Raw genomic sequence first — 54,960 nt, forward strand, 5'->3', positions numbered from 1 at the left:
GATCGCGGGGCATGACAGATATGCGCCACGCGAATGGCTGGCCTATTCCGTCGGCGCGGGGGCCATCCCCCCGACCAGATTGGGGTTTTCTGCCTGGTGCTTGCGGATCGACTGGATCTCCTCCAGCACGAAGTCGCGAAAGGCGCTGACCCGGCGCGAGGTGCGCAGTTCCTCGGGGAAGGCCAGGAACACGGGGACCTCGTGCGACTCGATGTCGGGAAAGACTCGGGTCAGGTTCGGGAAGTCCGCTGTCAGGTAATCGGGCAGCACGCCGATGCCCACATGGTTCAGCACGCCCTGCAGCACGCCGAAATAGTTATTCACCATCAGCATCGAGTTCAGGTTCTTGGTCAGCAGCATCTGGACCAATACCGCCCCCGAGCTGACCTGCGGCGCTTCCGGGCTTTGGCAGATCAGTCGGTGCGTCGACAGATCGTCGAGCGTCTGCGGCGTTCCGGCCGAGGCGAGGTATTCGGGCGTCGCGTAAAGCCGCATGCGGATGTTCAGCAGCCGGCGGCGGATCAGGTCCTGCTGGCTCGGCTCTTTCATGCGGATGGCCACGTCCGCCTCGCGCATGGGCAGGTCCAGGACGCGTTCCTCAAGCATCAGGTTGATCTTGAGGTCGGGATAGCGTTCGTAAAGCTTGGCCAGGCGCGGCACCAGCCACAGCGTGCCGAAGCCGGTGGTGGTCGTCACCTTCAATTCGCCATAGACATGTTCTTCGCTGTCCCTGATTCGCGCGGCGGTGGTGTCGAGCTTCTTCACCATCGAGGATGTGGCCTCGAACAGCAATTCGCCCTGCTCCGTCAGGATCAGACCACGGGCGTGACGGTGGAACAGCGTGGTGCCCAGCGAATCCTCGAGGGCACGGATCTGGCGGCTGACGGCGGACTGGGACAGATGCAGGACGTCGCCCGCGTGGGTCAGCGACCCCGCGTCCGCGACAGCGTGAAATATTCTTAGTTTGTCCCAGTCCATAACAGTGCTTTCATGCCGTATCAGCCATGCGTTTTTTGCAACCCTTGTGCAGCGAAAGCAATGCAAGAATCGGTGTTTTTCCCGAGAAATGACTTTATCGGTCAATATTTCTGACCTACACTGCCTCCATACCAGTCATCCAGCTTGGGAGGGCCAGATGAGTGTGCAGGAATTTTCCTTGTCCGACCGTTTGGATCTGTCGCACCGGCATGTGTTGCTGAACGGCACGCAGGCGCTGGTGCGGCTGATGTTGATGCAGGCGGCCCGCGATCATGCGGCGGGGCTGAACACGGCGGGGCTGGTCACGGGCTATCGCGGCTCGCCCCTGGGTGGCGTTGATCTGCAGATGATGAAGTCGCGGGACGCGCTGACGGCGGCGAAGGTGCTGTTCCAGCCGGGCCTGAACGAGGATCTGGCCGCCACCGCCATCTGGGGCAGCCAGCAGGCCGAACTGCGGGGCGAGGGGAAATACGACGGCGTCTTTGCGCTTTGGTATGGCAAGGGCCCGGGGGTAGACCGCTCGGGCGACGTGATGCGCCATGCCAATATGGCGGGTTCGTCGCGCCTGGGCGGCGTGGTCATGGCGATGGGCGACGACCATACCGGCGAATCCTCGACCGTGCTGCACCAGTCGGACTGGGCGCTGGTCGATGCCTATATCCCGGTGCTGTCCCCGGCGGGCGTGCAGGAAATCCTGGATTTCGGGCTGTACGGCTTTGCCCTGTCGCGTTTCGCGGGGGTGTGGACCGGGCTCAAGACCATGAAGGACACGGTCGAGGCGACCAGCGTGGTCGATGGCGATCCGTTCCGGCTGCGCTTCGTGACGCCCGATTTCGCGATGCCGCCGGGGGGGCTGAACATCCGTCTGGGCGACACGCCGGTGGCGCAGGAAGCGCGGATGATCGACCACAAGCGCTTTGCGGCCGAGGCGTTTTCACGCGCGAACCGGCTGGACCATCCGGTGTGGAACCATCGCGGCGCGCGCATCGGCTTTGTCGCCGCCGGCAAGAACTGGCTGGACCTGGTCCATGCCCTGTCCCTGCTCGGCATCGACGAGCCCGAGGCCGAGCGGCTGGGCATTTCCACCTACAAGGTTGGCCAGACCTGGCCCATGGACATGAAGTCTTTCCAGGAATGGTCTGAAAAGCTTGAGATCATCGTGGTTGTCGAGGAAAAGCGCAAGCTGATCGAGGTGCAGGTCAAGGAGGCGATCTTCGACAACCGCCACGGTCGCCGGGTGCTGGGCTGGAAGCACGACCGCACGGGCGAGGAACTGTTTCCGACCCGCTATGCGCTGGATCCGGTGATGATCGCCGAGAAACTGGGCGCCATCCTGATCGAGGAGGGGCGCGGGACCGAAGGCGTCCGAGCCGGGCTGCGCCGGCTGGCCGAGGTGCGCCGCAACGACAACGCCCCTGAACTGGCGGTGCGGACGCCGTGGTTCTGCTCGGGGTGCCCGCATAACACCTCGACCCGCCTGCCCGAAGGCGCGCGCGCCTATGCCGGGATCGGCTGCCACTACATGGTGCAGTGGATGGGGCGCGAGACCGTCGGCTTCACCCATATGGGCGGCGAGGGCGCGAACTGGATCGGCGAGGGTCCGTTCAGCAAAAGAAGACATGTGTTCCAGAACCTTGGGGATGGAACCTATAACCATTCCGGGTCCCTTGCCATCCGCGCGGCCAAGGCTGCGGGGGCCAACATCACCTACAAGATCCTGTTCAACGACGCCGTCGCCATGACCGGCGGCCAGCCGAACGAAGGCGGGCTGACCGCGCAGCAGATCGTGCGCGAATTGCAGGCGATGGGCGTTTCCCCGGTGATCGTCGTGCATGACGAAAAGGAGCAGATCGACCGCGCGGCCTTTCCCAAGGGCCTGCGGTTCGAGGAACGCGCCGCGATGCAGGCCGTGCAGAAAGAGCTTGAGGACGTGCCCGGCGTCAGCGCCATTGTCTATGTCCAGACCTGCGCGGCCGAAAAGCGCCGCCGTCGCAAGCGGGGGGCGTTCCCCGACCCGGACCGGCGCATCTGGATCAACCCCGAGGTCTGCGAAGGCTGCGGCGACTGCGGGGTGCAGTCGAACTGCGTCTCGATCGTGCCCAGAGACACGGAGCTTGGCCGCAAGCGCGCCATCGACCAGTCGAGCTGCAACAAGGATTATTCCTGCGTGCGCGGGTTCTGCCCCAGCTTCGTCTCGGTCCGCGGCGCGGTGCCGCGGCGGCCCCGGGCGCAGGCGCTGGACCTGCCCGACTTGCCCGCGCCCGCGTTGCCCGCGATCCGGGGCACGCATAACCTCGTCATCACCGGCGTCGGCGGCACCGGTGTCGTGACCGTGGGCGCCGTGCTGGCCCAGGCCGCGCATATCGACGGCAAGGGCGCCGGCATGATGGAGATGGCGGGTCTGGCCCAGAAGGGCGGCGCCGTCCACATCCACCTGCGCCTGGCCGACCGTCCCGAGGACATCAGCGCCATCCGCGTCGCCGTGGGCGAGGCTGACTGCATCATCGGCGGTGACCTCGTGGTGACGGCGGGGTCCAAGACCATCGGACTGATGGCGCCGGGCCGCACCGGCGCGGTGGTGAACGAGCACGAGATCGTGACCGGAGAGTTCACCCGCAACCGCGATTTCCAGATCCCCGGCGACCGCCTGAAGCTGTCGCTGCAAGCGCGGCTTGGGGGCAAGGTGGTGTTTCTGGACGCCTCGACCCTGGCGCTGCGGCTGCTGGGGGATTCCATATACTCCAACATGCTGGTGCTGGGCGCGGCCTGGCAACAGGGGCTGATCCCGCTGACCGAGGCCGCGATCCTAAAGGCCATCGACCTGAACGGCGCCAAGGTGGCGGAAAACCGGCGCGCCTTCCAGATCGGCCGCTGGGCGGTGGTCCATCCGCAAGACGCCGCGCGACTTGTTGAGGGCCCGAACGTCTCGGCCCTGCCGGTCGATCCGGTCGAATACCGGGCGCGGCGCCTGGTCGATTACCAGGACCGCGCCTTGGCCGAGCGGTTCCGCGCCCTGGTCGCCCTGGCCCCGCCGGATCTGCGCGACAGCGTGGCCTTGGGCTACTACAAGCTGCTGGCCTACAAGGACGAATACGAGGTCGCGCGGCTGCATCTGGCCTCGGCCGCGGCGGTGGCGGCCGAGTTCGAAGGGGACGCGCGGATCAGCTTTCACCTGGCCCCGCCCGTCCTGCCCGGGCGCGACCCCGACGGGCGGCCCCGCAAGCGCGAGTTCGGCGCCTGGATGGTGCCGGTGTTTCGCGTCCTGGCCGGCATGAAGCGGCTGCGGGGCAGCGTGCTTGACCCATTCGGCTGGCTGCCCGAGCGGCGGGCCGAACGCGCCGCCATTGCCGAGTACGAGGCGGACATGCGCAGATGGCTGCCGACGGTCACGCCCGCGAACCTGGCGCTTGTGCGGGAACTGGCCGAACTGCCGCTGACCGTGCGGGGCTACGGCCCTGTCAAGGAGGATGCCGCAAAGGCCTCCCGGGCGCGGCGCGCCGAACTGCTCGACGCCCTGCACCGGGGCGGCGCGCCCATGGCGCAGGCGGCGGAATGACATAAATCATGGCATTTGCCGCCGCCCGGCCCTAAAAGAACCCGTCGCGAGCAGGAGGCTAGTCATGGCAGTAGGCGTATTCGATTCGGGTCTGGGCGGGCTGACGGTCCTGGATGCCATCGCCGCCCATAGCCCCGACCTGCCTTTGGTCTATCTGGGCGACAACAAGCACACCCCCTATGGCGTGCGCGATGCCGATGACATCTTCAACCTGACCTGCGCCGGGGTGGAACGGCTGTGGGAGGAAGGCTGCGACCTGGTGATCCTAGCCTGCAACACCGCCTCGGCCGCCGCGCTGAAGCGCATGCAGGAGAAATGGCTGCCCAGGGACAAGCGGGTCCTGGGCGTGTTCGTGCCGATGATCGAGGCGCTGACCGAGCGGCGGTGGGGCGACAACTCGCCCCCGCGCGAGGTCGCGGTCAAGCATGTGGCATTGTTCGCCACCCCCGCTACCGTGGCCAGCCGGGCGTTCCAGCGCGAGCTGGCGTTCCGCGCCATCGGCGTCGATGTCGAGGCCCAGCCCTGCGGCGGCGTCGTCGACGCCATCGAGATGGGCGACGAGATCCTGGCCGAGGCGCTGGTGACATCCCATGTCGAGGCGCTTTTGCGCCGGATGCCGCACCCCGAGGCGGCCATCCTGGGCTGCACCCATTATCCGCTGGTCCAGGCCGCTTTCCAGAAGGCGCTGGGACCGGGGGTCAAGGTCTATTCCCAGCCGCAACTGGTGGCCGAAAGCCTGGACGATTATCTAAAGCGCCGGCCCGAGTTCCTAGGCGCCGGCACGCGGTCGCGGTTCCTGACCACGGGCAATCCCGAACGCGTCTCGGGCAAGGCCACGCAATTCCTGCGCCATCCGATCAGGTTCGAAAGTGCCTGAATAAGGAAAGCTTGAGACATGAAATCGCTGAAGAAACGGCGTAGAATACAGGTTCTGGTCGCGGCGGCCGCGGCGCTGGTCCTGGCGGTGGCGCTGATCGGCTACGGTTTTCGCGACGGGATCAACCTGTATCGCGCGCCCAGCCAGATGGCCGACAATCCGCCCCAGGCGGGCGAGGTGTTCCGCCTGGGCGGCCTGGTCGAGACCGGCACCCTGATGCGCGGCGCGGGCGAGACGATCAGCTTTCGCGTGACAGACGGCGGCGCCTCGGTTCCGGTGCGCTTTACCGGGGTCCTGCCGGATCTGTTTGCCGAGGGGCAGGGCATGATCGGCACCGGCCGGATGGAGGGCGACACTTTCGTCGCGACCGAGATCCTGGCCAAGCACGACGAAAGCTACATGCCGCGCGAGGTCATCGATTCGCTCAAGGAGCAGGGCGTCTACGAGGACCCGAATTCCTGACGCAACGCGCGCAGGGTTAAGAAAGGGTTAACCGCGCCGTTCCAGCCTGACGCCTCTTCTTGCTGGGGGCTGGAATGAAGACGGTTGAACAGATCGCGGCCGAGATCGTCGCGCGTGAAGGGGGCTACGTCAACGACCCCGACGACCCGGGCGGGGCGACGAAATTCGGCGTCACGCTGGCCACGCTGCAACGGCTGGGGCTGGACCTGACCCGTGACGGCCGCGTGGACGCGACCGATGTCAAGGCGCTGACCCAGGCCGATGCGGTGCGCATCTATGTCGAGCATTATTTCCGCAGGCCCGGCCTGGCGCAGTTGCCGGCGTCGATCCAGCCGGCGGTCTTTGACATGTATGTGAACGCCGGCAGCAATGCGATCCGAATCCTGCAACGGCTGGTGACGCGCATGGGCTTTCAGGCGACCGATGACGGTATCCTGGGTCCGCGCACCATCTTGGCCGCAACGCAGGCCGACGCGGCCGCGCCCGGCTATTTCGCGGATGCCTACGGCATCGCGCGGCGCAACTATTACTATGCGCTTGGCGATGCCCGGCCCGCCAGCCGCAAATATGCCCGCACCCGCGCGGGTGGAAAGGGCGGCTGGATCACCCGCGCCGAGGCGTTCATTTCACCGAAATATCACCTGTCGCTGGCCGACCATCGGGCGAGGATCGCGGCATGGGGGTGATGGACCGCTTTCTGGGCGCCAGCACCGCCGTCACCACCGTCGCCAATGCGGCGACCGGCGTGGCCGAGGTGTTCCGCGTCAACGAAACCCGCAAGCTCGAACTGGACGAGGAAGCCTATGCTCGCGCCATCGGCCAGATGTCGGGCGAGTTCGCGGCCCAGCCGCGCGGCTGGTTCGACGGGCTGATGAACGGCATGAACCGCCTGCCGCGCCCGATCCTGACGCTGGGGACGGTCGGGCTGTTCGTCTATGCGATGGTCGACCCCGTGGGCTTTGGCCTGCGGATGGAAAACCTGAACCTGGTGCCGGAACCCCTGTGGTGGCTGCTGGGCGCGATCATCAGCTTCTATTTCGGCGCGCGCGAGGCGCATTATTTTCGCACCCAGCCGCGTTTTCTCCGCGCCGCCACGGCTGCTTCGCCCAAGGCGGTGGCCGGAGCGCCGGACGCCAATCCGGCGCTGGACGACTGGGCCGAGGCGCAGGCCGCCCGCCACTAGCGCGTGATGCGACAAAATAGGCGGTTCGAGGGGCTGGTTTGCCCTTCGTGCCGCCGCTATCCTGCGGCCAGCCACCCGGAGGAGAGCCATGATCGCGGAAATCGGCCATTTCGCCCTGATCCTTGCCTTTGCCGTGGCGATTTTCCAGATGATCGTGCCCATGATCGGCGCCGCCCGGGGCTGGAGCGGCTGGATCGACAGCGCGCGGCCCGCTGCCGTTGCGCAGTTCGGTCTGATCGGCATCGCCTTTGCAGCGCTGACCGTAGCCTTCGTGACCTCGGATTTCTCGGTCCTGCTGGTCTATGAAAACTCGCACACCGCAAAGCCGATGCTGTACAAGATCAGCGGCGTCTGGGGCAACCACGAGGGTTCGATGCTGCTGTGGGTGCTGATCCTGGCGCTGTTCGGGGCGGCGGCGGCGGTCTTTGATGCGAACCTGCCGCCGCGACTGCGGGCGCGGGTGCTGGGGGTGCAGGCCTCGATCGGGGTGGCGTTCCTGGGGTTCATCCTGTTCACCTCGAACCCGTTCCTGCGGCTGGACAACCCGCCCTTCGACGGGCGCGACCTGAACCCGCTGCTGCAGGACCCTGGCCTGGCGTTTCATCCGCCCTTTCTTTACCTGGGCTATGTCGGCCTTTCGATGGCCTTCAGCTTTGCCGTCGCCGCCCTGATCGAGGGGCGGGTCGACGCCGCCTGGGCGCGCTGGGTCCGGCCCTGGACGCTGGCCGCCTGGGTGTTTCTGACCATCGGCATCGCGCTGGGGTCCTGGTGGGCCTATTACGAGCTTGGCTGGGGCGGGTTCTGGTTCTGGGACCCGGTCGAAAACGCCAGCTTCATGCCCTGGCTGATCGCCGCCGCCCTGCTGCATTCCGCCATCGTCGTCGAAAAGCGCGAGGTGCTGAAAAGCTGGACGATCCTGCTGGCGATCATGGCCTTCGGTTTTTCGCTGATCGGCACGTTCATCGTGCGGTCGGGCGTCATTACCTCGGTCCACAGCTTTGCCAGCGACCCCGAACGCGGCGTCTTCATCCTGGCGATCCTGGGCGTCTTCGTCGGCGGGGCGCTTGTCCTTTACGCGATGCGCGCCGGTGCGATGCAGGCGCGCGGGGCCTTTTCGCCGATCTCGCGCGAGGGGGCGCTGGTCCTGAACAACATCCTGCTGGCGGTCTCGGCCTTCGTGGTCTTCATCGGCACGATGTGGCCGCTGATCGCCGAGATGCTGTGGGATCGAAAGCTTTCGGTTGGCGCCCCGTTCTTCGAAAAGGCGTTCACGCCCTTCATGGTGGTGCTGGCGCTGGTCCTGCCGCTGGGCGCGATCATCCCGTGGAAGCGGGGAAAGCTGTCCCGCGTCCTGGCGCCGCTGCGGGGCGCGCTGGCCTGCGCCTGCGCCGTCATGGTGCTGGTCTTTGCCGTGTCGACCGGCCACTCCGCCTTGGCGGTGATCGGTGCGGGGCTGGGATCCTGGCTGATCGCGGGCTCGGCCACCGACCTGTGGCTGCGCACGGGCAACTCGGGCCTGTCGCGCCTGGCCCGTCTGCCGCGCGCGGACTGGGGCAAGGCGGTCGCCCACGCCGGTCTGGGCGTGACCTTCATCGGGGTGGGCCTGCTGATGGCCTGGCAGGTCGAGGATATCCGCGTGGCCCGGATCGGCGAGCCTTTTGAGGTCGCTGGCTACCGCATCACGCTGGAGAAGGTCGAGGAGCGGCCCGGCCCGAACTATGACGCGACCGTCGCCACCATGCGCGTCAGCCGCGACGGGCACGAGGTCGCGCTGCTGCACCCCGAAAAGCGGGTCTATCCGGTCCAGGCCATGCCCACGACCGAGGCGGCGATCCAGAACGGGCTGTTCCGCGACCTGTATCTGGTGATCGGCGATCCGCAGCAGGGCGGCGGCTGGGCCGTGCGCAGCTATATCAAGCCCTTCGCCAGCTGGATCTGGCTGGGCTGCGGGCTGATGGCGCTAGGGGGGCTGATCAGCCTGTCCGACCGGCGCTATCGCGTGGCGGCCGGTGCGCGCAAGGCGCCCGCGCTGGCCCAACCGGCCGAGTGATCCGATGCGGCTGATCCTGCTTTGCCTGATGCTGGTCCTGGGTGGCCCCGCCCTTGCGGTCCAGCCCGACGAGGTGCTGTCCGACCCTGCGCTCGAGGCGCGGGCTCGCGACATCTCGCGCGTGCTGCGCTGTCCGGTCTGCCAGGGCGAGACGATCGACGAATCCAATGCGCCGATCAGCCGCGACCTGCGGCTTTACCTGCGCGAGCGGCTGGTTGCGGGCGACAGCGATGCGCAGGCGATCCAGGCGGTCACCGACCGTTTTGGCGAATACGTCCTGTTCCAGCCGCCGGCCCGGGGGTGGAACTGGCTGCTGTATCTGGCCGGGCCGGTGATGGCGCTGCTGGCCCTGCTGATCGGCTGGCGCTTCGTCGCGGCGCGCGGCCGCGCCGAGCCCGAGGGCGAGGGCCTGACCCCCGAGGAAAAGGCCCGGCTGGACCGGATCATGCGCGACTGACGCGAGGTCCGGCTTTTCCGACCCCGCGCCGCGCGGCAGGATGGCGCCAAACGGGGAGAAACCATGGATCATCAAAGCATTCTTGTCAGCCATCAGGCCGGCGTGACCCAGATCGCACTGAACCGGCCGCAGGTGATGAACGCGCTGAACCGGACCATGCGGGCCGAGATCACGGCCGCGCTGACCGATCTGCCGGCCGGCACGCGCTGCGTGGTCCTGACCGGGACGGGGCGCGCCTTCTGTTCGGGGCAGGACCTGACCGACGCCTCGGCCGGGCTGGATGTCGAACGCGTCCTGCGCGAGGAATACGAGCCGATGCTGGCCGCGATCACCGGCGCGCCGGTGCCGGTCATCGCCGCGGTCAACGGGGTCGCCGCGGGAGCAGGGGCGAACCTTGCGCTGGCCGCCGACCTGGTCATCGCCGCCGAAAGCGCCAGGTTCGTGCAGGCCTTCAGCCGGATCGGCCTGATCCCCGATGCCGGCGGCACCTTTTTCGTCCCCCGCGCGGCAGGGCTGGCGCGGGCCATGGGCATGATGCTGCTGGCCGAGCCCGTCGCCGCCCGGCAGGCCGCCGACTGGGGCATGATCTGGGAAGCCGTGCCAGACGATGCGTTCCAGGACCGCGTGCAGTCCCGGGCGCAGGCGCTGGCGCAGGGTCCGACCCGGGCCTACCTGGCGATCCGGCAGGCTTTGCTGGCCTCGGGAGGGAACGGACTGGCGGATCAGCTTGCGCTGGAGGCAGGATTGCAGGGGCAGATGGGCCAGACCTCGGATTTCGCCGAAGGGGTGGCCGCCTTTCTGGAAAAGCGGCCCGCGCAGTTTTCGGGGGACTAGCGCCTAGGCGATTCGCGCGAAGCGGGGCTGGGGGGTGCGGTTGTCAAAGAACGGCACCGTCTCGGGCATCGTCAGGGGGCCGTCCTGGACAGCCAGCGCAGCGATTTCGGCCAGCACCACCTCGGTGATGAAGGGCAGGTCCAGGGCGCGCGCCTGGGTCAGCGGCACCCAGTGCAGGTGCGAAAGCTCATCGCAGGCGGCAGAGAAGTCGTTGCGATCCCCGTGCAGCCGATCCGCGTCCAGAAGCAGGAAGCGCGCGTCGAACCGGCGCGTGCGGCCCGGGGGCGTGATCGCGCGGAACAGATAGATCAACGCGGCGGGATCGGGGGCCAGCCCCGCCCGGGCGTAATGGTCCCAGCCTTGCGGGGCGGGGCCCGGCGTGCCGGTCATCAGGCCGGTTTCCTCGGCCAGTTCGCGCAGGGCGGCGGCGGCCAATGCCTCGGGGGTGATGGGCGCGCCGTCGCGCGGCTCGGCCGCAAGCAGGCGGCGGGTGCGCGCGTCAAGCGGCATCGCAAAGCGAACCCCGGCGTCTTCGGGATCGACCGCGCCACCGGGAAAGACGTATTTCGACGGCATGAAGGCCGCCTGCGCCCCGCGCTGGCCCATCAGCACGCTGGGCCCGCCGGCCGCGTTCCGGTCCAGCACGATCACGGTGGCCGCGTCGCGGATGGGCATGGGGTCGGTCATGCGGCGCCGGCCTGCTTCGTCCGGGCGGCCGCTTGCGCATCCGCACCGAAGCCGTGCATGCGCCGCGCCCACTGAAAGCCCACGAACCCGCCCTTGATCAGCGGCAACAGCAGCAGCGACAGCACCACGGCCCCGATTCCGAAGCCCAGCAGCAGCGCCGCAGCCGAGGGACGCCAGGCGACAAAGATCGCCAGCATCAGCGGCGCGCCCAGGTGCGACACCAGAAGGATCGTCAGATAGGCTGGCCCGTCGTCGGCGCGCTGGTGCGACAGGTCCTGCCCGCAATCGTCGCAATGATCGCGGATCTTCAGGTAGCCGTCGAACAGGGGGCCTTCGCCGCAGGCCGGGCAACGCCGCATCGCGCCGCGCAGCATCGCCTGTTTCAAGGGCCGCTCGGGCAGGGCGGCGTTGTCCTGGGACCCGGACATGAGCAGTTTCCTTTTGCCTGACCCCGCAAGGATAGGGAACGGCGCGGCAAATGGAAAGCCGGCCCAAGGTCTCGGTTTTCAGGCGGCTATGGCGGGCGTCGCCAGCACGATGCGGTTGCGCCCCGAGGACTTGGCCGTCAGCAGCGCCCGGTCGGCCCGGGCCAGCAGCAGCTCCGGGTCCAGCCTGCGCATCCCGCCCTGCGCGCCATCGGCCAGCGCGATCCCGGCCGAAATCGTCACCGACAGTTCGGGGGCGGCACATTCCGGGGGCAGGGGAACGGGGCGCTCCATCACGCTGCGGCGCAGGCTTTCGGCGATCAGCCGGGCGTCGCGCGCCTGGCAGCCGGGCAGGACGACCAGGAACTCCTCTCCGCCCAGGCGGGCCAGAAGGGCGCTGTCGGGCAGGCTGGCCGCAAGGCGGCGCGAGATGGTGGCGAGCACCGCATCGCCGGCGGCATGGCCGTGCACGTCGTTGACCTGCTTGAAGCGGTCCAGGTCCAGGACCATGACGGCAAGACGCCCGCCCTCGCGCTCGGCTTCGTCGAAAAGTTCGGCCAGCCGGGGCAGGGCGAAGCGGCGGTTGTGCAGCCCGGTCAGCGGGTCGGTCATGGCAAGCTGGACGTTGCGCTGGGTTTCCTCGCGCCGGCGGTCGGCTTCCTGCTTGCGCGCGAGCTGGGATTCAAGGCGAAAGGCGGCTTCGGTCGCGCCGGTCTGGGTGGTCAGGCCGGCGGGCAGCACGTCGCCCGCCCCCAGGTCCAGCGCCACGGCCGTCATCTCGGCGCGTTCCGGACGCAGCACGATCACGAAGCCCGCATCGCGCGACAGGGGACGCGAGCGCAGTTCCGACAGCAGCCGCAGCCCGTCGCCCGGTTGGTGGATGTCGGCGGCAATGACGTAAAGCGCGGGGACGCGGCCGCGCGCCGCCTCGGCCAGCGCGCGTTCGGGGTCGGACACGCCAATGGCGAAGTTGACGCGGCCTTGCAACGCGTGCCGCCAGCCCAGCGCGGTGGCGGGCTGGTCGGCGACGAACAGGGCGCGCGGGCGGGGATCGTGCAGGAAGCCGCGCGAGTCCTCGGCCAGGCCGGTCTGGTGGATGTGATCGAGCATTCCGTCGTGGCGCATCAGCCCACGGATGCGCGCCAGCAGCGTCAGGTCGTCGCTGAAGGCGTCGATCAGCGCCGAGGCCCCGGCCCTGAGCGCCGCAATCCGGTCCGCGCCATGCGCCTGGACCAGCACCGGCAGGTCGGCCCCGCCCGGTGCCGCCCGCAGCGCGGCGCAAAGCTCGGCCCCCGTCATGTCGGGCAGGCTGGCGCCGATCAGCACGATCTGGGGATGGGCCAGTGCCGCGGTCCGCAGCGCCTCGGCCCCCGAGCCAGCGGCCAACACCTCGTAGCAGGCCGAGGTCAGCCGCACCTTCATGGTGATGCGGTTGGTCGGCACGCCGTCCACGACAAGAATGCGCCCCGCCATATTCATCCGCCTGCTTTACACCTGCTGCCCTTGCGGCCATCCTGCGCCGCAAATGGTTAAAAAAGCGTTTCCGGGATCGCGTCCCGGGTCACGAGATTGCGAGATGAGATGACTTTGGCCGAAGCCCGCGACATCGCGGATGCCGCATTCCAGCACATCGCCGCCGAACCCGAGCTGGTATCCGAACTGCTGACGCAGTCGGGCACGGACGTGGCCGGCCTGCGCGCCATGGCAGGCCGGCCCGAATTCGCCCAGTTCGTGCTGGATTTCCTGCTGGAGCAGGACCAGCGCGTGCTGGATTTCGCGGCGGGCGCGGGCATCGCCCCGCAACGCGTCGTGATGGCGCGCGCGACGCTGGGCGGGGGCGATCCCTGGTGAAAGGCGCTCAGGCCACTTCGGCAAAGACCTTGTCGAGCGCCTGATCCAGCTTCTCGAACATCTCGTCCATCTGCGCCTCGGTCAGGATGAAGGGCGGGCACAGCACCACGGACTGACCCAGCGGCCGGCAGATCAACCCGATGTCGGTGCAGGTGTTGGCGATGCGTTCGCTGACCGAAAGGGTGCCGTCGAAGGGCGTCTTGGTCGCCTTGTCCTTGACCGCCTCCAGCGCCCACATGAAGCCCACGCCGCGATATTCGCCGATGTTGGGCTTTTCGGCCAGGCGCTTCAGCCCTTCCTCGAAGCGGGGGGCAAGGCGGCGGACGTTGTCGGCCAGCCCTTCGTTCATCACCACGTCGATGGCCTTCAGCGCGATGGCGCAGCCGACCGGATGGCCCGAGGCCGTGAAGCCGTGCGGGAACTCCTCGATCGCCTCGACGGCGGCGCCGACCCGCGCGGCCAGGTTCGGTCCCAGGATCACCGCGCCCATGGGGAACAGGCCCGCCGTCAGGTTCTTGGACGAAATGATCGCATCGGGCGTGAAGTCATAGGTTTCGCAGCCCCAGGTATTGCCGGTGCGGCCAAAGCCCGTGATGACCTCGTCCGAGATCACCGGGATGTCGTATTTCCGCAGGATCGGCAGCATCGCCTGGAAATAGCCCTGCGCCGGGGGGATGACCCCGCCCGCGCCCTGCACCGGCTCGGCGAAGAAGCCGGCGATGGTGTCGGCGCCCTCGCGCTGGATCGTGTCCTCAAGCTCGCGCGCGAGGCGCTGGACGAACTGCTCCTCGGTTTCGCCGTCCTCGCCAAAGCGCCAGTAATGCGGGCAAGTCAGGTGGATGAAGCCCGGCAGCGGCAGGCCGAACACGCTGTTGTAGGGCTTGCCGGTCATGCTGGCGGAAACGGCGGTGACGCCATGATAGGCGTTCCAGCGGGTCAGGATCTTGCGCCGCTCGGGCTTGCCTTCGGCGGCGTGCAGGAACCACAGCATCTTGACCATGGTGTCGTTCGCCTCGGAGCCGGAGTTGGTGTAGAACACCTTGCCCGAGGCGAAGGGCGAGACCTGGACCAGCTTTTCCGACAGCATCACCGTCTGGTCTGACATGCGCCCGAAGAAGGCGTGATAGCCCGGAAAGCGGTCGTACTGGGCTTTGGCGGCCTCGATCAGGCCCTTGTGGTCAAAGCCCGCGACCATGTTCCACAGGCCCGAGTTCGCATCCAGATAGCGTTTTCCGTCGGTGTCGACGACATAGGGCCCCTCGCCATGCGTCAGCACGACCGTGCCGCGCTGGTGGACCGAGGGCATGTCGGTGAAGCCGTAAAGCGAATACTCCTTGGCGCGGGCGTCCCAGCTTTGGGGTGTGTTCATGACAGGCTCCTTAAGCGGTTGTTGCGGCAAGGCTAGCCGGGCGCAACAAGGCGTTCAATGGGGCGCGGGGCGCGCGCCGGCGATCTGCCCGGCGGCACAGGCAGGCTGGCGCGCGGGCAGGGCGCGAAACGGCAGTTCGCCGGACCTCAGCGCTTGCGCACGAATTCGGTGCGCAGCACCAGCCCCTTGATCGTGTCGTGGCGGCAGTCGATTTCCTCGGGGTTGTCGGTCAGCCGGATCGAGCGGATCACCGTGCCCTGTTTCAGCGTCTGGCCCGCGCCCTTGACCTTCAGGTCCTTGACCAGGACGACCTGGTCGCCGTCGGCCAGTTCGTTACCGGCGGCGTCGCGCACCACCGTTGTCTTGCGCGCCGCGATCTCGCTGGCGGGCAGCCATTCGCCGCTTTCCTCGTCATAGACGTATTCGTCGCTCATCGGGCATCCTTGTCGTGGCTTTGCAAATCCTGGGCTTTCCTGTATCAGCAGCGCAACCTCAAGGACAGCGCGGCATGACGGACCAAGCCAAGACCACGGCAGCGAAGAAGCTTTTCATCAAGACCTACGGCTGCCAGATGAACGTCTATGACAGCCAGCGCATGGCCGAGGCCATGGGCGCCGAGGGCTATGTGCTGACCGAGAACCAGGCCGAGGCGGACATGGTGCTGCTGAACACCTGCCACATCCGCGAAAAGGCGGCCGAGAAGCTGTATTCCGATCTTGGCCGGCTGAAGCCCCTGAAGGCCGAGCGTCCCGACCTGAAGATCGGCGTCGCCGGCTGCGTGGCCCAGGCCGAAGGCGCCGAGATCCAGCGCCGCATGCCCATCGTCGACCTGGTCGTCGGCCCGCAGGCCTATCACCGCCTGCCCGCCATGGCGCGCGCCGGCGGCGGCATCGATACCGAATTCCCCGCCGAGGACAAGTTCGAGCACCTGCCGAAACCCGCCGCCACGCGTCGCGCGCCGGCCGCCTTCCTGACTGTGCAGGAGGGCTGCGACAAGTTCTGCGCCTTTTGCGTGGTGCCCTATACGCGCGGCGCCGAGGTCTCGCGCCCCGTCAGCCGCATCATGGCCGAGGCCCGCGACCTGGTGTCGCGCGGGGTGCGCGAGATCACGCTTCTGGGCCAGAACGTCAACGGCTGGCATGGCGAGGGGGACGGCGGCGAATGGGGTTTCGGTCGCCTGATCCGGGCGCTGGCCGAAATCGACGGGCTGGATCGCATCCGCTATACCACCAGCCACCCCAACGACATGGCCGACGACCTGATCGAGGCGCATCGGTCCGAGCCGAAGCTGATGCCCTATCTGCACCTGCCGGTGCAGTCGGGTTCGGACCGTATCCTCAAGGCGATGAACCGCAAGCATACGGTGGACCAGTATCTGCGCCTGATCGACCGCATCCGCGACGCGCGCCCCGACATCATGCTGACCAGCGATTTCATCGTGGGCTTCCCGGGCGAGACGGACGCCGACCACCATGGCACGCTGGACCTGGTGCGGCGGGTGAATTTCGGCACCGCCTTCAGCTTCAAATACTCGCCGCGCCCGGGCACTCCAGCCTATGACCGCCCCGAGGTCGACAGCGACCTGGCCGACGCCCGCTTGCAGGAGCTGCAGGCCTTGCTGACGAGCCAGCAGAAGGCCGCACAGGCCGGCATGGTCGGGCGCGAGCTGGGCGTCCTGTTCGAGAAACCCGGCCGGATGCCGGGGCAGATGGTGGGCAAGTCCGACTATCTGCATGCCGTCTTTGTCGAGGCGCCGCAGGCCCGCGTGGGCGATCTGGTCCGCGTCCGCATCACCCGCAGCGCCCCCAATTCACTGGCCGGTGAACTGGCCGCCTGAACTGGGGAACGGCATTGACTTTGCCGGGCGAATCCGCCATATGACCGCGACCGGCCGGGCCTTTGCCCGTTGCCGGCGTGTTATTTTTAATCTCACCCCTTCCAGGGTGCGCTGTCCGAAGGCGGGGAAACCCACCGAACACTTGCATCGCAAGGGCCGCAGGACGCGGGGAAACAAGGAAGAAGCGAATGTTCGCAGTTCTCAAGACGGGCGGCAAGCAGTACCGGGTCCAATCCGGTGACGTGCTGCGCGTCGAAAAACTGAACGCCGAGGCCGGCGACAAGGTGCAGTTCAACGAAGTGCTGATGATCGGCTCGACCATCGGCGCGCCGCTGGTTTCGGGCGCCGCCGTGCAGGCCGAGGTGATCGACACGATCAAGGCCGACAAGGTCATCACCTATGTCAAGCGCCGCCGGAAGCATTCCTCGCAGCGCACCCGTGGGCACCGCCAGCAGCTGACGCTGATCCGCGTCACCGACCTGCTGGAAAGCGGCGCGGACAAGACCGACGTGAAAGCCGCCGTGGGCGCTCGCACCCGCGTCGAAACCGCCAACTGAGGAGACTGAACCCATGGCACACAAGAAAGCAGGCGGTTCGTCCCGCAACGGTCGCGATTCGGCCGGCCGCCGTCTGGGCGTGAAACTGTTCGGCGGTCAGCAGGCCGTCGCCGGCAACATCATCGTGCGTCAGCGCGGCACCACCTGGTGGCCGGGCGCGAACGTCGGCATGGGCCGCGACCACACCCTGTTTGCGCTGACCGACGGTCAGATCAGCTTCCGCAAGGGCCTCAAGGGCCGCACCTATATTTCCGTGCTGCCCGCGAATCTCGAGGCTGCCGAGTAAGCCGTTCTTAACACCCAAGGTGTTAAAAAGGGGATCGGCGCAAGCCGGTCCCCTTAGATATTTCAGGATTAATGCCCATATCATTTGCGAGTACGAGGGAGGAATCGATGAATGAACTGATCGCGCCACCACCGCAGCAGCAGGTCGTGATCGCGACCGAGCGCTTTGTCCTGCGCCCGCTTCGGGCGTCCGACGTCGGGCTGATCGCGCATTACACCCAGGATCGCCGCGTGGCGGAGGGGACGCGCTCGATCCCGCATCCGCTGCCGCCGGGCGCCACGGAAAGCTATGTGCGCCGTGCGATGTCGCCCGACCGGGACGAGGATGTCTGGGCCATCGACGGGTCCGCGAACAAGCTGGCCGAATTGCTGGGCGTGGTCTCGTTGACCCGGCTTGAGGATTCGCAGTCCGAACTGGGCTTCTGGATCGGGGCGGGGTTCTGGAACACCGGCTTTGCGACCGAGGCGGTCGCAGCCCTGGTGGATGCGAACCCGCACGGCTCGCGCACGCTGTTTGCCGAGGCGTTCCAGGACAATCCCGGCTCGGCCCGGGTCCTGACCAATTGCGGGTTCGAATATCTGGGCGACGCGGAAAGCTGGTCGGTGGCGCGCAATGCGCTGGTCCCGACCTGGACCTATCTGCGCAAGATGGTCTGAACCGTTCGGGGAGGAGCGGTTGCTACCCATGTAAGGGTGCCATCGGCGCCCTTTTTCATGGCCGCCTTTTCAGCGGCGCAGGCTGACCGCGTTGCCGGCGCCGGTGATGATGACCTCGCGGATATCGGCCAGCGCCTCGTTCGACAGGGTCAGGGCGGCGGTCACGCTGTCCGAAGCCGGGTTGGCTGCGCGCCGCGATGCTGCGCTGCCCTGGGGCGGGGGATGGCCGACCAGCCGCAGCCGCAGCACGCCGTCGTCCTGGTCGGGCTGGATGCGGCCGGGCGGCATCCGCATTTCCGTCACCAGCGCGACGTCCCACCAGCCCTGCGTCGCGGGCACGGCCGTCACGACCAGTATCCGGCCTTCGTAAAGCGGCTCCCACCGGGCCGAGGTGATGTGGGCAAGGCCCAGCCGTGCATCGTCCCGGGCAGTCGGATAGCCGCCCTCGGGCATCAGGGTGGTCGGCTGGCTTGACCCGCCGCCGAACCAGCCCATCGGGTTCAGCCGGCTTTCGCTGAGGCGGGCGCAACCCGCCGCCGCCAGCAGCACCATGCCCATGCTGGCCCAAGTCCCGATCCGCATCCGCTGTCCCCATCGTCGCTGTCCTTGGCGCGAGTGATAGGCCAAACTGCGCGGTGACGAAAGCCTCTTTGACCTTGCGGGCCGGCCGCGCTATGCCGGGACGCCCGCGCTGAAAGGACATCTCATGGCCACGCCCGCCTTTGAAGAAATCGCCGAAACCTTCGATTTTCTCGAGGACTGGGAAGAGCGCTATCGCCATGTGATCGAACTGGGCAAGGCGATGCCGGCTATGGACCCGGCCCTGCAAGTGCCGGCGACCAAGGTCGAGGGTTGCGCCAGCCAGGTCTGGATCATGCCTCGGATCGATGGCGGAACCTTCGATTTCCAGGGCGACAGCGACGCGCTGATCGTGCGCGGTCTGATCGCGATCCTGCATGCGCTTTATTCCGGCGTTCCGGTCGGGCAGGTCGCCGCCATCGACGCCCCCGCCGAACTGCGCCGCCTGGGGCTGGAGGAACACCTCTCGGCGCAGCGTTCGAACGGGCTGCGCGCCATGGTCGAACGGATCCGCCTGCTGGCCGCCGCGGCCTAGGCTGCGCGGCGGTGGGCGATCCAGCCCCCGCCCAGGACGCGCGTGCCCTCGGTCGCGTAAAAGACGCAGGCCTGGCCGGGGCTGACGCCTTCCTCCGGGTCCAGAAGCTCGACCTCTGCCCGGCCGTCGCCGGTCGGCCGCAGGATCGCGGGCCGGGGTGGGCGGGTCGAACGGATGCGCGCGTTGATCGCGATTTCTCTGGTCAGGGGCTCGTCGCCCAGCCAGTTCACCTCGGTCACCGGCACGATCCTTGTCGCCAGCGCCTGTTTCGGACCCACCACCACGCGCCGGGCATCGGGCTCCAGCCGGACGACATACAGCGGATCGCCAAGGCCTCCGATCCCCAGGCCCCGCCGCTGCCCGATCGTGTAGTGGATCACCCCGCGATGCGTGCCTAGGACGTTGCCGTCCAGGTCCACGATCTCGCCCGGGTCGGCGGCGCCGGGACGCAGCTTCTCGATCACGCTGGCATAATTGCCGTTGGGGACAAAGCAGATGTCCTGGCTGTCGGGCTTGTCGGCCACGGCCAGGCCAAAGCGTGCGGCCAAGGCCCGCGTTTCCGCCTTGCTGGCAAGCCCCCCAAGCGGAAAGCGCAGGAAATCAAGCTGTTCCGCCGTGGTCGAGAACAGGAAATAGCTCTGGTCGCGATTCGGGTCGGCGGCCATATGCAACTCGGCCCCGTTCGTCCCGTCGAAGCGCCGGATATAGTGCCCGGTCGCCATGCAATCGGCGTCAAGCTCGCGCGCGGTCTGCAGCAGGTCGCGGAACTTGACCCGTTCGTTGCAGCGAATGCAGGGCACCGGGGTGGCGCCGGCCAGATAGGCATCGGCGAATTCCTCGATCACGGATTCGCGGAACTTGTTTTCGTAATCAAGGACATAATGCGGGAACCCGATCCGCTCGGCGACGCGGCGCGCGTCGTGGATATCCTGGCCCGCGCAGCAGGCGCCCTTTTTCGCCAGCGCCGCGCCGTGGTCGTAAAGCTGCAAGGTGACGCCGATCACGTCATACCCTTCGGCTGCCAGCATGGCGGCGACGACGGAACTGTCGACCCCGCCCGACATGGCGACGACCACGCGGGTGTCTGCCGGGCTTTTCGCAAAACCAAGCGAGTTCAATGTATTGTCGGGCGCTGCAAGGCGCGTGGCGGGGCTGTGGGCTGTCATTGGATCGTCCTTTGCCGACCCGGGAGGCTTGGTGGCGGGCTGCAGTTCGTTACAGTTATAGGAAAATTGGCGCAATTCTCAAGGCCAAGAGGAGTACCGCCCGGTTCGGTTTTCACCGCAGCTTAAGGATTTTCTGCCAGAACCATGGATATGGAAGACAGGAAATTGCTGATGTTCTTGAAAAAAACGCATGGCCCTCGGACGGCGATCCTGGCCGATGGGACGGTCCTGACCTTGGCCGACTTGCCGCCACGCGACACGCGCTGGGTCGCCAGCCGCAAGGCGGTGGTGGTCGCGGCGGTGGAACACGGGCTTTTGCCGCGGACCGAAGCGATCCAGCGCTATGACCTGACCGAGGAGGAATTCGACGGCTGGGTCGCGGCGGTCGGGCGGCACGGGCGGAACGCGTTGAAAATCACGCAGTTGCAAAAATTTAGACAACTTTAAGCTGTTTTGTATGAGGCAGGATCGTCGGTAACAGGATATTAACCATTTCATGCCAGCTATTGTGCATTACGGTTCACCCAGGGGCTTTACGAAATGCGAATCCTTCTTGTCGAGGACGATCCGACCACCGCGCGCAGCATCGAACTGATGCTGACCCATGCCAATTACAACGTCTATCGGACGGACATGGGCGAAGAAGGCATCGACCTGGCCAAGCTCTATGACTACGACCTGATCCTGCTGGACCTGGACCTGCCCGACATGCACGGGATGGAAGTCCTGCGCCAGATCCGCATGTCCCGCGTCGACACGCCGATCCTGATCCTGACCGGCTCGGACGACACGGAAAGCAAGTTGCGCGGCTTTGGCTTCGGGGCTGACGATTACATGACCAAACCATTTAATCGGGATGAACTGGTCGCCCGCATCCAGGCGATCATCCGCCGTTCCAAGGGCCACAGCCAGTCGGTGATCCGCACGGGCGAGATGGTGGTGAACCTGGACGCGCGCTCGGTCGAGGTGGGCGGCAAGTCGCTGAACCTGACCGGCAAGGAGTACCAGATCCTGGAACTGCTGAGCCTGCGCAAGGGCACGACGCTGACCAAGGAGATGTTCCTGAACCATCTTTACGGGGGCATGGACGAGCCGGAACTGAAGATCATCGACGTCTTCGTCTGCAAGCTGCGCAAGAAGCTGGCCGCTGCGCTGAACGGCGAAAGCCATATCGAGACGGTGTGGGGCAGGGGCTATGTCCTGCGCGACCCGGTCGCCGAAGGGCTGGCGGCGGAACGCATGGCGCTTCGCGCCTGACGCGGGCAGAGCGGCGGCGCCTCGGCCCGATTGGCGCCGCCGCAATCGCCAGCGGCAGGACCAGGTCTGATCGACCGCGACAGGATAGCCCGCCTCCCTGTCCACAGCACTCCGCCTTTGGATGCTGGACAAGGCGGCGCCCGGACCGCTATCACCATGACCCTGACGAGGGGCCCTGCCAGGGCCGAAAGACTGGAGGCAGGGGTGGCGCAAGACGATATCCAGGGGCAGCCCGCGCCGGGGGAACTGCCGGCGGTCGAAACCCTGGACCCGGCCGCGGCCGCGGATGAGGTTGCCGCGCTGGTCGATGAATTGCAGCGCGCCAATACCGCTTATCACGCCGATGACGCACCCTTCATCAGCGATGCGGATTACGATGCCAGGAAGCGCCGGCTGGCCGAGATCGAGGCGCGCTTTCCCGAACTCGCCAGCCGCGACAGCCCGACGGGCCAGGTCGGCGCGGCGCCGGACAGCCGCTTCGGCAAGGTGCGCCACGCGCTGCCGATGCTGTCGCTGGAAAACGCCTTCGACGAGGCCGACGTGCGCGCCTTCGTCCAGCGTGTGCGATCCTTCCTGAATCTCGGCGCCGATCATCCCCTTGCCTTCACGGGCGAGCCCAAGATCGACGGGCTGTCGCTGTCCCTGCGGTACGAGGCGGGCGCGCTGGTGCTGGCCTCGACACGGGGCGACGGCGCGGTGGGCGAGAACGTGACCGCGAATGCCCGCACCATCGCCGACATTCCCCAGACGCTGCAGGGCAAGGACATTCCCGACGTGCTTGAGATTCGCGGCGAAGTCTACATGACGCACGAGGATTTCCAGGCGCTGAACCAGGCCGGAACCGGCCGCGTCTTTGCCAACCCGCGCAACGCCGCGGCGGGGTCGCTGCGCCAGCTCGACCCTGCGGTGACGGCCTCGCGTCCGCTGCGCTTTTTCGCCTACGCCTGGGGCGAACTCAGCGCGCCCCTGTCCGAAACGCAGTGGGACGCCGTGCAGCGCCTGGGCGCGATGGGGTTTCAGACCAATCCGCTGATGGCGCTGTGCCCCACGGTCGCGGACATGCTGGCGCTGTGGGCGCGGGTCGAACAGATGCGCGCGACCTTGGGCTATGACATCGACGGGGTGGTCTACAAGGTCAACGACCTGGCATGGCAGGCGCGGCTGGGGATGCGCTCGACCACGCCCCGCTGGGCGCTGGCCCACAAGTTCCCCGCCGAACGCGCCTGGACGCGGCTGGAAGCGATCGACATTCAGGTCGGCCGCACCGGCGCGCTGAGCCCGGTCGCGCGGCTGACCCCGGTGACGGTGGGCGGCGTCGTCGTCTCGAACGCCACGCTGCACAACGAGGATTACATCGCCGGCCGCGGCGCCGACGGGCGCGAGATCCGGGGCGGCAAGGATATCCGCGTCGGCGATTGGGTCGAGGTCTATCGCGCGGGCGACGTGATCCCCAAGGTGGCCGACGTGGACCTGTCGCGCCGTCCGCCCGACGCGCAACCCTATGCCTTTCCCGACAGCTGCCCCGACTGCGGCTCGCCCGCGATCCGGGAAGAGGGCGACTCGGTCCGGCGCTGCACGGGCGGTTTGATCTGCCCGGCGCAGGCGGTTGAAAAGCTGCGCCATTTCGTCTCGCGTCCTGCCTTCGACATCGAGGGGCTGGGGGCCAAGCAGATCGAACTGTTCCATCGCCTGGGGTGGATCGCCGAGCCGGCGGATATCTTCACCCTGGCCGACCGCGATGCCGAGGGCGCAAAGCTGCTTTCCGACGCGCGGCCCGAGGTGGACGACGATCTGCTGGTCTCGCTGGGCGTCGAAAAGCTGCAGCTTTCCAATTCAAGCCATGAGACGGCCTTGCGGCGCCTGTCGCAGACACCGCTTTCCGCGATCAAGGGATGGGGCGAGAAAAGTGCGGCCAGCCTGTTCCAGGCGATCCGCCGCAAGCGCGAGATCCCGATGGCGCGGCTGCTGTTCGGGCTGGGCATCCGCCATGTGGGCGAGGTGGCGGCCGCTGACCTGTCCCGGCATTTCCGGTCCTGGGATGCGCTGGTGCAGGGGCTGGACCGTGCCCGTCCGGCGGCCCTGGCCCATCGCGCAGCGGATGTCGCCGCCGCCGCCGAGCGGGTGGCCGCCGCCGCCGAGGGCCGGCGCGCCCGCATCAGCGAGGCGCGGGCCGCGGCGCTTGACGCGAACGCGGTCCCGCCGGATGCCGCCTCTGCCTGGGACGATCTGATCTCTGCCAACGGCATCGGACCGACACTCGCGATGTCGCTCTCCGACGCCTTCGCCAACCCGAAGGAGCGCGCGGCCATCGACCGCCTGCTGGCTTTCCTGACCGTCATTCCGCCCGAGGCGCGGGCCACCGACAGCGCCATCACCGGCAAGACCCTGGTGTTTACCGGCACCCTTGAAAAGATGACCCGGGCCGAGGCCAAGGCCCGGGCCGAGGCGCTTGGCGCCCATGTCGCGGGCTCGGTTTCGGCCAAGACGGACCTGCTGATCGCGGGGCCCGGGGCCGGGTCCAAGGCCAGGAAGGCGGCCGAACTGGGCATCACCGTCATCGACGAGGACGAATGGCTGGCGCTGGCAAGGGGGTGACGCACGCCGGCGCAGGTCGCCCGCCCGCCCTGTTTCCGCTGTTCGCGGGGCTCGAGACCCTGCCGGGGGTCGGGCCCAAGGCGGCCGAAGCCTTTGCCCAGATGGGCGTGACGCGCCCGCGCGACCTGATCCTGACGCTGCCCCATTCCGGCATACGCCGCCGCCGCATCGCCCGGCTGGCCGAGGCCCGCCCGCCCGAGATCGTGACGCTGGTCGTCCGGGTCGAGCGTGTGGGCCCGCCTCCGGCCAAGGGCAGGCCCTGGCGAGTGTTCGTGTCGGACGGCGTGTCGGACCTGCAACTGGTGTTCTTCCATGCGCATCGCGACTGGATCGAAAAGCAGCTGCCGGCGGGTGCCCGGCGCCTGATCTCGGGCAGGCTGGAACTGTTCGACGGCATGGCGCAGATGGTCCATCCCGACCATATCGGCCCTGAAGCCTCGGACCCGCCCCCGGATTTCGAGCCGGTCTATCCGCTTTCGGGCCGGCTGACCCAGGGCGTGGTGCAAAAGGCCGTGCGCGCCGCCCTGACGCGCCTGCCCGAGGTGGGGGAGTGGATCGACCCGTCGGTCGTCGCGCGCGAGGGCTGGCCGGGCTGGCACCAGGCCTTGGCGCAGGCCCATGCGCCGCAGGGCATGGCGAACCTTGCCCCGACCGATCCGGCCCGGGTGCGGCTGGCTTATGACGAACTTTTCGCCCATCAGCTGACACTCGCGCTGCTGCGCCGGGACCGTCGCCGCCTGCCGGGGATCGTGACGCAGGGCGACGGGCGGCTGCGGGCACGGGTTCTGGCGGGCCTGCTCTGGCCCCCGACCGGCGCGCAGGACCGGGCCGTCGCCGAGATCGCCGCCGACATGGCCGCGCCCCGCCGGATGAACCGGCTGCTGCAGGGCGACGTGGGCGCGGGCAAGACTCTGGTCGCGTTCCTTGCGCTGCTCAACGCGGTCGAGGCGGGCGGGCAGGGCGTCCTGATGGCCCCGACCGAGATCCTGGCCCGCCAGCATTTCCGCGCGCTTGAGCCGCTGGCGCGGCTCGCGGGGATCCGGCTCGAGGCGCTGACCGGGCGGGACAAGGGCGACGCGCGCGCCAACATCCTGACCGACCTGGCCGAGGGGCGCATCGACATCCTGGTCGGTACCCATGCGGTGTTTCAGAAAACCGTCGCCTTCCACGACCTGCGGCTGGCCATCATCGACGAACAGCACCGCTTTGGCGTGAACCAGCGGATGGAACTGGGCAGCAAGGGCAACGGCCTGCCGCCCGACATGCTGGTGATGACGGCGACGCCGATCCCGCGTTCCCTGGCGCTGGCGCAATTCGGCGACATGGAGCTGTCGGTGCTGGACGAAAAACCGCCGGGACGACAGCCGATCAGGACCACGGTGATCGCCGCCTCGCGCCTTGCGGAGGTGGTGGACCATCTGGCGCGGGCGCTGGATCAGGGTGCCCGGGCCTATTGGGTCTGTCCCCTGGTCGAGGAAAGCGAGGCCGTGGACCTGACCGCCGCCGAGGCGCGCTTCAAGATGCTGCGCGCGCGGTTCGGCGATGCCGTGCGGCTGGTCCACGGCCAGATGCCGCCCGAGGAGCGCGACGCCGCCATGGCGGATTTCGCCGCCGGCCGCGCGGGCATCCTGGTCGCGACGACGGTGATCGAGGTCGGCGTGGACGTGCCCGAGGCCACCATCATGGTGATCGAGCGGGCCGAAAGCTTTGGTCTTGCCCAGCTTCACCAGCTGCGCGGCCGGGTCGGCCGCGGCTCGGGTGCGTCAAGCTGCCTGTTGATGTATCAGGAACCGCTAAGCGAAACCGGCCGCCGCCGCCTGTCCATCCTGCGCGAAACCGAGGACGGGTTTCGCATCGCGCAGGAGGATCTTGAGATGCGGGGCGCGGGCGACGTGATCGGCACGGCGCAATCGGGCCTGCCGCGCTTTCGCATCGCCGACCTGGAACGACAGGCCGGGCTGATGGCGCTGGCGCGCAGGGACGCGCAGGCCTTCCTGGACCGCGACCCGGCGATGACCGGGGAACGCGCCCCCGCGGTCCGATTGCTGCTGTGGCTGATGGAGCAGGACCGCGCCATCCGGCTGATCGCGGCAGGCTGACAGCGCAAATCGCTGGAAAAGGTGGGATTCACCGCACCGCCAAAAACCATGTTCCATGGATGTTCTCACAAAGTTCTTTACTTTTCCGTGATTCGGTGAGAACAAAGCATAAACAACCGTGGAGAACCGACATGAATCGCGACACTCTCTCCGACTTGCTGGGCGTCATTGCCATTTCCGTCACGGCGGTGCTGGTGTTTTCCCTGCCATCCGTCATGCCTGTGGCGATGGTGGCCTGATCCTTCCCGACCTTCCCTGTTCCTGCCCCGCGCTCGCAGCCTTGCCTTGGGCTGCCCGGATCGTTCCCGTGAACCGGATGCGCGCAACTTGCCGGCCCTTTGGGGCCGGTTTTCTTTTGTGCAAGATCGGGGATCAGGACGCCGAGGCGTCGATCGCGCCCAGCGTCGCATCCCACGCGAGCAGGATCGAGGCATGGCGGTTCGGGAATTCGCGCGCAGGCAGCAGCGTCTCCAGCGCCTCGAAGGGGGCGCCGGGTGCCGGGCCGCCCGATTTCAGCATGGCCACAAGCTGGTCGCGGGCAGCGGCGATCTCGTCCCGTGACCGTCCCACGACGGCGCCCCCCAGCACCCCGGCCGAGGCCTGGCCCAGGGCGCAAGCGCGAACCTCCTGCGCGAAATCGGCGATGCGGCCGTCCTGCATCGCGACATGCGCGGTGACCGACGATCCGCATTGCGGCGACCGCTTGTGCGCGCTGCCGGTCGGCGCGGCCAGCTTGCCAAGATGCGGAATGTCCGAGGCCAGCGCCAGGATCCGCTGGGAATAAAGCTGCATCAGGTCGCTGTCGGACATGGTCTTTCCCTTGGGCTGCGCCGGGATTAGATAGGCATCGCACCGCGGAAAGGAAAGCCGATGTTCGACCCCGCCAGCCTGAAATATGACGCTCAGGGCCTGATTCCCGCCGTCGCGCAGGATCATCGGTCGGGCGAGGTCCTGATGGTCGCGTGGATGAACGCGGATGCCGTGGCGCGCACGCTGAAGACGGGGCGCGTGACGTATTGGTCACGCTCGCGCCAGGCGTTCTGGGTCAAGGGTGAAAGCTCGGGTCATGCGCAGACGCTGGTGGAACTGCGGGTCGATTGCGACCGCGACTGCCTGCTGGCCCTGGTCGAGCAGACCGGCCCGGCCTGCCACACCAACCGGCGGTCCTGCTTTTACACCGCCATTCGCGACGGCGCCGAGGTGGTCATCATGGAGCCATCAGAGGCCTAGCATCCTGCGGATGTCGGCGGGCGTCGCGCCCTCGGCCCGGTAAAGCCGCAGGGCGCGCGCGTCGTCGCGCTTGGCAAGGCGCTTGCCGGCCGCGTCCCGGATCAGGCGGTGGTGATGATAGCGCGGCACCGGCAGGTCCAGCAGGCGTTGCAGCAGCACATGGATATGGGTGCTGTCCAGCAGGTCCTTGCCGCGCGTGACCAGGGTGATGCCCTGCGCCGCGTCATCCACCACGACCGACAGGTGATAGCTGGTCCCCATGCCGCGCCGCGCCAGCACCACGTCCCCGACGCCTGCCACGAAGTCGGCCGCGCTTAGCCGGTGCGGGATGCCGGGGGCAATGTTCTCATCCTCGAAAGCGATTTCCCCAAGGTTCAGATGCGCCAGCGCCGCCGCCGCGTTCAGGCGGATCGCGTCCCCCGGCCCGGCCTCGGCCATGCTGCGATGGCGGCAGGTGCCGGGATAGACCGGGCCGTCGGGCCCGATCACCGGCGCGCCTTCCTGTGGGGCCGAAAGCGCCGCGCGGATATCGGCGCGGCGGCAATGGCAGGGATAGGTCAGGCCCAGCGCCGCCAGCCGGTCCAGCGCCGCCCGATAGGCCGGCAGGCGGTCGGACTGGCGCATCACCGGCAGCGGCCAGCCGAGGCCCAGCCAGTGCAGGTCCTCGGCGATCATCGTCTCGTATTCCGGGCGGCAGCGGCTTTGGTCGATGTCCTCGATCCGCAGCAGGAAGCGGCCCGGGGCGGCGAGGTTGGCGGCCACCAGCGCGGCATAGGCATGGCCCAGGTGCAGCGGCCCCGTGGGCGACGGGGCGAAGCGGGTTACTGCGTCGTCAGCCATGCCTGGAAATCCGCCTTGGCGCGATCGGTATAGGCCGGATAGCGGTCCTTGCGCCCCTTGCGGCCGCCGCGCATCTCGTCCAGCGGCGGGTAGAGGCCGAAGTTCACGTTCATCGGCTGAAAGGTCCTGGCATCGGCGCCGCCGGTGATGTGGTTGACCAGCGCCCCCATCGAGGTGGTGGGCGGCGGCGGGGCCAAGTCGCGTCCCAGCGCCTCGGCGGCGGCCATGCGGCCGGCGAGCAGGCCCATGGCGGCGGATTCGACATAGCCCTCGACCCCCGTGACCTGGCCGGCGAAGCGCAGGTTCGGGCGCGCGCGCAGCCGCAGCCGGTCGTCGATCAGCCTGGGGGCGTTCAGGAAGGTGTTGCGGTGGATGCCGCCCAGCCGCGCGAAGCTGGCGTTCTGCAAACCGGGAATACGGCGAAAAACATCAACTTGCGCGCCATATTTCATCTTGGTCTGGAAGCCCACGATATTATAGAGCGTGCCGAGCGCATTGTCGCGCCGCAGCTGGACCACGGCATAGGGCTTTTCGGCCGGGTTGTGGGCATTGGTCAGGCCGACCGGCTTCATGGGGCCATGGCGCAGAGTCTCGCGCCCGCGCTCGGCCATGACCTCGATCGGCAGGCAGCCGTCGAAATAGCCGGCCGTTTCGCCCTCGTGGAACTCGGTCTTCTCCGCCGCCAGCAGCGCGTCGATGAAGCGGTCGTAATCCTCGCGCGTCATCGGGCAGTTGATATAGGCGGTGCGCTCTTCCTCGGTTTCGCCCTTGTCATAGCGGCTTTGACGCCAGCAGACCGACATGTCGATGGTGTCGGCGTGGACGATGGGGGCAATGGCGTCGAAAAAGGCCAGCGCGCCTTCGCCCGTCGCCTGCAGGATCGACTGGCCGAGCGCGGCCGAGGTCAGCGGTCCGGTGGCGACGATCCAGCGGCCCTTGTCGGGCAGTTCGGTCACTTCCCCCGGCGCGAAGCTGACCAGAGGCTGATCGCGCAGCGCTTGGGTCACGGCGGCGGAAAAGGCGTCGCGGTCCACGGCCAGGGCGCCGCCCGCCGGCAGGCGGTGGCGGTCGGCCATCTCCATGATCAGCCCGCCCGCCGCGCGCATTTCCCAATGCAGCTGGCCCACGGCGTTCATGCGGTCGTCGTCCGAACGGAAGCTGTTCGAGCAGACCATTTCCGCGCAGTCGCCGGTGCGATGGGCGAAGGTTTCGACGGCCGGGCGCATCTCGTGCAGGACCACCGGCACGCCGGCGCGGGCGATCTGCCAGGCGGCTTCCGAACCGGCAAGGCCGGCACCGATGATGTGGATCGGTTCCATGGTATTCCTTTCGCGTCCGGCGCGCGTCATAGCATTCCGCCGCGCCATGAGAAAGGGCGGCACCCGCAGGGGATGCCGCCCGATCCGGTTCAGCCGGAGGCCGAAATCAGGCTTCGGCCGCTTCGCCTTCGGCGGCTTCGGCGTTGTCTTCCGAGCGCAGGCCCGAGGGCGCGGCGATGTTGGCGATCACGAAGTCGCGGTCGATGGTCGGCTTGACGCCGGCGGGCAGGGCCACATCGCTGATGTGGATGGTGTCGCCGATCTGCTTGCCGGTCAGGTCCACGGTGATCTGCTCGGGGATGTCCGAGGCGGTCACGACCAGCTCGACTTCGGGACGCACGACGACCAGGGTGCCGCCGCGCTTGAGGCCGGGGGCGTCGTCGTGGTTTTCGAAGTTCACGTGGATGAACAGGTTCACGCGCGTGTTGCGGTGCAGGCGCATGAAGTCGATGTGCGTCGGCAGGTCCTTGACCACATCGCGCTGGACGCCGCGGCAGACGACGCGGACGTCATCCTGGCCTTCGACCTTCAGGTTCCACAGCGTGGACATGAAGCGACCGGCGCGCAGCTTGGTCAGCAGCGAGTTGAATTCGATCTGGATCGGCTGCGGGTCTTTCCCGTCGCCATAGACGATGCCGGGCACCTTGCCTTCGCGGCGAGCTTGGCGGGCGGCCCCCTTGCCTGTCCCCGCGCGTGCCTCGGCCACCAGATCAGGGATCTCTTTGGCCATGATGGTATTCCTTTGTTAGCGGTTTGCGGCCATCCTCCAAGGGTGCATGGCCGAAGCCGGGCCCATAGCGCCTGCGGCCCGAAAAGGAAAGCGGGAAAAAATCTGCAAGGCCTCATAGGAAATTTCTTGCCAGCCCCGTCGAGGATGCGTCAAGCCTTCCGTCATTCGATCGGAGTTGCGCGGTGCGACGCATTCATTCTTTGGACTATGTTAAAACGTTTCTGGCTGTCATTGTTGTCCTTGCCCATACCAACTGGTTGCAGACGCACCTGAGCCCGCCGGTCTTTGTGCTGGGCAACGGCCTGTTGCGCACGGTGGTGCCGCTGTTTTGCATCATCGCGGGCTACTTCCTTCACACCGCGGTCGAACGCGGCCGGACCGTCCGCTGGCTGTGGCGGGTCATGGCGCTGTATCTGTTCTGGATGGTGGCCTATCTGCCGATCTGGAAGGGGCAGGTCCATAGCCTTTGGTCGCTGACGACGACCCTGCTGTGGGGGTTCTTTCACCTGTGGTTCCTGATCGGGATGTTCATCGCCGGGCTGGTGCTGACCGGGCTGAACTGGATGGCCCGGAAAATCGCGCCGCGCCATGCGCTGTGGTTCGTCGCGGTGCCGGCTGCCCTGTGCGCCGTGGCCGGGCTGGCGCTTGAATATGCCGATCTGTTCGGCGTGATCCAGATCTCGGAGCAGCGCTATCGCAACGGGCTGTTCCTGTGCTTTCCCTTTCTGGCCATCGGCTATCTGATCCACAGCCGGATCAAGGCGCCCGGTGCGCGGCCGCTGCCCTCGGCGCGCCTGCTGTTGCCGGTCACGCTGGCGGGGCTTGTCCTGATGGGAGTCGAGGCCTGGCTGGTGCAGTCGCGGCTGGGCCTGGACGTGATGATCGAAATCCCGTTTGCCGGCTATGTCGCGGTGCCGGCCCTGTTCCTTCTGTGCCTGCAGGTCGAGATGCCGCCGCAGCCGGTCGATCTGGGGCTGATCTCGGCCACGATCTATTTCCTGCACGTCTGGGCGTTTCGCCTGGCCGACGTGCTGGGCATCCACAGCCTGCCCGGCTTGATGCTGATGGGCGTCGGCGTGCCGGTGCTGGCGGCGCTGTCCTATGGCGCGGCGTCGGGCCGGCTGCGCGGCCGGGCGGCTCGCCGGCCCCACGGCGGCTAAAGCCAGGGATCCAGGAGGTCCCGCGGGATCATCAGGTTGTGCCGCCCCAGCCGGGTCACGTCCCGTTCGCCGCACAGCGCCATGGTGATGTCCAGTTCCTTGCGGATGATCTGCAGCGCGCGGGTGACGCCCGCCTCGCCCATGGCGCCCAGGCCATAGATGAAGGCGCGGCCGATATGGGTCGCGCGGGCGCCCATCGCCAGCGCCTTGAGCACGTCCTGCCCCGAGCGGATGCCGCTGTCCAGATGCACCTCGATCCGGTCGCCGACCGCCTCGACGATCTCGGGCAGCATGCGGATGGAACTGGCGGCGCCGTCCAGCTGGCGCCCGCCGTGGTTCGACACGATGATCGCGTCGGCGCCGAAATCGGCGGCGATGCGGGCGTCCTCGGGGTCGTTGATGCCCTTGAGGATCAGCTTGCCGCCCCACAGGTCGCGCACCCGGGCGATCTTTTTCCAGTCGAGTTGCGGGTCGAACTGCTCCGCCGTCCAGTCGATCAGCGAGGAGGGGTCGCCCACGCCCTTGGCATGGCCCACGATATTGCCGAAAAAGCGTCGCCTGGTGCGCAGCATCCCCATGCCCCAGCGCCATTTCGTCGCCATGTCCATCAGGACCGGCAGGGTCAGCCGGGGCGGGGCGGACAGGCCGTTCTTCAGGTCCTTGTGGCGCTGGCCCAGGATCTGCAGGTCCAGCGTCAGCACCAGGGCCGAGCAGTTTGCCCGCCGGGCGCGCTCGATGATCGCTTCCAGGAAATCCTGGTCGCGCATGACGTAAAGCTGGAACCAGAACGGCGCCTGGGTCGCCTCGGCCACGTCCTCGATCGAACAGATCGACATGGTGGACAGGGTAAAGGGCACGCCGAAGTCGCGGGCGGCGCGGGCGGCCTTGATCTCTCCGTCGGGGGCCTGCATGCCGGTCATGCCGACCGGGGCCAGCGCCACCGGCATGGTCACCGGCTGGCCGATCATCGTGCTGGCGGTCGAGCGCCCGGACATGTCCACGGCCACCTTCTGGCGCAGCTTGATGCGGGCGAAATCGGTCGAATTTTCGCGGAACGTGCTTTCGGTATAGCTGCCGCTTTCGGCATAGTCATAGAACATGCGCGGTACGCGGCGGCGATAGAGCGTCTTGAGGTCGTCGATGCAGGTGATGACGGGCATGTCAGGGACTTTCGGGCGGGTCGGTGTCGGTGGCGGCGCCGCAGGTCTCCGCGCCGTCGGGGCAGTCGTCCAGCGAGCGGCGCGACAGCGCCTCGGCCCGGGCGCGCAAGGCGTCGGCGCGCCGGGCCAGGTCGTCCGTCGTGCCGGGCGCGCCGCCGCCGCGCCGGGACAAGGCATCGGCGCGCGACGCCAGCGCATCGCCGGCAGGGGCGGGATCGTCGCGCACCTCGGCCGCGTGGGCGGGCAGGGCGGGTTCGGCCAGCAGCTGGTCGGTCGGCATCAGCGCCGGGTAATCGCCCACCGCGTCGCCGCATCCGGCCAGCGCCAGCGCCGCCAGGATACCGGGGATAGACCGCCGCGCCATTCGCCTCTCCGTGCCAGAACCGCCGCGACAATAGGCCCAGCGCGCGGCCGGGGGCAAGATGGGGCGGGCCGTGCCCACGATCCCCTTTGCAACCCGGGCCCGCCATCCGATATAAGGGCGCATGAGCCTGCCGCCCCAGTTCCTTGATGAAATCCGCGCCCGCGTGCCCCTGTCGCGCGTGATCGGGCGCAAGGTGGTCTGGGACCTGCGCCGCTCGAACCAGGCCAAGGGCGACTGGTGGGCGCCGTGCCCCTTCCATGGTGAAAAGACGGCGTCCTTTCATGTCGATGACCAGAAGGGGTTCTATTACTGCTTCGGCTGCCACGCCAAGGGCGACGCACTGACCTTCCTGCGCGAGGCCGAGGGCCTGGGCTTCATCGAGGCGGTCGAGCTGCTGGCCTCGGAGGCGGGCCTGCAGATGCCCGAACGCGACCCGCGCCAGGTCCAGCGCGCCGACCGCCGCACCGAACTGGTCGAGGTGATGGAGCAGGCCGTGCGCTGGTTCAGGATGCAGCTGGGCATGGGTGCGGCCGAACAGGCGCGCGCCTATCTGGCGCGGCGCGGCCTTGACCCGGCGGCTTGCGAGCAGTTCGGCATCGGCTATGCCCCCGACCAGCGGCAGGGGCTGTTCAACGCCCTGCGCAGCAAGGGCATCGCCGAGGCGCTGATCGTCGAGGCCGGGCTTTGCGCCAAGCCCGACGACGGCGGCGCGCCCTTCGATCGGTTCCGCGGCCGGATCATGTTCCCGATCCGCGATGCGCGCGGGCGCTGCATCGCCTTCGGCGGCCGCTCGCTGGATCCGAACGCGCGGGCCAAGTACCTGAACTCGCCCGAAACGCCGCTGTTCGACAAGGGGCGCAACCTTTACAACCTCGGGCCCGCGCGGGCGGCGGTGGCCAAGGGCAAGCCGCTGATCGTGGCCGAAGGCTATATGGACGTGATCGCTCTGGTCCGGGCCGGGTTCGAGGGCGCCGTGGCCCCCCTGGGCACCGCCATCACCGAAGACCAGTTGCGGTTGATGTGGCGCGTCTCGCCCGAGCCGGTGATCGCGCTGGACGGCGACACCGCGGGCCTGCGCGCGGCGCTGCGGCTGATCGACCTGGCGCTGCCGATGACCGCGCCGGGGCAGGCGCTGCGTTTCGCCTTTCTGCCCCAGGGCCAGGATCCCGACGACCTGATCCGCGCCAAGGGCGCAGGCGCCATGTCGGCCGTGCTGGAGGAATCGCGTCCCCTGGTCGACCTGCTCTGGCGGCGCGAGACCGAGGGCCGGGTCTTTGACAGCCCGGAACGCAAGGCGGCGCTGGACAAGGCGCTGGGGGATGCCATCGCCAGGATCCCCGACAAGGATACCCGCGACCATTATTTCGCCGCGCTGAAATCCCTGAAATGGGAGTTGTTCGGCCATCGCCGCCGCGAGACTGCCCAGCCCTCCCGCCCGGCCTGGCAGCCACGCGGCATGCGCGGGGCGGCGCCGCTGCCGGTGGCGCCGGCGGCCCCGACCCGGGCCTCGCGCCTGTCCTCGCCCGATGCCGGCGAGCGCGAGGCCGAGGAGTTGATCGAGGCGATGATCCTGGCGATCTGCGCCACCCATCCCGCCCTGATCGGCCCGGTCGAGCCCCGTCTGGAACGGCTGGAGCCGGCCGACCCCGACCGGGCGCAACTGGTCCATGACCTGCTGGCCGGAACCCAGTCGCAGGCGGGCCAGCGCGCCCTTGAAAGCATCATGGCCGAGCCCCATGTCAGGGCGGCTCCGGCGATCCTGCGCCCGCAGGACGGGGATGCCGCGGCCGAGGTTCTGGTCAATGCGCTGGACCGCATCGAATCGCGCCGCATCGCGCGCGAGGAAATCGCCCGCGCCGAGGCCGAGATCGAGGGACTGGCGGACGAGGGTCTGACCTGGCGCGTCGCGCAATCGGCGCGCGCCCGCCAGCAGGCGGACCATCCCTCGCTTTCGGACCTGTCGGATTTCGGCGAGGACCGCGAGGCATTGGCGGCGCAGCTTCGCGCTGCCGTCGAGAACGAGATCTGGCGCAAGCCGCGCCGCTGACATCCTCTGCGAATCACTCGCCGGGGATGTTTTGACGAACCGCCGGGCCGGGACCGGGGCGGCCTTTGAATCCGCCTCTGATTCGGATAGAACCGCCCGGCAGCCGATCCCGATTCGCCGATTCGCGAATCACCGCTTCAAGGGAGCCAGCATGGCAGCCAACGACGACGACCAGAAGCCCGACAGCAAGGACGAGGATCATTCGCTGGACATGAGCCAGGCGGCGGTCAAGCGCATGATCGCCGAGGGGCGCGAGCGTGGCTTTATCACCTATGACCAGCTGAACGCCGTCCTGCCGCCCGAACAGGTCAGTTCGGACCAGATCGAGGATGTGATGTCCATGCTTTCCGAGATGGACATCCGGGTCGTCGAGAACGACGAAGAGGCCGAGGATTCTGAAAGCGCGGGCGAGGTCGCGACCACGGGCTCGGGGTCGCGCGAGGTGGCGCTGGCGACCACCGAAACCGAAAAGCTGGACCGCACGGACGATCCGGTGCGCATGTACCTGCGCGAGATGGGTTCGGTCGAGCTGCTGTCGCGCGAGGGCGAAATCGCCATCGCCAAGCGGATCGAGGCCGGGCGCAACACGATGATCGCGGGCCTGTGCGAAAGCCCGCTGACCTTCCGTGCGATCACGCTGTGGCGCCAGGAGCTTCTGGACGAAGACATCTTGCTGCGCGACGTGATCGACCTGGAAACCACCTTCGGCCGCGCCATGGACGACGAGGGCGAGGACGAGGATGTGCTGGTCCCCGAGGAGACCCCGCGCAGCGAGACCGCCGCCGCAGCCCCCGCGCGCGAGGAGGAGGAGCTTGACGCCGATGGCAACCCCATCGGCCGTACCGAAGACGACGAAGAGGACGACGAGGGTCACAACCTGTCGCTCTCTGCGATGGAAGCCTCGCTGAAGCCCAAGGTTCTGGAAACGCTCGAGGCGATTGCCCAGGGCTACGAGGAACTGGCGCACATGCAGGACAACCGCATGTCCGCCACGCTGAACGAGGATGGCACCTTCTCGGCCAAGGACGAGCTGGCCTATCAAGTCCTGCGCTCGCGCATCGTCGGGCTGGTCAACGAGTTGCACCTGCACAACAACCGGATCGAGGCGCTGGTCGACCAGATCTATGGCATCAACCGCCGGATCGTGACCATCGACTCGGGCATGGTGAAACTGGCCGATGCGGCGCGCATCAACCGGCGCGAGTTCATCGACGCCTATCGCGGGGCCGAGCTGGATCCGACCTGGATCGACCGCATGTCGGCCAACAAGGGGCGCGGCTGGCAGGCGCTGTTCGAAAAATCGCGCCGCCAGGTCGAGGAACTGCGCGCCGAGATGGCGATGATTTCCCAACGCGTCGGCGTCGACATCGAGGAATTCCGCCGCATCGTGAACCAGGTCCAGCGCGGCGAGAAGGAGGCGCGCCAGGCCAAGAAGGAAATGGTCGAGGCGAACCTGCGGCTGGTCATCTCGATTGCCAAGAAATACACGAACAGGGGCCTGCAATTCCTTGATCTTATTCAGGAAGGCAATATCGGCCTGATGAAGGCCGTGGACAAGTTCGAATACCGCCGCGGCTACAAGTTCAGCACCTATGCGACCTGGTGGATCCGCCAGGCGATCACCCGGTCCATCGCCGACCAGGCCCGCACGATCCGCATCCCCGTCCACATGATCGAGACGATCAACAAGCTGGTCCGCACCGGCCGCCAGATGCTGCACGAGATCGGCCGCGAACCCACGCCCGAGGAACTGGCCGAAAAGCTGCAGATGCCGCTGGAAAAGGTCCGCAAGGTGATGAAGATCGCCAAGGAGCCGATCAGCCTCGAAACCCCGATCGGGGACGAGGAGGACAGCCAGCTGGGCGATTTCATCGAGGACAAGAATGCCGTGCTGCCGCTGGACAGCGCCATTCAGGAAAACCTCAAGGAAACCACCACCCGCGTTCTGGCCAGCCTGACCCCGCGCGAGGAGCGGGTGCTGCGCATGCGCTTCGGCATCGGCATGAACACCGACCACACGCTGGAAGAGGTCGGCCAGCAGTTCAGCGTCACCCGCGAACGCATCCGCCAGATCGAGGCCAAGGCGCTGCGCAAGCTGAAGCACCCCTCGCGGTCGCGCAAGCTGCGGTCGTTCCTGGATCAGTAGGGGGCTGGATCCCCAAGGCCGGAAAGCAAAACCCCCGCCGGATGGCGGGGGTTTTTCGTTGGCCTCAGCCGTGCTTTTCGATCCAGTCGGCCAGCGCGTTCACGAAGCCTTTCAGGAATTCGGCGGTCTTTTCGTCAGTGACGCTGCCATCCTCGGCATAGGCGTCATCCTTCCACTGGATATAGGCTTCGGGCTGGCTCATCACGATCGCGCCGACATGCAGCAGATCGTTTTTCAGATGGCCCTGTGCCATCGCGGCGCCGATTGCGCCCGGCGAGGTGCCGGTGACGGCGGCGGGCTTGCCGCTCCAGGAGTTGTCGCCCCAGGGACGGGTGCCCCAGTCCAGCGCGTTCTTGATGACGCCCGGATAGGTGCGGTTGTATTCCGGCGTGACCACCAGCACCCCGTCGGCCTGCTTCAGCGTTTCCTTGAGCTCAAGGACCGAGGCGGGCGGGTTGTCCCACAGCTCGTCGTTGTAGTGGGGCAGCGCGCCGATGTTCAGTTCGGTAAAGGTCAGCCGGCCCTCGGCCAGCGTCTCGAGCGCCTTCGCAAGCTTGCGGTTCAGCGACTGCTGGCGCAGCGATCCGACGAGAAGGGCGACGGTCTTGGTCATGGGAACTCTCCTGATTGGTGATCGGGTCCGGCCAATAGCTATGGCCGGATCGGGAAAGTTGTAAGTGGAGTTCGTCTTGCATTTTCGGGGCAAAAGGGGAACAGTCGGCGCAAGCCGGAACGGACCGGCAGGCACAAAAGGCGGGCAGGACGGTGCTTCAGGATCAAATTCTTCAATCTTGGGTGACAGATACGGGGAATTTGCAGATTCTTTCGATGCTGTTCCTGGGTCTGTTCCTGGCGGCGGTTGTTGCGCTGTGGCGAACGCGGCGTTCTGCCGCGGCGGCTGCGGCGGCCGGTGCGGAACGCGAGGCCGCGCTGCGCGCCCGGATCGAGGCCGATCAGGACGGCCTGCGCGACCAGTTGCTGATCGCCGGCAGGCTGGAAACCCGGGCCGAGGCCTTGTCGCAGCGCATCGGCGAACTGGCCGAGGAACGCGACGGCCTGAGCGATGCGTTGCACCGCGAACGCCAGGCCCGTGCCGAGGTCCAGCGCGAACTGGCCGAGACGCGGCTTGCCGCACAGAAGGACCGCGAGACGGCCGAGCGCGACATCGCCACCCTGCGCGAATTGCGCGAGGAGATGACCCGCCAGTTCCGGCTTATGGCGAACGAAACCCTGCGCAGCCAGGGGGCCGAGATGCAAAAGGCCCATGGCGAGCAGCTTTCCGCCCTGCTGACGCCGTTCCGTGAACAGGTCAACCGCTTTCAGACCGAGCTTCAGACCCGCAACAAGGCCACGGACGAGGAACGCGCCCGGCTGAAGGAGCAGATCGAATACCTGCACAAACGGTCCGAGCAGATCTCGGCCGAGGCGGTGGCGCTGACCCGCGCGCTCAAGGGCGACAGCCAGAAGCGCGGCGCCTGGGGCGAGATGATCCTGGAGCGCATCCTTGAGGATTCAGGCCTGATCGCGGGCACGCATTACATCGCCCAGGCCAGCCACACCGATGCCGACGGCCGGCGCTGGCGGCCCGACGTGATCGTGAAGATGCCGCAGAAGAAGCTGCTGGTGGTGGACAGCAAGGTCTCGCTCAATGCCTATGAGGAGGCGGTGAACGCGGACGACCTGGCGCTGCGCGAGGCGGCCTTGCGCCGGCATGTCGCCTCGGTCCGGGGGCATGTGCAGCAACTGGCAGCCAAGGGCTATCAGGAGCTGGACGATGCGGGCGAACACGGCGGCACGGTGGATTACGTTCTGATGTTCATCCCCATCGAGGGCGCCTTTTCCGAGGCGCTGCGGGTCGATCCCGACCTGGCCCGCTTTGCCATGGAAAACCGCGTGGGCCTGGCCACGCCCACGACCCTGATGCTGACGCTGCGCACCGTGGACCATATCTGGACGGTCGAGCGGCGCGAATCGAACGCCATGCAGATCGCTGCGCGGGCGGGCCAGCTCTACGACAAGCTGCATGGATTCGTGTCCTCGATGGAGGATGTCGGCACCGCGCTGGAGCGGGCGCAGAAAAGCCATGCGACTGCGCTTGACCGGCTGACGCGGGGGTCGGGCAACGTGATCCGGCAGGCCGAGATGCTGCGCGAACTGGGTGCGCGCACGCAGAAGCGGCTTGCGCTGGACCACGACGGCGCACGTCTTGAACTGCCCGACGCGGCCGCCGAATGACCTTGCTGCGGCTGACCGTGCAGACCGGCGGGCCCGGCTGCCACGACATCACGGATCGCATCGCCGGATGGCTGGGCGAGATCGCTGCGGCGGAGGGTGTGGTCACGGTGTTCCTGCGCCACACCTCGGCCTCTCTGCTGATCCAGGAAAATGCCGATCCCGACGTGCAGCGCGATCTGCTGGCCTGGCTCGACCGTCTGGCACCGCCGGCCGATGCGCCCTCGATGGGCTGGATCACCCACCGCGCAGAGGGGCCCGACGACATGCCGGCCCACATCAAGGCGGCGGTCCTGCCCACCAGCCTGCAGATTCCGGTCGCAGACGGGCGGATGGTCCTGGGAACCTGGCAAGGGATCTATCTGGTGGAACACCGCCGTGCGCCCCATCGGCGCGAGGTCGTGGCCAAGTTTCAGGCAGGTTGACGATTGCGGATGCCCGAACCCAGAAAACGTCTTTCCCTTAACCGGATGTTATGAAAACTTGCGCAACAAACGGGCAGGCTTTGGGCAAGGGCAGGGCATGGCTTCATCGAACCGATCGCAGACGGTCCAGGGCCTGACCCTGATCGCGCCACCCCTGGGCTATGCCGTCCTGGTCATGGCCGCGCCGCTGCTGACGATCCTGGCCTATTCCTTTCTCAAGGACGGCTATCTGACGGTCATCCGCGAATTCACGCTGGAAAACTATCGCGCGGTCTGGGCCGACCCGATCTTTCACAAGATCATGCTCCGGTCGCTGGGCGTCGCGGCGCTGGTCACCCTGGTCACGGTCGTTCTGGCCTTTCCGGTGGCCTATTTCCTCAGCTTCGTGGTGGCGCCCGGAAAGAAGTCGCTGTGGCTTTTCCTGATCACCATCCCGTTCTGGACCAGCTACCTGATCCGGGTTTTCCTGTGGAAGGTGATCCTGGGCTATAACGGCGTCATCAATTCGGGCCTGAAATCGCTGGGCATCATCGAGCAGCCGCTGACCTTCATCCTGTACAACGTCAATTCGATGGTCATCACCCTGGCCCATGCCTATGCGCCCTTCGCCATCCTGCCGATCTATATCGCGCTGGAAAAGATCGACCGCTCGCTGCTGGAAGCCGGGCGCGACCTGGGCGAAAGCCGGGCCATGACCTTCTGGCGCGTGACGCTGCCGCTGGCCATGCCGGGCGTGGTGGCGGCGGCGCTGATCGTCTTCATCCCGACCATCGGGGATTACGTCACCCCGGCCCTGATCGGGGGTGGCAAGATCCCGATGATCGCCAACATGATCCAGGCGCAGATGCTGGACCTGGACAACAGGCCCATGGGCTCGGCGCTGGCGGTGACGGCGATGCTGATCGTCGCGGTGCTCAGCCTGCTCTTCGTGGCGCTGAACCGGCGCTTCCTGAAGGTGCGGGCATGAAGGGCGGCACGGGCCTGCGCGCCTATGCGCTGATCTATCTGCTGTTCCTTTACGCGCCGATCCTGCTTTTGCCGATCTTTGCGTTCAATTCGGGCACCATCATCGCCTTTCCGCTGAAGGGCTTCACGACCGAATGGTTTGCGCAGATGGTCGGCAATGCCTCGCTGCGCAAGGCGCTGACGAACTCGCTGGTCATCGCGGTCAGCGCCTCTGTCCTGGCGACCTGCCTGGGGGTCTTTGCGGCCCGCGCCTCGACCCGGTTCCAGTTTCCCGGCAAGGGCCCGATCATGGGGCTGATCATGCTGCCGCTGGTCCTGCCCGAGATCATCGTCTCGATCTCGCTTCTGGTGGTGCTGTTGTCGCTGGGCGTCAAGCTGTCGATCCTGACGGTGATCCTGGGCCACACGCTGATCTGCATGCCCTATGCGACGGTGATCTTGTCCACCGCCTTCAACTCGCTCGACCGCTCGCTCGAGGAGGCGGCCTATGACCTGGGCGAAACCCGGATCAGCGCGTTCCGGCTGGTGATCCTGCCGCTGGTCATGCCGGGGATCATATCCTCGCTGCTGATGAGCTTCACGATCAGCCTGGACGAATTCATCATCGCCTTCTTCCTGGCCGGGAACGAGCCGACCTTGCCGACCTACATCTTCAGCCAGCTGCGCTTTCCCAAGCAGATCCCGATGATCATGGCGCTGGGGACGGTGCTGGTGGTCATGTCGATCCTGCTGCTGACCATTGCCGAATATTTCCGCCGTCGCGGCATCGCGAAGACCGGCGCCAAGGATACCGGAGGCTTCGTATGAGCACCCAGACCAGTTCCGCCGCCCATCGCGCCCGCACGGCCACGGCCCGGCCGATGATCGAATGTCGGGGGGTGCAGAAATACTATGGCGATTATCACGCGCTGCGCGGCATCGACCTGACCATCCGGGCGGGCGAGTTCTTTTCCCTGCTGGGCCCGTCGGGCTGCGGCAAGACCACGCTTTTGCGCACCATCGCCGGGTTCGAGGAGATCAGCGACGGCGTCGTGCTGATCGACGGGCAGGACATGCAGAACGTGCCGGCGAACCGGCGGCCGACGAACATGGTGTTCCAGTCCTACGCCATCTTTCCGCATCTGACCGTGGCCGAAAACGTGGGCTTCGGCCTGCGCCGCGACCCCCGTTCGCGCGCCGAAAAGGCGGCGGCGGTCGAAGAGGCGTTGGCCATGGTCGGGCTTGCGGGCTATGGCGGGCGGGCCAGCCACGCCCTGTCCGGGGGCCAGCGCCAGCGCGTCGCCCTGGCCCGGGCGCTGATCCTGAAGCCCAAGGTGCTGCTGCTGGACGAGCCGCTGTCGGCCCTGGATCGCAAGATGCGCGAGCAGATGCAGGTCGAACTGATCAAGCTGCAGCGCCAGGTCGGCATCACCTTCGTCCTTGTCACCCACGATCAGGAGGAGGCGCTGGTCATGTCCGACCGCATCGCCGTCATGTTCGAGGGGCAGATCGCCCAGCTTGACGGGCCCGAGGCGCTTTATGCCCGCCCCTCCAGCCGGCGCGTCGCGAATTTCATCGGGGTGATGAACTTCCTGCCGGCGCGGATCCTGGGCGAAACGGCCGCCGGAGTCGAGGTCGAGGTGTCAGGCCTTGGCCGGGCCGAGATACCGGCGGCCAACATCAGCCATTCGGACCCCGGGGACGAGGGCCCTTCGGTCGGCTTCCGCCCCGAGGCGGTGTCGCTGGTCGGCGCGGGCCAGCCGGTCGCGGGCCGCGCCACCCCCGGCGTCATCGACGAGGTCGTCTATTACGGCGACATGACCTATTACGACGTGCGGCTGGACGGCTCGGCCGGGTTCGATGGCACCGCGCGGCCCGTGCGGATCGCCATGCGCAATGTCTTCGGGCGCGAGGTGCAGGATGTCGGAACCCGCGCGAATGTGACCTGGTCCCCCGGCTCGCTGGTGCTTTTCCGCTGATTTCCAGGGACCTGCGCAGGTTCCTGCCGCCGCGCCGTTTGCAGGGCCGCGCGCGACGTGCCACCTTTGCCCCGCAATGCAACAGACGGAGATCGAGATGATCGCACGTTCCGCCATTCTGGCAACCCTTGCCGCCGCCGGCCTTGCCACGGCCGCCTTCGCGCAGGACGCAGCCGCCCCGGCGCCTGCCACCCCGGCGCCCGCCGCAACGGCCGAGGCGCCCGCAGCCCCCACCGCCGCCGATGCCGGCGCCGCCTATGAAAGCGCGCGCAACCAGCTTGGCGTGCTGACATATTGCCAGGAAAAGGGCTTCATCAACGCCGAGGCGGTCGAGACGCAGAACAAGCTGTTGACCATGATCCCGCCCGGCGACACTGCGAAGGGCGACGCCGCCGAGGCCAAGGGCAAGGAAGGCACCGTATCCGCCATGGGGGTCGAACGGTCGCTAGCCGACGCCGCCAAAGAACAGAGCACCACCGAGGACGCGCTCTGCAAGCAGATGGACGCGCTGCTGAAGCAACTGGCGACGCAGGTGCCGAGCTGAGGCATCGGGCCGCCCCGGTCGCTCCGGGTGGCCTTTGGGCCGGCGCCGTGGCAATGGCGGTGCCGGCCGCTTACAGCGGGGGCAGGGCGGCCTGCGCCTTTTTTGTCAGGCCGCCCCGCACCAGCCGATAGGAATGGCGAATGCGGTGCGCCAGCTCGTCCGGGGCGGCGTCCATCGGCATGGCGACCCAGCTTGCGTGCAGATAGGCCGCGCGCTCGGCGACGCCTGTTTCGATCAGGAAGGCGGCGGTTTCCGTGCTGTCCGTCTTGACCGAGACATGGCTGCCCGTCACCCCGATCAGGGCAAAGACCTTGCCGCCCACCTTCCAGCAATCATGCCCTCCGCCCCAAGGGTCCGACCATTCGGCCCCAGGCTGTGCAGCGCAGATTTCATTGACCAGTTCGCGGCTCATGACGCGAGTGTTGCAGCCTCTCTTGGCAGAGGCAAGGCGATGCGTTAAGCGAAGGCATGAACCGCCGCACCGCCACCAACTGCTGCATCATTACCGGCTGAAAAACAGGCGGGCGGATCATGGTGATCTGATGACGCCCGCAAAGGGGAAGTCATGGTCGAACTCAGGCTGACGAATACCAGGACGCGCGGAAAAGAGCCCTTCCGCCCGATCGACCCCGCCAATGTGCGGCTGTATCTGTGCGGGCCCACGGTCTATGACCGCGCGCATCTGGGCAATGCGCGCCCCGTCGTCGTGATCGACGTGCTGGTGCGGCTGCTGCGCCATGTCTATGGCGCGGATCACGTGACCTATGTGCGCAACTTCACCGACGTGGACGACAAGATCAACGCGACCGCTCTGGCGCGCCAGCAGGAGGGCGCGCCTGGCAGCTTGGAGGATCTGATCCGCCAGCGGACCGAGGAAACCATCGGCTGGTATCACGCCGACATGGACGCGCTGGGGGCGGCCCGCCCCGACCACGAGCCGCGCGCGACCGACTACATTCCGCAGATGATCGCCATGATCCAGACGCTGATCGACGGCGGGCACGCCTATGCGCGGGACGGCCATGTGCTGTTCCGGGTGCGCTCCTATGCCGACTACGGCAAGCTGTCGGGGCGCTCGGTCGATGACATGATCGCCGGGGCCCGGGTCGAGGTCGCGCCCTTCAAGGAAGATCCGATGGATTTCGTTCTGTGGAAACCCTCGGACGCCGAACTGCCCGGTTGGGACAGCCCCTGGGGACGCGGCCGGCCGGGCTGGCATATCGAATGCTCGGCCATGTCGCTGGAACTGCTGGGCGAAAGCTTCGACATCCACGCCGGCGGCATCGACCTGCAATTCCCGCATCACGAAAACGAGATCGCGCAAAGCTGCTGCGCCCATCCGCACGGCGAATTTGCCCGCGTCTGGCTGCACAACGAGATGCTGCAGGTCGAGGGCAAGAAGATGTCCAAGTCCCTGGGCAATTTCTTCACCGTCCGCGACCTGCTGGACCAGGGCATCCCGGGCGAGGTGATCCGCTTTGTGCTGCTCTCCACGCATTACCGCAAGCCGATGGACTGGACGGCCGAAAAGGCGCGCGAGGCCGAAGCGGTGCTGCGCAAGTGGCGCGGCCTGACCGCCGGAACCGACCCCGCGCCCAGCCCGTCCGCTGCTGTCATCGCCGCTCTGGCCGACGACCTGAACACGGCCGGCGCCATCGCGGCGTTGCACGACCTGGCCGGCAAGGGCGACGGGGCGGGCCTTCTGGCTTCGGCCCGTCTGCTGGGGCTGCTTGGCGAAGACCTGGGCGGGTGGGCCCAGGCCCCCGACCTGTCGGCCTGGGCGGCGCGCCTGGACGACCTGCGCGCGGCGGCCAAGGCATCCAAGGACTTCTCGGCGGTCGATGCGCTGAAGGCTGCCCTGCTGTCCGCCGGGGCCGAGGTGCGGATGGGGCCGGCCGGGGTCGAGCTAGTCCCCGGGCCCGATTTCGACGCCGCCAAACTTCCCCAGTAACGAAGCGAGCCAGCCCATGCGCCAGCGCCTTTCCCTGTACGACACCACGCTGCGCGACGGCCAGCAGACCCAGGGCGTGCAGTTCAGCGCCGCCGAAAAGGCCGAGATAGCGCTGATGCTGGACAGTCTGGGCGTCGACTATATCGAGGGCGGCTGGCCCGGCGCCAATCCGACCGACAGCGATTTCTTTGCCCAGGCCCCCGCGACGCGCGCCACCATGACTGCGTTCGGCATGACCAAGCGGGCGGGGCGCTCGGCCCAGAACGACGACGTGCTGGCGGCGGTGCTGGATGCGGGCACGCCGGCCGTCTGCCTGGTCGGCAAGACCCATCCGTTTCACGTCCGGGAGGCGCTGGGGATCACGCTGGAGGAGAACCTGGAAAATATCCGCGCCTCGGTCGCGCATCTGGTGGCCCAGGGCCGCGAGGCGCTGTTCGACGCCGAGCATTTCTTCGACGGCTACGCCGAGGACCCGGATTATGCGCTGGCCTGCCTGGATGCGGCGCTGGGGGCGGGCGCGCGCTGGCTGGTGCTGTGCGACACCAACGGCGGCACCCTGCCCGAACGGGTCGGCGCGGTCACGCGCGCGGTGATCGCCGCCGGCATCCCGGGCGAGCGGCTGGGCATCCATGCCCATGACGACACCGGCAATGCCGTGGCCTGCACGCTGGCCGCCGTCGATGCGGGCGCACGCCAGATCCAGGGCACGCTGAACGGCCTGGGCGAGCGGTGCGGCAACGCCAGCCTGACGACGCTGATCCCGACGCTGCTGCTGAAGGAACCCTATGCCACGGCCTATGACACCAACGTGGCCGGGCTTTCCGACCTGACCCGCATCTCGCGCCGGCTGGACGAGATCCTGAACCGCGCCCCCCAGCGCGCCGCGCCCTATGTCGGGACGTCGGCCTTTGCGCACAAGGCGGGGCTGCACGCCAGCGCCATCCTGAAAAATCCCGCCACCTATGAACATGTCGACCCCGCGCTGGTCGGCAACGAACGCATCATCCCGATGTCGAATCAGGCCGGCCAGTCGAACCTGCGCGCGCGGCTGGCCGAGGCCGGGATCGAGGTCGGGCGCGACGATCCGGCGCTGGCCCGCATCCTGGACCTGGTCAAGGCGCGCGAGGATGCGGGCTATGCCTATGACGGCGCCCAGGCCAGTTTCGAACTGCTGGCCCTGGCCGAACTGGGCCGGTTGCAGCATTACTTCACCGTCGAGCGCTATCGCGTCACCGTCGAGCGGCGCAAGAACGCGCTGGGAAAGCGTATCTCGGTTTCCGAGGCGGTGGTGGTGGTCCAGATCGGCGGCCAGCGGATGCTGTCAGTCAGCGAAAGCATGGACGACGAAGGGCAGGACCGCGGCCCGGTCAACGCGCTGTGGCGGGCGCTGGCCAAGGATCTTGGCCCTTACCAAAGGCATATCGACGACATGCATCTGGTCGATTTCCGCGTGCGCATCACCGGCGGCGGCATCGAGGCGGCGACGCGCGTCATCATCGACAGCGCCGACGGCCAAGGCCATCGCTGGTCCACGGTGGGCGTGTCGCCCAACATCGTCGATGCCAGTTTCGAGGCGCTGGCTGAGGCGATCCGCTGGAAGCTGGTCCGCGACGGAGTGACCCCGGCATGAGCCTGGACACCTGTGCCGAAAGCCTGCGCGCCCATGACCCTGACCGCTTTGGCATCTGCCTGCTGGCACCGCCCGAGGCGCGGCCGCGGTTGCTGACGCTTTACGCGCTGAACCTGGAACTGGCGCGCGCGCCCCTGGCCTCGGCCGAGCCGCTGATCGCCGAGATGCGGCTGCAGTGGTGGATCGAGCGGCTGGAGGGGCTGGCAGACGGCGCGGTGCCCTCGCACGAGCTGCTGACGCCGCTGGCCGGGGCTTGGGGCGCGCGGGCGGCGGGTTTTGCGGCATTGGCCGAGCCGCGCCGGCGCGATGCGGCGCGTGAGCCGCATGACGGAGCGGATGCTGTCGTAACCTATGTGCGGGAAACCGCGGTGCCGCTGGCGTTGTTCGCGGCCGAGGCGCTGGCGTCCGGGTCGGGCATTGCCACCGGGGGCTTCGCGCCCCCGGACCCCCGCGGGATATTTGGACAAGAAAGAAGCACAGAGGCGGCATATGTGATCGCCCAGCAGGCCGAGGGGCTGGGACTTGCGGCCTGGCTTGCGGCCTTGCCCGCCTTGCAGGGCTTGGGACTGGGATTGCGGGACCCGTCGCCGCAGGTGCTGGCGGATTTGGCCGGGCGCGCGCGGGGGCGGCTGGGCGAGGCGCGGGCCGGGCGGCGTGCGGTGCCGCGCAGGCTCGCGCCGGCGCTGTTTCCCGGTGCGGGCGTCGATCCGGTGCTCAGGGTGGCGCCGAAGGGGATCGAGGCCTTGGCCGCGCTGCCTGTCCCGTCCGAGTTCCGTCGCCGCCTGGCGCTGGGGGCGTTTTCGCTGACCCATCGCTGGTGGCTGTGACCCGGACATGAAAAAGGGCGGCCGAGGGCCGCCCTTTCCATCCTTGAGCCTGCCGTTTAGCCGCGCAGGATCGACGTCCCGGCATAGACGGCGGACGCGCCGAGCATTTCCTCGATGCGGATCAGCTGGTTGTATTTCGCCAGCCGGTCCGAGCGGGCCAGCGAGCCGGTCTTGATCTGGCCGCAGTTCGTCGCCACGGCGAGGTCGGCGATGGTGGCGTCCTCGGTCTCGCCCGAGCGGTGCGACATCACGCTGGTATAGCGGGCGCGGTCGGCCATGCGCACGGCGTCCAGCGTCTCGGTCAGGGTGCCGATCTGGTTCACCTTCACCAGCAGCGAGTTCGCGCAGCCCTTGGCGATGCCCTCGGCCAGACGCTCGGGGTTGGTCACGAAGAGGTCGTCGCCGACCAGCTGCACGCGGTCGCCCAGGCGTTCGGTCAGCAGCTTCCAGCCGTCCCAGTCGTCTTCCGAGCAGCCGTCCTCGATCGACAGGATCGGGTAGTCGTTGCAGAGCGCTTCCAGGTAGGCGACGTTTTCGGAGGGCGTCAGGGACTTGCCCTCGCCCTTCATCTCGTATTTCCCGCCCTTGAAATACTCGGTCGAGGCGCAGTCGAGCGCCAGCATGATGTCGTCGCCGGGCGCGTAGCCGGCCTTTTCGATGGCCTTCAGGATGAAGTCGAGCGCGTCGCGGGTCGAGCTGAGGTTCGGCGCGAAGCCGCCCTCGTCGCCGACGCCGGTGGCAAGGCCCGCCGCCGAGAGTTCCTTCTTCAGCGTGTGGAACACCTCGGAGCCCATGCGCACGGCGTCGCGGATGTTCTCCGCCGAAACCGGCATGATCATGAATTCCTGGATGTCGATCGGGTTGTCGGCATGTTCGCCGCCGTTGATGATGTTCATCATCGGCACCGGCAGCACATGCGCGCCCGTGCCGCCGACATAGCGGTAAAGCGGCTGGGCGCTGGCCTCGGCGGCGGCCTTGGCGACGGCCAGCGAGACGCCCAGGATGGCGTTGGCGCCCAGGCGGCCCTTGTTCGGGGTGCCGTCCAGTTCGATCATGGCGCGGTCCAGGCCGATCTGGTCGGTCGCATCCTCGCCGATCAGGTTCTCGGCGATCTCGCCGTTGACGGCGTTGACGGCTTCCAGAACGCCCTTGCCCATGTAGCGCGCCTTGTCGCCGTCGCGCTTTTCGACCGCCTCATGCGCCCCCGTCGAGGCCCCCGAGGGAACCGCCGCGCGGCCCATGGTGCCGTCCTCCAGCGTCACGTCGACCTCGACGGTCGGGTTGCCTCGGCTGTCCAGGATCTCGCGCGCGAAGATGTCGATGATGGCGGTCATGTTCCGTCCCTCTGGTGACAATGGTTGGCCGGATGTTTAGCGGCCTTCCATGACAGGGAAAAGCGTCATTCGGCCGGGTTCTCGCCGACACGGCCGGAAATACCCGGCTCGGGGGCGGCGGACCAGGGCTCCAGGCGAAGGTCGGCCCAGATCGGCAGGTGGTCGCTGGCCTGGCGCGCGATGTCGCTGTCCCAGACGCCGCTGTCAAGGACCTCGATCCCGCGCGACACGGCGATGCGGTCATAGCGCAGGCGCGGAAAGGGCGCGGGCCAGCTGGGCCCGGGCGCCAGGACGTGCATCGGCTCCAGCGCCTCGAGCCCCCGGTTGTCGTGCCATTCGTTGAAATCGCCCGTCAGGATCAGCCGGTCGTTGCCCAGGCGCCCGGCCTGGGCAACCAGGCGCGCCAGTTGCGCGCGGCGGGACGACCGGACCAGCCCGAGGTGCACGGCGATCACGGTCAGACCCGGAAGCCGCAAGGCCAATGCGCCGCGCGGCTCGATCCCCGGCAGGGGAAGGCGGCGGACCTGAGCCTTGTCCAGAAGCGCGGGCCGCAGCAGGATGGTCTGGCCGTGCCAGCCCAGCGAATTGCTGCCGGTGCCGGAAAAGACGGCGGGGACCAGGCCCGTCATCTCCTCGATCCGGGCGCGGGGCAGGGCTTCGGGACGCGAGCCCAGGCGAAAGTCCACCTCTTGCAGGGCGATGACATCGGCGCCGATGTCCGAGATCACCTGGAGATTGCGTTCGGGGGCGTGGGGGCCGGTCATGCCCCGGCACTTGTGCAGGTTGTAGCTGGCCAGGCGCAGGCTGGGATTGCTGAGGGGCATGGGGCCTCAGGTGCCGCAGAAGGTGCGTTGAACGGTTTCGTCGGCCGCTGGCGCAACGGCCAGGTCGTCCCAGTCCGGCCGGTCCTGAAAGGGCTGGCGCAGTGCCGCGTCGAGCCTGTGGAACAGGGTGAAATCCCCCTCGTCCCGCGCGGCCGCAATCGCCTGCTCGATCCGGTGGTTGCGGGGAATGCGGCGCGGATTGGCCCGTGCCATGACCTGCGCGGCCTGCCCGTCGCCGCCGATCCGGCCCTGCCAGTCGCGGGACCAGCGATCCCAGGCCTCGCGGTCGATGAATTCGTCCCGGGCCGTGCCGTCCGACAGGCCGGCGAAGACGCGGGTGAAATCGGCGCGCTCGGCGGCCATCAGGCTCAGCAGGCGCTCGATCAATTCGCGATCCTCGGGGCTGGGCTGGGCGATGCCCAGCTTTGCGCCAAAGACCCGCAGCCATTCGGCCTGGTAGAGCACGGGAAAGCCATGAACGATCCGCGTCGCCTCGGCCACCGCCGCATCGTCGTTGCCCATCAGCGGCACCAGGCAGCTTGCCAGCTGCGCCAGGTTCCAGACCGCGATGTTGGGCTGTTCGTTCCAGGCATACCGCCCGTGCGCGTCGATCGAGGAAAACACCTGGTCCGGCCTGTAGCCGTCCATGAAGGCGCAGGGGCCGTAATCGATCGTCTCGCCCGAGACGGACATGTTGTCGGTGTTCATCACCCCGTGGATGAAGCCCAGGCCCATCCAGCCCGCGATGGTCCTGGCCTGCGCCTCGACCACGCGCTGCAACAGGTCGGCGGCGCCCGATGCCTGCGGATAGTGCCGCGCGATGACGTGATCGGCCAGCAGCTGCAGCCGGTCACGGTCGCCCCGCGCGGCGTAGAACTCGAAGGTGCCGACGCGGATGTGGCTGGCGGCCACCCGCGCCAGCACGGCGCCGGGCAGGATGGTTTCGCGGATGACGGTTTCGCCGGTCGCGATGGCGGCCAGCGCCCGCGTGGTCGGGATGCCGAAGGCCGCCATGAACTCGCTGACCAGGTATTCGCGCAGCACCGGGCCCAGCCAGGCCCGCCCGTCGCCGCGCCGGGAAAAGGGCGTAGGGCCCGCGCCTTTCAGCTGCAGGTCGAAGCGCCGCCCGTCCGGCGCCAGGATTTCGCCCAGCAGGACCGCGCGCCCGTCGCCCAGCTGGGGCGAGAATCCGCCGAACTGATGGCCGGCATAGGCCTGGGCAATCGGCTCGGCCCCTTCGGGCAGGACGTTGCCGGCCAGCATCTGCACCCCCTCGGGTCCCGCCAGCCAGTCGGCATCGAGGCCCAGGGTTTCGGCCAGAGGCCGGTTCAGCGCAATCAGAGACGGGTCGCGCACCGGCGTGGGCGCGGTCCGGGTGAAGAAGCCCTGCGGCAGCCGGGCATAGCTGTTGTCGAAGTGGATCATCGCGGCCCCCTTTCGACATTATCTAGACCCGGTTGCGGAAAAGTTAAGGGCACCTCAATGCGTGACGCTGTTCGAGAACAGGTTCACCACCACGACGCCGGCAACGATCAGCCCCAGTCCGATGACCGCGGGCAGGTCCAGCTTCTGGCCGAAGACCACCAGCCCGATCAGCGAAACCAGCACGATTCCCAATGCGCTCCAGATCGCATAGGCGATGCCCAGGGGGATCGTCCTCAGCGTGAGGCTGAGGAAATAGAACGCCGCGCCATAGCAGATCGCGGTCATCAGCGTCGGGAACAACCGCGTGAACTGTTCGCTGCGTTGCAGGAAGGTCGTGCCCACCACTTCGAGCGCGATGGCGACGGTCAGCATCGTATAGGTCAGGACAGGCATGGCGGGCTCCGTTCGGCTTGGTCCGAGATCTAGCACCGCGCCGGGGTCAAAGTCACGCCGCCCTTGAACCGGAAACGCGATATGCGTATCCCACGGGTTTGCCAATGCAAGGATGCTGACCGTGAAATTCCTCGATCTTGCCAAGGTCTATGTCCGTTCGGGCGGAGGCGGCGCGGGTTGCGTGTCCTTCCGCCGCGAGAAGTTCATCGAATATGGCGGCCCCGACGGCGGCGACGGCGGACGCGGCGGCGATGTCTGGGCCGAGGCGGTCGGCGGGCTGAATACGCTGATCGACTTCCGGTTCCAGCAGCATTTCTTTGCGAAATCCGGCCAGCACGGGATGGGGGCCCAGCGCACCGGCGCCTCGGGCGAGGACGTGGTGCTGCGCGTGCCCGTCGGCACCGAGATCCTGGACGAGGATCAGGAAACCGTGATCGCCGACCTGACCGAACCGGGCCAGCGCGTGCTGCTGGCCAAGGGCGGCAACGGCGGCTTTGGCAACCTGCACTTCAAAAGCTCGACCAACCGCGCGCCGCGCAACGCCAATCCCGGCCAGCCCGGCATCGAACGGACGCTGTGGCTGCGATTGAAGCTGATCGCGGATGCCGGCCTTCTGGGCCTGCCCAATGCCGGAAAGTCGACCTTCCTGTCGGCGGTGTCGAACGCCCGGCCCAAGATCGCCGACTATCCCTTCACCACGCTGCACCCGAACCTGGGCGTGGTGGGCATCGACCAGCACGAATTCGTCATGGCCGACATCCCCGGCCTGATCGAGGGCGCAAGCGAGGGCAGGGGTCTCGGTGACCAGTTCCTGGGTCATGTCGAACGCTCGCGCGTGCTTCTGCACCTGGTCGACGGTACGGCCGAGGACGTGGCGGGCGATGCGCGCACCATCCTGGCCGAGCTTGCCGCCTATTCGCCCGCGCTGGCCGAAAAGCCCCGGGTGACGGCCCTGAACAAGATCGACGCCATCGACCCCGAGGAGCGCGAGGAAAAGCGCGCCGCGCTGGAAGCCGAGACCGGCGGCCCGGTCCTGCTGATGTCGGGCGTCTCGCGCGAAGGGGTGGCCGAGGTGCTGCGCGCGCTCTGGGCGCAGATCGCACCGTCGCGCGGGGCCGTCGCGGAAAAGGACGACCAGCCGTGGCGACCCTGATCCCGGATCTGGCGCGGGCGCAGCGCCTGGTGGTCAAGATCGGCTCGGCCCTGCTGGTGGGGCCGGACGGGCTGCGCGCGGCCTGGCTGCGCGCGCTGTGCGACGACGTGGCGGCGGCGCGGGCGCGGGGAACGGATGTGGTGCTGGTGTCCTCGGGCGCCATCGCGCTGGGGCGGCAGGTGCTGGAACTGCCGCCGGGCTCGCTGCGGGTCGAGCAGTCCCAGGCGGCGGCAGCCGTGGGCCAGATCCGCCTGGCCCGCGCCTATGAGGAGGCGCTGGCCCCGCATGGCGTCAAGACCGCGCAGTTGCTGGTGACGCTGGACGACACGATGGACCGGCGCCGCTACCTCAACAGCCGGGCGACCATGCAGACGCTGCTGGGCCTGGGTACCGTGCCCATCGTGAACGAAAACGACACCGTGGCGACGGACGAGATCCGCTTTGGCGACAACGACCGGCTGGCGGCCCAGATCGCCGTGACCTGCGGTGCCGACCAGTTGCTGCTGTTGTCCGATGTGGACGGGCTGTACACCGCCAACCCCAAGACCGATCCCACGGCGCGCCACCTGCCGGTGGTTGAGCAGATCACCCCCGAGATCGAGGCCATGGGCGGCGATCCGATTTCTGGCGTCAGCAAGGGGGGCATGAAGACCAAGCTGATGGCCGCGCGCACCGCCGTGGCCGGCGGCTGCGCCATGGCGATCGCCGAGGGCTCGGTCCTGAACCCGCTTGCCGCCGTGGCAGGGGGCGCGCGGGTGACGTGGTTCCTGCCCGACACCGACCCCCATGCGGCACGCAAGCGCTGGATCGCGGCGATGAAGCCGAAGGGCGAGATCACCGTCGATGCCGGTGCGGCCGAGGCGCTGGGGCGAGGCAAGTCCCTGCTGCCGGCCGGCGTCACCGCCATCTCGGGCCGCTTCGGGCGGGGCGATCCGGTCGTGATCCAGAACGGGCAGGGCGCGCGGCTCGCCTCGGGGCTGGTGCGTTACTCCTCGACCGAGGCCCGCGCCATTGCCGGGCACCGCAGCGACGAGATCGGTGCCATTCTGGGCTATCCCGGCCGTGCCGCGCTGATCCATCGCGACGACATGGTGGTCTGACGCGCCGCAACGCCTTTCGGGTGGCGCCGCCGCATGGGTATTTCAGAAACGGTGAATGGCAGGCGCGGCGCTGCGCCATTCACCGTTTTTCAAATACCCAAGAACAGTGCCGTTCGAGGGACATCGGGATTACTCGATGGGTCGCGGGGTCACGACGGCATGGCGGCCCTGCGACAGCCGGCGGAGCTGCGATAGCTTGACTGCGCCTTCGCCCGGTGCGGGCAGGGCCAGGACCGTGTCGCGCAGCAGGGCGATCCCGTCCTCGCTGCGGGCGGGCAAGGCCGAGGGCGGGATGGGTGCGCCGATCGTCACCCGGAACGGCTGGCCGGTCTTGTTCAGGACCTCGTTGAACAGGGTCACGTCGCGCACGGTGGGGTGGATCGCGTCGAGCAGATAGAACAGGACCGAATTGCGCGCCCGGATCCGCAGCGGGATCACCGGCACGTCGAACTTCTTGGCGATCATCGCGGCGCTCGCCATCCAGGGCCGTTCGTGCAGCGCCAGGCCGCGCCGCTTGGCCAGGCGTCCGGACGGGAAGATCAGCCCGATGCGGCCGCGGTCCAGCGCCTCGCGCGTGTAGTCCATCGTCGCGCGGGTCTTGGAGTGGCTGCGCTTTTCCACGCGCCATTCGACCGGGGCGATCAGGCTGGAAGACTGCGGCAGGATGCGCATGATGTCGTGGTTGGCGTAGATGAACAGGTCGTCCCGCACCGCCGACACCAGCGCGCTAAGCACGATGCCGTCCGCGATGCCGGTCGGATGGTTCGACACGATCAGCGCCGGCCCGGTCGCCGGGATATGTTCCAGCCCCTCGACGGTCAGGTCGCGCACGATCAGCTGGGCGACGCGGCGCATCACCTCGTCCATGGGCAGGTCGCGGTACTCTGCCCCAAGCTCGACGGTGCG

The 54,960-nt window shown here is 67.7% G+C and carries 54 protein-coding genes (1 of these 54 only partly in view); 33 read left to right on the forward strand and 21 right to left on the reverse strand.

Annotation, left to right across the window (positions count from 1 at the left end; translation table 11 throughout):
• Positions 1–42 precede the first annotated feature (42 nt).
• Positions 43–978 (reverse strand): LysR family transcriptional regulator, encoded by a 936-nt coding sequence (locus BU28_RS0120130; RefSeq protein ID WP_028721018.1) that lies wholly within the window; start codon positions 976–978, stop codon positions 43–45.
• A 157-nt stretch (positions 979–1,135) separates the two neighbouring features.
• Here BU28_RS0120130 and BU28_RS0120135 point away from each other — a divergent pair, with 157 nt between their 5' ends.
• The 8 genes from BU28_RS0120135 (at position 1,136) to BU28_RS0120170 (ending at position 10,397) form a co-directional block, all read left to right on the forward strand.
• Positions 1,136–4,534 carry an indolepyruvate ferredoxin oxidoreductase family protein gene (locus tag BU28_RS0120135; RefSeq protein WP_028721019.1) on the forward strand — a complete coding sequence of 1,133 codons (3,399 nt, stop codon included), beginning with the start codon at positions 1,136–1,138 and terminating at the stop codon, positions 4,532–4,534.
• A 64-nt stretch (positions 4,535–4,598) separates the two neighbouring features.
• Positions 4,599–5,411, forward strand: a complete 813-nt coding sequence (locus tag BU28_RS0120140) for a glutamate racemase (protein ID WP_028721020.1) — start codon at positions 4,599–4,601, stop codon at positions 5,409–5,411.
• An 18-nt stretch (positions 5,412–5,429) separates the two neighbouring features.
• Positions 5,430–5,873: a cytochrome c maturation protein CcmE gene (gene ccmE, locus BU28_RS0120145; RefSeq protein ID WP_028721021.1), complete on the forward strand. Its 444-nt coding sequence runs from the start codon at positions 5,430–5,432 to the stop codon at positions 5,871–5,873.
• 74 nt (positions 5,874–5,947) lie between these two features.
• Positions 5,948–6,559, forward strand: a complete 612-nt coding sequence (locus BU28_RS0120150) for a holin-associated N-acetylmuramidase (protein WP_028721022.1) — start codon at positions 5,948–5,950, stop codon at positions 6,557–6,559.
• Positions 6,550–7,056, forward strand: coding sequence for a holin family protein (locus BU28_RS0120155; RefSeq protein WP_028721023.1), 507 nt, complete (start codon positions 6,550–6,552; stop codon positions 7,054–7,056). The genes BU28_RS0120150 and BU28_RS0120155 overlap by 10 nt, the downstream gene beginning before the upstream one ends.
• An 88-nt stretch (positions 7,057–7,144) precedes the next feature.
• Positions 7,145–9,106 (forward strand): heme lyase CcmF/NrfE family subunit, encoded by a 1,962-nt coding sequence (locus BU28_RS0120160; RefSeq protein ID WP_028721024.1) that lies wholly within the window; start codon positions 7,145–7,147, stop codon positions 9,104–9,106.
• 4 nt (positions 9,107–9,110) lie between these two features.
• Positions 9,111–9,563 carry a cytochrome c-type biogenesis protein gene (locus BU28_RS0120165; RefSeq protein WP_028721025.1) on the forward strand — a complete coding sequence of 151 codons (453 nt, stop codon included), beginning with the start codon at positions 9,111–9,113 and terminating at the stop codon, positions 9,561–9,563.
• 63 nt (positions 9,564–9,626) lie between these two features.
• A complete protein-coding gene (locus BU28_RS0120170) occupies positions 9,627–10,397 on the forward strand; it encodes an enoyl-CoA hydratase-related protein (RefSeq protein ID WP_028721026.1) in 771 nt (256 codons plus the stop codon).
• Positions 10,398–10,400: 3 nt separating this feature from the next.
• On the opposite strand, the gene BU28_RS0120175 is transcribed toward BU28_RS0120170, so the two are convergent.
• The 3 genes from BU28_RS0120175 to BU28_RS0120185 form a co-directional block, all read right to left on the reverse strand.
• A complete protein-coding gene (locus tag BU28_RS0120175) occupies positions 10,401–11,084 on the reverse strand; it encodes an NUDIX hydrolase (RefSeq protein WP_028721027.1) in 684 nt (227 codons plus the stop codon).
• Complete coding sequence (locus BU28_RS0120180; protein ID WP_028721028.1) at positions 11,081–11,512, reverse strand: DUF983 domain-containing protein; 432 nt, start codon at positions 11,510–11,512, stop codon at positions 11,081–11,083. Before BU28_RS0120180 ends, BU28_RS0120175 begins: the two co-directional genes overlap by 4 nt.
• A 78-nt stretch (positions 11,513–11,590) precedes the next feature.
• Positions 11,591–12,982 (reverse strand): diguanylate cyclase domain-containing protein, encoded by a 1,392-nt coding sequence (locus BU28_RS0120185; RefSeq protein WP_028721029.1) that lies wholly within the window; start codon positions 12,980–12,982, stop codon positions 11,591–11,593.
• Between the two features lie 108 nt (positions 12,983–13,090).
• On the opposite strand from BU28_RS0120185, the gene BU28_RS0120190 reads away from it, so the two are divergent.
• Entirely contained in the window at positions 13,091–13,360 is a 270-nt protein-coding gene (locus BU28_RS0120190; protein ID WP_036763823.1) for a DUF3572 domain-containing protein, read from the forward strand.
• A gap of 7 nt (positions 13,361–13,367) precedes the next feature.
• On the opposite strand, the gene BU28_RS0120195 is transcribed toward BU28_RS0120190, so the two are convergent.
• The gene (locus tag BU28_RS0120195; protein WP_028721031.1) at positions 13,368–14,729 is read right to left on the reverse strand and encodes an aminotransferase; all 1,362 of its coding nucleotides are present in this window, start codon (positions 14,727–14,729) and stop codon (positions 13,368–13,370) included.
• A 146-nt stretch (positions 14,730–14,875) separates the two neighbouring features.
• The gene (locus BU28_RS0120200; RefSeq protein ID WP_028721032.1) at positions 14,876–15,163 is read right to left on the reverse strand and encodes an alkylphosphonate utilization protein; all 288 of its coding nucleotides are present in this window, start codon (positions 15,161–15,163) and stop codon (positions 14,876–14,878) included.
• A gap of 74 nt (positions 15,164–15,237) precedes the next feature.
• On the opposite strand from BU28_RS0120200, the gene miaB reads away from it, so the two are divergent.
• The 4 genes from miaB (at position 15,238) to BU28_RS0120220 (ending at position 18,065) form a co-directional block, all read left to right on the forward strand.
• The gene (gene miaB / locus BU28_RS0120205; protein ID WP_028721033.1) at positions 15,238–16,566 is read left to right on the forward strand and encodes a tRNA (N6-isopentenyl adenosine(37)-C2)-methylthiotransferase MiaB; all 1,329 of its coding nucleotides are present in this window, start codon (positions 15,238–15,240) and stop codon (positions 16,564–16,566) included.
• A gap of 188 nt (positions 16,567–16,754) precedes the next feature.
• The gene (gene rplU / locus BU28_RS0120210) at positions 16,755–17,123 is read left to right on the forward strand and encodes a 50S ribosomal protein L21 (protein WP_028721034.1); all 369 of its coding nucleotides are present in this window, start codon (positions 16,755–16,757) and stop codon (positions 17,121–17,123) included.
• A gap of 13 nt (positions 17,124–17,136) precedes the next feature.
• A complete protein-coding gene (rpmA, locus tag BU28_RS0120215) occupies positions 17,137–17,409 on the forward strand; it encodes a 50S ribosomal protein L27 (RefSeq protein ID WP_028721035.1) in 273 nt (90 codons plus the stop codon).
• Between the two features lie 107 nt (positions 17,410–17,516).
• Positions 17,517–18,065, forward strand: a complete 549-nt coding sequence (locus tag BU28_RS0120220; RefSeq protein ID WP_028721036.1) for a GNAT family N-acetyltransferase — start codon at positions 17,517–17,519, stop codon at positions 18,063–18,065.
• A 69-nt stretch (positions 18,066–18,134) separates the two neighbouring features.
• On the opposite strand, the gene BU28_RS0120225 is transcribed toward BU28_RS0120220, so the two are convergent.
• Positions 18,135–18,647, reverse strand: coding sequence for a hypothetical protein (locus BU28_RS0120225; RefSeq protein WP_051578348.1), 513 nt, complete (start codon positions 18,645–18,647; stop codon positions 18,135–18,137).
• Between the two features lie 124 nt (positions 18,648–18,771).
• Between BU28_RS0120225 and BU28_RS0120230 the strand changes: the two genes are divergently transcribed.
• Positions 18,772–19,179 (forward strand): SufE family protein, encoded by a 408-nt coding sequence (locus BU28_RS0120230; RefSeq protein ID WP_028721038.1) that lies wholly within the window; start codon positions 18,772–18,774, stop codon positions 19,177–19,179.
• Here BU28_RS0120230 and mnmA read toward each other — a convergent pair.
• Positions 19,176–20,345, reverse strand: coding sequence for a tRNA 2-thiouridine(34) synthase MnmA (gene mnmA / locus BU28_RS0120235; protein ID WP_036763827.1), 1,170 nt, complete (start codon positions 20,343–20,345; stop codon positions 19,176–19,178). The genes BU28_RS0120230 and mnmA overlap by 4 nt on opposite strands.
• 171 nt (positions 20,346–20,516) lie before the next feature.
• Here mnmA and sciP point away from each other — a divergent pair, with 171 nt between their 5' ends.
• The 4 genes from sciP to recG all read left to right on the forward strand — a co-directional run bounded on the left by sciP (position 20,517) and on the right by recG (position 26,296).
• Positions 20,517–20,792, forward strand: coding sequence for a CtrA inhibitor SciP (sciP, locus tag BU28_RS0120240; protein WP_028721040.1), 276 nt, complete (start codon positions 20,517–20,519; stop codon positions 20,790–20,792).
• 93 nt (positions 20,793–20,885) lie between these two features.
• Entirely contained in the window at positions 20,886–21,602 is a 717-nt protein-coding gene (gene ctrA, locus BU28_RS0120245) for a response regulator transcription factor CtrA (RefSeq protein ID WP_028721041.1), read from the forward strand.
• A 156-nt stretch (positions 21,603–21,758) separates the two neighbouring features.
• Positions 21,759–24,197, forward strand: coding sequence for an NAD-dependent DNA ligase LigA (gene ligA / locus BU28_RS0120250; protein ID WP_081791492.1), 2,439 nt, complete (start codon positions 21,759–21,761; stop codon positions 24,195–24,197).
• Positions 24,173–26,296 (forward strand): ATP-dependent DNA helicase RecG, encoded by a 2,124-nt coding sequence (gene recG / locus BU28_RS0120255; protein ID WP_051578349.1) that lies wholly within the window; start codon positions 24,173–24,175, stop codon positions 26,294–26,296. The genes ligA and recG overlap by 25 nt, the downstream gene beginning before the upstream one ends.
• Positions 26,297–26,668: 372 nt before the next feature.
• Here the strand turns inward: recG and BU28_RS0120265 are convergent, their stop codons facing one another.
• Positions 26,669–27,106 carry an iron-sulfur cluster assembly scaffold protein gene (locus tag BU28_RS0120265; RefSeq protein ID WP_028721044.1) on the reverse strand — a complete coding sequence of 146 codons (438 nt, stop codon included), beginning with the start codon at positions 27,104–27,106 and terminating at the stop codon, positions 26,669–26,671.
• Positions 27,107–27,166: 60 nt separating this feature from the next.
• On the opposite strand from BU28_RS0120265, the gene hisI reads away from it, so the two are divergent.
• Entirely contained in the window at positions 27,167–27,526 is a 360-nt protein-coding gene (hisI, locus tag BU28_RS0120270; protein WP_028721045.1) for a phosphoribosyl-AMP cyclohydrolase, read from the forward strand.
• On the opposite strand, the gene gluQRS is transcribed toward hisI, so the two are convergent.
• From gluQRS to BU28_RS0120285, 3 genes are all read right to left on the reverse strand, one after another.
• Positions 27,515–28,366: a tRNA glutamyl-Q(34) synthetase GluQRS gene (gene gluQRS / locus BU28_RS0120275; RefSeq protein ID WP_028721046.1), complete on the reverse strand. Its 852-nt coding sequence runs from the start codon at positions 28,364–28,366 to the stop codon at positions 27,515–27,517. The genes hisI and gluQRS overlap by 12 nt on opposite strands.
• The gene (trmFO, locus tag BU28_RS0120280) at positions 28,348–29,685 is read right to left on the reverse strand and encodes a methylenetetrahydrofolate--tRNA-(uracil(54)-C(5))-methyltransferase (FADH(2)-oxidizing) TrmFO (RefSeq protein ID WP_028721047.1); all 1,338 of its coding nucleotides are present in this window, start codon (positions 29,683–29,685) and stop codon (positions 28,348–28,350) included. The genes gluQRS and trmFO overlap by 19 nt, the downstream gene beginning before the upstream one ends.
• Before the next feature lie 106 nt (positions 29,686–29,791).
• Complete coding sequence (locus tag BU28_RS0120285; protein WP_028721048.1) at positions 29,792–30,415, reverse strand: 50S ribosomal protein L25/general stress protein Ctc; 624 nt, start codon at positions 30,413–30,415, stop codon at positions 29,792–29,794.
• A gap of 182 nt (positions 30,416–30,597) precedes the next feature.
• On the opposite strand from BU28_RS0120285, the gene BU28_RS23985 reads away from it, so the two are divergent.
• A complete protein-coding gene (locus tag BU28_RS23985; RefSeq protein WP_233144982.1) occupies positions 30,598–31,575 on the forward strand; it encodes an acyltransferase family protein in 978 nt (325 codons plus the stop codon).
• Here the strand turns inward: BU28_RS23985 and BU28_RS0120295 are convergent.
• Together BU28_RS0120295 and BU28_RS23990 are read right to left on the reverse strand one after the other, a co-directional pair.
• Positions 31,572–32,735 carry an alpha-hydroxy acid oxidase gene (locus BU28_RS0120295; RefSeq protein WP_028721049.1) on the reverse strand — a complete coding sequence of 388 codons (1,164 nt, stop codon included), beginning with the start codon at positions 32,733–32,735 and terminating at the stop codon, positions 31,572–31,574. The genes BU28_RS23985 and BU28_RS0120295 overlap by 4 nt on opposite strands.
• Position 32,736: 1 nt before the next feature.
• Positions 32,737–33,099, reverse strand: a complete 363-nt coding sequence (locus tag BU28_RS23990) for a hypothetical protein (protein WP_051578351.1) — start codon at positions 33,097–33,099, stop codon at positions 32,737–32,739.
• 121 nt (positions 33,100–33,220) lie between these two features.
• On the opposite strand from BU28_RS23990, the gene dnaG reads away from it, so the two are divergent.
• Positions 33,221–35,146 (forward strand): DNA primase, encoded by a 1,926-nt coding sequence (gene dnaG, locus BU28_RS0120305; RefSeq protein ID WP_028721050.1) that lies wholly within the window; start codon positions 33,221–33,223, stop codon positions 35,144–35,146.
• A 151-nt stretch (positions 35,147–35,297) separates the two neighbouring features.
• A complete protein-coding gene (gene rpoD, locus BU28_RS0120310; RefSeq protein ID WP_028721051.1) occupies positions 35,298–37,292 on the forward strand; it encodes an RNA polymerase sigma factor RpoD in 1,995 nt (664 codons plus the stop codon).
• A gap of 64 nt (positions 37,293–37,356) precedes the next feature.
• Here the strand turns inward: rpoD and BU28_RS0120315 are convergent, their stop codons facing one another.
• Entirely contained in the window at positions 37,357–37,905 is a 549-nt protein-coding gene (locus tag BU28_RS0120315; RefSeq protein WP_028721052.1) for an NADPH-dependent FMN reductase, read from the reverse strand.
• A gap of 200 nt (positions 37,906–38,105) precedes the next feature.
• On the opposite strand from BU28_RS0120315, the gene BU28_RS0120320 reads away from it, so the two are divergent.
• The 6 genes from BU28_RS0120320 (at position 38,106) to BU28_RS0120345 (ending at position 43,417) form a co-directional block, all read left to right on the forward strand.
• Positions 38,106–39,527, forward strand: coding sequence for a DNA recombination protein RmuC (locus BU28_RS0120320; RefSeq protein ID WP_233145027.1), 1,422 nt, complete (start codon positions 38,106–38,108; stop codon positions 39,525–39,527).
• Positions 39,524–39,949 carry a secondary thiamine-phosphate synthase enzyme YjbQ gene (locus BU28_RS0120325; RefSeq protein ID WP_028721054.1) on the forward strand — a complete coding sequence of 142 codons (426 nt, stop codon included), beginning with the start codon at positions 39,524–39,526 and terminating at the stop codon, positions 39,947–39,949. Before BU28_RS0120320 ends, BU28_RS0120325 begins: the two co-directional genes overlap by 4 nt.
• 97 nt (positions 39,950–40,046) lie before the next feature.
• The gene (locus BU28_RS0120330) at positions 40,047–40,916 is read left to right on the forward strand and encodes an ABC transporter permease (protein WP_028721055.1); all 870 of its coding nucleotides are present in this window, start codon (positions 40,047–40,049) and stop codon (positions 40,914–40,916) included.
• Entirely contained in the window at positions 40,913–41,722 is an 810-nt protein-coding gene (locus BU28_RS0120335; protein WP_028721056.1) for an ABC transporter permease, read from the forward strand. The genes BU28_RS0120330 and BU28_RS0120335 overlap by 4 nt, the downstream gene beginning before the upstream one ends.
• A complete protein-coding gene (locus BU28_RS0120340) occupies positions 41,719–42,873 on the forward strand; it encodes an ABC transporter ATP-binding protein (RefSeq protein WP_051578352.1) in 1,155 nt (384 codons plus the stop codon). The genes BU28_RS0120335 and BU28_RS0120340 overlap by 4 nt, the downstream gene beginning before the upstream one ends.
• Positions 42,874–42,970: 97 nt before the next feature.
• Positions 42,971–43,417: a pore-forming ESAT-6 family protein gene (locus tag BU28_RS0120345; protein ID WP_036763929.1), complete on the forward strand. Its 447-nt coding sequence runs from the start codon at positions 42,971–42,973 to the stop codon at positions 43,415–43,417.
• Between the two features lie 70 nt (positions 43,418–43,487).
• Here the strand turns inward: BU28_RS0120345 and BU28_RS0120350 are convergent, their stop codons facing one another.
• Positions 43,488–43,829, reverse strand: a complete 342-nt coding sequence (locus BU28_RS0120350) for an MmcQ/YjbR family DNA-binding protein (RefSeq protein ID WP_028721059.1) — start codon at positions 43,827–43,829, stop codon at positions 43,488–43,490.
• 153 nt (positions 43,830–43,982) lie between these two features.
• Between BU28_RS0120350 and cysS the strand changes: the two genes are divergently transcribed.
• Genes cysS through BU28_RS0120365 form a run of 3 tightly spaced genes read left to right on the forward strand, consistent with a single transcriptional unit; the run spans position 43,983 to position 47,825 of the window.
• Complete coding sequence (cysS, locus tag BU28_RS0120355; RefSeq protein WP_028721060.1) at positions 43,983–45,368, forward strand: cysteine--tRNA ligase; 1,386 nt, start codon at positions 43,983–43,985, stop codon at positions 45,366–45,368.
• A 16-nt stretch (positions 45,369–45,384) separates the two neighbouring features.
• Positions 45,385–46,998 (forward strand): citramalate synthase, encoded by a 1,614-nt coding sequence (cimA, locus tag BU28_RS0120360; protein WP_028721061.1) that lies wholly within the window; start codon positions 45,385–45,387, stop codon positions 46,996–46,998.
• Entirely contained in the window at positions 46,995–47,825 is an 831-nt protein-coding gene (locus BU28_RS0120365) for a squalene/phytoene synthase family protein (RefSeq protein WP_028721062.1), read from the forward strand. The genes cimA and BU28_RS0120365 overlap by 4 nt, the downstream gene beginning before the upstream one ends.
• A gap of 56 nt (positions 47,826–47,881) precedes the next feature.
• On the opposite strand, the gene eno is transcribed toward BU28_RS0120365, so the two are convergent.
• The 4 genes from eno to BU28_RS0120385 form a co-directional block, all read right to left on the reverse strand.
• A complete protein-coding gene (eno, locus tag BU28_RS0120370; protein WP_028721063.1) occupies positions 47,882–49,159 on the reverse strand; it encodes a phosphopyruvate hydratase in 1,278 nt (425 codons plus the stop codon).
• Between the two features lie 65 nt (positions 49,160–49,224).
• Positions 49,225–49,983, reverse strand: a complete 759-nt coding sequence (locus tag BU28_RS0120375) for an endonuclease/exonuclease/phosphatase family protein (protein ID WP_036763836.1) — start codon at positions 49,981–49,983, stop codon at positions 49,225–49,227.
• Positions 49,984–49,989: 6 nt separating this feature from the next.
• Positions 49,990–51,408 (reverse strand): protein adenylyltransferase SelO, encoded by a 1,419-nt coding sequence (locus BU28_RS0120380; protein WP_028721065.1) that lies wholly within the window; start codon positions 51,406–51,408, stop codon positions 49,990–49,992.
• Between the two features lie 54 nt (positions 51,409–51,462).
• Complete coding sequence (locus BU28_RS0120385; protein WP_036763839.1) at positions 51,463–51,801, reverse strand: SMR family transporter; 339 nt, start codon at positions 51,799–51,801, stop codon at positions 51,463–51,465.
• A 121-nt stretch (positions 51,802–51,922) separates the two neighbouring features.
• On the opposite strand from BU28_RS0120385, the gene obgE reads away from it, so the two are divergent.
• Together obgE and proB are read left to right on the forward strand one after the other, a co-directional pair.
• Positions 51,923–52,954, forward strand: coding sequence for a GTPase ObgE (gene obgE, locus BU28_RS0120390; protein WP_028721067.1), 1,032 nt, complete (start codon positions 51,923–51,925; stop codon positions 52,952–52,954).
• Entirely contained in the window at positions 52,942–54,054 is a 1,113-nt protein-coding gene (gene proB / locus BU28_RS0120395; protein WP_028721068.1) for a glutamate 5-kinase, read from the forward strand. The genes obgE and proB overlap by 13 nt, the downstream gene beginning before the upstream one ends.
• 129 nt (positions 54,055–54,183) lie before the next feature.
• Here proB and BU28_RS0120400 read toward each other — a convergent pair whose 3' ends face one another.
• On the reverse strand, positions 54,184–54,960 hold the 3' portion of the coding sequence (locus BU28_RS0120400) for a 1-acyl-sn-glycerol-3-phosphate acyltransferase (RefSeq protein WP_374384834.1). Its footprint extends 111 nt past the window's final position; 777 of the gene's 888 nt are visible here — the last part of the coding sequence; the start codon falls outside the window, past its right edge; the stop codon is at positions 54,184–54,186.

This window comes from Paracoccus yeei ATCC BAA-599 (genome assembly GCF_000622145.1).
Taxonomy (GTDB): Bacteria; Pseudomonadota; Alphaproteobacteria; order Rhodobacterales; family Rhodobacteraceae; genus Paracoccus; species Paracoccus yeei.

Coding starts and splice junctions, on each gene's coding strand:
- BU28_RS0120200 (WP_028721032.1), bottom strand. CDS start 15,163: ATGAGCGACGAATACGTCTATGACGAGGAAAGCGGCGAATGGCTGCCC.
- BU28_RS0120230 (WP_028721038.1), top strand. CDS start 18,772: ATGGCCACGCCCGCCTTTGAAGAAATCGCCGAAACCTTCGATTTTCTC.
- BU28_RS0120140 (WP_028721020.1), top strand. CDS start 4,599: ATGGCAGTAGGCGTATTCGATTCGGGTCTGGGCGGGCTGACGGTCCTG.
- miaB (WP_028721033.1), top strand. CDS start 15,238: ATGACGGACCAAGCCAAGACCACGGCAGCGAAGAAGCTTTTCATCAAG.
- BU28_RS0120195 (WP_028721031.1), bottom strand. CDS start 14,729: ATGAACACACCCCAAAGCTGGGACGCCCGCGCCAAGGAGTATTCGCTT.
- BU28_RS0120135 (WP_028721019.1), top strand. CDS start 1,136: ATGAGTGTGCAGGAATTTTCCTTGTCCGACCGTTTGGATCTGTCGCAC.
- BU28_RS0120160 (WP_028721024.1), top strand. CDS start 7,145: ATGATCGCGGAAATCGGCCATTTCGCCCTGATCCTTGCCTTTGCCGTG.
- BU28_RS0120190 (WP_036763823.1), top strand. CDS start 13,091: ATGACTTTGGCCGAAGCCCGCGACATCGCGGATGCCGCATTCCAGCAC.
- BU28_RS0120285 (WP_028721048.1), bottom strand. CDS start 30,415: ATGGCCAAAGAGATCCCTGATCTGGTGGCCGAGGCACGCGCGGGGACA.
- BU28_RS0120365 (WP_028721062.1), top strand. CDS start 46,995: ATGAGCCTGGACACCTGTGCCGAAAGCCTGCGCGCCCATGACCCTGAC.
- BU28_RS0120325 (WP_028721054.1), top strand. CDS start 39,524: ATGACCTTGCTGCGGCTGACCGTGCAGACCGGCGGGCCCGGCTGCCAC.
- trmFO (WP_028721047.1), bottom strand. CDS start 29,685: ATGGAACCGATCCACATCATCGGTGCCGGCCTTGCCGGTTCGGAAGCC.
- BU28_RS0120175 (WP_028721027.1), bottom strand. CDS start 11,084: ATGACCGACCCCATGCCCATCCGCGACGCGGCCACCGTGATCGTGCTG.
- recG (WP_051578349.1), top strand. CDS start 24,173: ATGGCTGGCGCTGGCAAGGGGGTGACGCACGCCGGCGCAGGTCGCCCG.
- cimA (WP_028721061.1), top strand. CDS start 45,385: ATGCGCCAGCGCCTTTCCCTGTACGACACCACGCTGCGCGACGGCCAG.
- BU28_RS0120345 (WP_036763929.1), top strand. CDS start 42,971: ATGATCGCACGTTCCGCCATTCTGGCAACCCTTGCCGCCGCCGGCCTT.
- BU28_RS0120155 (WP_028721023.1), top strand. CDS start 6,550: ATGGGGGTGATGGACCGCTTTCTGGGCGCCAGCACCGCCGTCACCACC.
- BU28_RS23990 (WP_051578351.1), bottom strand. CDS start 33,099: ATGGCGCGGCGGTCTATCCCCGGTATCCTGGCGGCGCTGGCGCTGGCC.
- BU28_RS0120315 (WP_028721052.1), bottom strand. CDS start 37,905: ATGACCAAGACCGTCGCCCTTCTCGTCGGATCGCTGCGCCAGCAGTCG.
- eno (WP_028721063.1), bottom strand. CDS start 49,159: ATGACCGCCATCATCGACATCTTCGCGCGCGAGATCCTGGACAGCCGA.
- BU28_RS0120150 (WP_028721022.1), top strand. CDS start 5,948: ATGAAGACGGTTGAACAGATCGCGGCCGAGATCGTCGCGCGTGAAGGG.
- BU28_RS0120335 (WP_028721056.1), top strand. CDS start 40,913: ATGAAGGGCGGCACGGGCCTGCGCGCCTATGCGCTGATCTATCTGCTG.
- BU28_RS0120350 (WP_028721059.1), bottom strand. CDS start 43,829: ATGAGCCGCGAACTGGTCAATGAAATCTGCGCTGCACAGCCTGGGGCC.
- BU28_RS0120375 (WP_036763836.1), bottom strand. CDS start 49,983: ATGCCCCTCAGCAATCCCAGCCTGCGCCTGGCCAGCTACAACCTGCAC.
- BU28_RS0120385 (WP_036763839.1), bottom strand. CDS start 51,801: ATGCCTGTCCTGACCTATACGATGCTGACCGTCGCCATCGCGCTCGAA.
- BU28_RS0120170 (WP_028721026.1), top strand. CDS start 9,627: ATGGATCATCAAAGCATTCTTGTCAGCCATCAGGCCGGCGTGACCCAG.
- sciP (WP_028721040.1), top strand. CDS start 20,517: ATGTTCTTGAAAAAAACGCATGGCCCTCGGACGGCGATCCTGGCCGAT.
- BU28_RS0120380 (WP_028721065.1), bottom strand. CDS start 51,408: ATGATCCACTTCGACAACAGCTATGCCCGGCTGCCGCAGGGCTTCTTC.
- BU28_RS0120130 (WP_028721018.1), bottom strand. CDS start 978: ATGGACTGGGACAAACTAAGAATATTTCACGCTGTCGCGGACGCGGGG.
- gluQRS (WP_028721046.1), bottom strand. CDS start 28,366: ATGGCTGACGACGCAGTAACCCGCTTCGCCCCGTCGCCCACGGGGCCG.
- mnmA (WP_036763827.1), bottom strand. CDS start 20,345: ATGACAGCCCACAGCCCCGCCACGCGCCTTGCAGCGCCCGACAATACA.
- BU28_RS0120185 (WP_028721029.1), bottom strand. CDS start 12,982: ATGGCGGGGCGCATTCTTGTCGTGGACGGCGTGCCGACCAACCGCATC.
- ctrA (WP_028721041.1), top strand. CDS start 20,886: ATGCGAATCCTTCTTGTCGAGGACGATCCGACCACCGCGCGCAGCATC.
- rplU (WP_028721034.1), top strand. CDS start 16,755: ATGTTCGCAGTTCTCAAGACGGGCGGCAAGCAGTACCGGGTCCAATCC.
- dnaG (WP_028721050.1), top strand. CDS start 33,221: ATGAGCCTGCCGCCCCAGTTCCTTGATGAAATCCGCGCCCGCGTGCCC.
- BU28_RS0120265 (WP_028721044.1), bottom strand. CDS start 27,106: ATGTCCGACAGCGACCTGATGCAGCTTTATTCCCAGCGGATCCTGGCG.
- BU28_RS0120340 (WP_051578352.1), top strand. CDS start 41,719: ATGAGCACCCAGACCAGTTCCGCCGCCCATCGCGCCCGCACGGCCACG.
- ccmE (WP_028721021.1), top strand. CDS start 5,430: ATGAAATCGCTGAAGAAACGGCGTAGAATACAGGTTCTGGTCGCGGCG.
- BU28_RS0120330 (WP_028721055.1), top strand. CDS start 40,047: ATGGCTTCATCGAACCGATCGCAGACGGTCCAGGGCCTGACCCTGATC.
- BU28_RS0120295 (WP_028721049.1), bottom strand. CDS start 32,735: ATGCCCGTCATCACCTGCATCGACGACCTCAAGACGCTCTATCGCCGC.
- cysS (WP_028721060.1), top strand. CDS start 43,983: ATGGTCGAACTCAGGCTGACGAATACCAGGACGCGCGGAAAAGAGCCC.
- hisI (WP_028721045.1), top strand. CDS start 27,167: ATGTTCGACCCCGCCAGCCTGAAATATGACGCTCAGGGCCTGATTCCC.
- ligA (WP_081791492.1), top strand. CDS start 21,759: ATGACCCTGACGAGGGGCCCTGCCAGGGCCGAAAGACTGGAGGCAGGG.
- rpoD (WP_028721051.1), top strand. CDS start 35,298: ATGGCAGCCAACGACGACGACCAGAAGCCCGACAGCAAGGACGAGGAT.
- BU28_RS0120165 (WP_028721025.1), top strand. CDS start 9,111: ATGCGGCTGATCCTGCTTTGCCTGATGCTGGTCCTGGGTGGCCCCGCC.
- BU28_RS0120180 (WP_028721028.1), bottom strand. CDS start 11,512: ATGTCCGGGTCCCAGGACAACGCCGCCCTGCCCGAGCGGCCCTTGAAA.
- rpmA (WP_028721035.1), top strand. CDS start 17,137: ATGGCACACAAGAAAGCAGGCGGTTCGTCCCGCAACGGTCGCGATTCG.
- BU28_RS0120225 (WP_051578348.1), bottom strand. CDS start 18,647: ATGCGGATCGGGACTTGGGCCAGCATGGGCATGGTGCTGCTGGCGGCG.
- BU28_RS0120220 (WP_028721036.1), top strand. CDS start 17,517: ATGAATGAACTGATCGCGCCACCACCGCAGCAGCAGGTCGTGATCGCG.